At 65.4% G+C, this 57,671-nt stretch carries 46 protein-coding genes (1 of these 46 only partly in view); 25 read left to right on the top strand and 21 right to left on the bottom strand.

Annotated elements, in window-relative coordinates; translation table 11 throughout:
- Window positions 1–16: 16 nt before the first annotated feature.
- From J7E80_RS11870 to dnaE, 4 genes are all read left to right on the top strand, one after another.
- Window positions 17–709 carry a DivIVA domain-containing protein gene (locus tag J7E80_RS11870; RefSeq protein ID WP_215051767.1) on the top strand — a complete coding sequence of 231 codons (693 nt, stop codon included), beginning with the start codon at window positions 17–19 and terminating at the stop codon, window positions 707–709.
- 81 nt (window positions 710–790) lie between these two features.
- A complete protein-coding gene (gene lspA / locus J7E80_RS11875) occupies window positions 791–1,450 on the top strand; it encodes a signal peptidase II (RefSeq protein WP_251036774.1) in 660 nt (219 codons plus the stop codon).
- Complete coding sequence (locus J7E80_RS11880) at window positions 1,443–2,369, top strand: RluA family pseudouridine synthase (protein ID WP_215052149.1); 927 nt, start codon at window positions 1,443–1,445, stop codon at window positions 2,367–2,369. The genes lspA and J7E80_RS11880 overlap by 8 nt, the downstream gene beginning before the upstream one ends.
- Window positions 2,370–2,442: 73 nt before the next feature.
- Complete coding sequence (gene dnaE, locus J7E80_RS11885) at window positions 2,443–6,000, top strand: DNA polymerase III subunit alpha (RefSeq protein ID WP_215051769.1); 3,558 nt, start codon at window positions 2,443–2,445, stop codon at window positions 5,998–6,000.
- Window positions 6,001–6,017: 17 nt separating this feature from the next.
- Here dnaE and J7E80_RS11890 read toward each other — a convergent pair whose 3' ends face one another.
- Complete coding sequence (locus J7E80_RS11890; protein ID WP_251036775.1) at window positions 6,018–6,548, bottom strand: flavin reductase family protein; 531 nt, start codon at window positions 6,546–6,548, stop codon at window positions 6,018–6,020.
- A 108-nt stretch (window positions 6,549–6,656) separates the two neighbouring features.
- Between J7E80_RS11890 and J7E80_RS11895 the strand changes: the two genes are divergently transcribed.
- From J7E80_RS11895 to nrdR, 3 genes are all read left to right on the top strand, one after another.
- Complete coding sequence (locus J7E80_RS11895; RefSeq protein WP_251036776.1) at window positions 6,657–7,235, top strand: hypothetical protein; 579 nt, start codon at window positions 6,657–6,659, stop codon at window positions 7,233–7,235.
- Between the two features lie 43 nt (window positions 7,236–7,278).
- Window positions 7,279–8,658: a histidinol dehydrogenase gene (hisD, locus tag J7E80_RS11900; protein ID WP_215051770.1), complete on the top strand. Its 1,380-nt coding sequence runs from the start codon at window positions 7,279–7,281 to the stop codon at window positions 8,656–8,658.
- A gap of 120 nt (window positions 8,659–8,778) precedes the next feature.
- Window positions 8,779–9,276, top strand: coding sequence for a transcriptional regulator NrdR (gene nrdR / locus J7E80_RS11905; protein ID WP_215051772.1), 498 nt, complete (start codon window positions 8,779–8,781; stop codon window positions 9,274–9,276).
- A 124-nt stretch (window positions 9,277–9,400) separates the two neighbouring features.
- On the opposite strand, the gene ppgK is transcribed toward nrdR, so the two are convergent.
- Both ppgK and map read right to left on the bottom strand, forming a co-directional pair.
- Window positions 9,401–10,204 (bottom strand): polyphosphate--glucose phosphotransferase, encoded by an 804-nt coding sequence (ppgK, locus tag J7E80_RS11910; RefSeq protein ID WP_215051774.1) that lies wholly within the window; start codon window positions 10,202–10,204, stop codon window positions 9,401–9,403.
- Window positions 10,205–10,288: 84 nt separating this feature from the next.
- The gene (gene map, locus J7E80_RS11915; protein WP_215051776.1) at window positions 10,289–11,167 is read right to left on the bottom strand and encodes a type I methionyl aminopeptidase; all 879 of its coding nucleotides are present in this window, start codon (window positions 11,165–11,167) and stop codon (window positions 10,289–10,291) included.
- A 120-nt stretch (window positions 11,168–11,287) separates the two neighbouring features.
- Here map and J7E80_RS11920 point away from each other — a divergent pair, with 120 nt between their 5' ends.
- Entirely contained in the window at window positions 11,288–11,452 is a 165-nt protein-coding gene (locus J7E80_RS11920; protein ID WP_215051777.1) for an SPOR domain-containing protein, read from the top strand.
- Between the two features lie 22 nt (window positions 11,453–11,474).
- Here the strand turns inward: J7E80_RS11920 and panB are convergent, their stop codons facing one another.
- Window positions 11,475–12,380 (bottom strand): 3-methyl-2-oxobutanoate hydroxymethyltransferase, encoded by a 906-nt coding sequence (gene panB / locus J7E80_RS11925; RefSeq protein WP_215051779.1) that lies wholly within the window; start codon window positions 12,378–12,380, stop codon window positions 11,475–11,477.
- Window positions 12,381–12,634: 254 nt separating this feature from the next.
- On the opposite strand from panB, the gene glnA (J7E80_RS11930) reads away from it, so the two are divergent.
- The 6 genes from glnA (J7E80_RS11930) to J7E80_RS11955 all read left to right on the top strand — a co-directional run bounded on the left by glnA (J7E80_RS11930) (window position 12,635) and on the right by J7E80_RS11955 (window position 19,304).
- The gene (gene glnA / locus J7E80_RS11930) at window positions 12,635–13,975 is read left to right on the top strand and encodes a type I glutamate--ammonia ligase (RefSeq protein ID WP_215051781.1); all 1,341 of its coding nucleotides are present in this window, start codon (window positions 12,635–12,637) and stop codon (window positions 13,973–13,975) included.
- A 9-nt stretch (window positions 13,976–13,984) separates the two neighbouring features.
- Complete coding sequence (locus tag J7E80_RS11935) at window positions 13,985–16,996, top strand: bifunctional [glutamine synthetase] adenylyltransferase/[glutamine synthetase]-adenylyl-L-tyrosine phosphorylase (RefSeq protein WP_215051783.1); 3,012 nt, start codon at window positions 13,985–13,987, stop codon at window positions 16,994–16,996.
- Window positions 16,997–17,062: 66 nt separating this feature from the next.
- A complete protein-coding gene (locus tag J7E80_RS11940; RefSeq protein ID WP_215051784.1) occupies window positions 17,063–17,497 on the top strand; it encodes a VOC family protein in 435 nt (144 codons plus the stop codon).
- Between the two features lie 91 nt (window positions 17,498–17,588).
- The gene (locus tag J7E80_RS11945; protein ID WP_215051786.1) at window positions 17,589–18,104 is read left to right on the top strand and encodes a GNAT family N-acetyltransferase; all 516 of its coding nucleotides are present in this window, start codon (window positions 17,589–17,591) and stop codon (window positions 18,102–18,104) included.
- Window positions 18,105–18,245: 141 nt separating this feature from the next.
- Window positions 18,246–18,599: a hypothetical protein gene (locus tag J7E80_RS11950; protein ID WP_215051788.1), complete on the top strand. Its 354-nt coding sequence runs from the start codon at window positions 18,246–18,248 to the stop codon at window positions 18,597–18,599.
- Window positions 18,600–19,094: 495 nt separating this feature from the next.
- On the top strand, window positions 19,095–19,304 hold the full coding sequence (locus tag J7E80_RS11955; RefSeq protein WP_215051790.1) for a hypothetical protein: 210 nt from the start codon (window positions 19,095–19,097) through the stop codon (window positions 19,302–19,304).
- 278 nt (window positions 19,305–19,582) lie between these two features.
- Here the strand turns inward: J7E80_RS11955 and glnA (J7E80_RS11960) are convergent, their stop codons facing one another.
- Entirely contained in the window at window positions 19,583–21,007 is a 1,425-nt protein-coding gene (gene glnA, locus J7E80_RS11960; protein ID WP_215051792.1) for a type I glutamate--ammonia ligase, read from the bottom strand.
- A 287-nt stretch (window positions 21,008–21,294) separates the two neighbouring features.
- Between glnA (J7E80_RS11960) and J7E80_RS11965 the strand changes: the two genes are divergently transcribed.
- On the top strand, window positions 21,295–21,732 hold the full coding sequence (locus tag J7E80_RS11965; RefSeq protein WP_215051794.1) for an RDD family protein: 438 nt from the start codon (window positions 21,295–21,297) through the stop codon (window positions 21,730–21,732).
- A 34-nt stretch (window positions 21,733–21,766) separates the two neighbouring features.
- Here the strand turns inward: J7E80_RS11965 and J7E80_RS11970 are convergent, their stop codons facing one another.
- The 4 genes from J7E80_RS11970 to lipB form a co-directional block, all read right to left on the bottom strand.
- The gene (locus J7E80_RS11970) at window positions 21,767–22,147 is read right to left on the bottom strand and encodes a DUF3817 domain-containing protein (protein ID WP_311380813.1); all 381 of its coding nucleotides are present in this window, start codon (window positions 22,145–22,147) and stop codon (window positions 21,767–21,769) included.
- Window positions 22,148–22,244: 97 nt separating this feature from the next.
- Window positions 22,245–22,994, bottom strand: a complete 750-nt coding sequence (locus J7E80_RS11975) for a DUF4191 domain-containing protein (protein ID WP_215051797.1) — start codon at window positions 22,992–22,994, stop codon at window positions 22,245–22,247.
- Window positions 22,995–23,080: 86 nt separating this feature from the next.
- On the bottom strand, window positions 23,081–24,088 hold the full coding sequence (lipA, locus tag J7E80_RS11980; RefSeq protein ID WP_215051799.1) for a lipoyl synthase: 1,008 nt from the start codon (window positions 24,086–24,088) through the stop codon (window positions 23,081–23,083).
- Window positions 24,085–24,753: a lipoyl(octanoyl) transferase LipB gene (gene lipB, locus J7E80_RS11985; protein ID WP_215051801.1), complete on the bottom strand. Its 669-nt coding sequence runs from the start codon at window positions 24,751–24,753 to the stop codon at window positions 24,085–24,087. The genes lipA and lipB overlap by 4 nt, the downstream gene beginning before the upstream one ends.
- A gap of 137 nt (window positions 24,754–24,890) precedes the next feature.
- Between lipB and J7E80_RS11990 the strand changes: the two genes are divergently transcribed.
- A complete protein-coding gene (locus J7E80_RS11990; protein WP_215051803.1) occupies window positions 24,891–26,555 on the top strand; it encodes a serine/threonine-protein kinase in 1,665 nt (554 codons plus the stop codon).
- Window positions 26,556–26,572: 17 nt separating this feature from the next.
- Here the strand turns inward: J7E80_RS11990 and J7E80_RS11995 are convergent, their stop codons facing one another.
- Complete coding sequence (locus tag J7E80_RS11995) at window positions 26,573–27,466, bottom strand: TIGR01777 family oxidoreductase (protein WP_215051804.1); 894 nt, start codon at window positions 27,464–27,466, stop codon at window positions 26,573–26,575.
- A 75-nt stretch (window positions 27,467–27,541) separates the two neighbouring features.
- Between J7E80_RS11995 and J7E80_RS12000 the strand changes: the two genes are divergently transcribed.
- Window positions 27,542–31,105, top strand: coding sequence for a S41 family peptidase (locus J7E80_RS12000; protein ID WP_215051806.1), 3,564 nt, complete (start codon window positions 27,542–27,544; stop codon window positions 31,103–31,105).
- A 187-nt stretch (window positions 31,106–31,292) separates the two neighbouring features.
- Here J7E80_RS12000 and J7E80_RS12005 read toward each other — a convergent pair whose 3' ends face one another.
- From J7E80_RS12005 to J7E80_RS12025, 5 genes are all read right to left on the bottom strand, one after another.
- Window positions 31,293–31,724: an OsmC family protein gene (locus tag J7E80_RS12005; protein ID WP_215051808.1), complete on the bottom strand. Its 432-nt coding sequence runs from the start codon at window positions 31,722–31,724 to the stop codon at window positions 31,293–31,295.
- 208 nt (window positions 31,725–31,932) lie between these two features.
- Window positions 31,933–32,283: a hypothetical protein gene (locus tag J7E80_RS12010; protein WP_215051809.1), complete on the bottom strand. Its 351-nt coding sequence runs from the start codon at window positions 32,281–32,283 to the stop codon at window positions 31,933–31,935.
- Between the two features lie 150 nt (window positions 32,284–32,433).
- Window positions 32,434–34,179 (bottom strand): 2-oxoglutarate dehydrogenase, E2 component, dihydrolipoamide succinyltransferase, encoded by a 1,746-nt coding sequence (gene sucB / locus J7E80_RS12015; protein ID WP_215051811.1) that lies wholly within the window; start codon window positions 34,177–34,179, stop codon window positions 32,434–32,436.
- 118 nt (window positions 34,180–34,297) lie between these two features.
- On the bottom strand, window positions 34,298–35,680 hold the full coding sequence (gene lpdA, locus J7E80_RS12020; RefSeq protein ID WP_215051813.1) for a dihydrolipoyl dehydrogenase: 1,383 nt from the start codon (window positions 35,678–35,680) through the stop codon (window positions 34,298–34,300).
- Between the two features lie 241 nt (window positions 35,681–35,921).
- Window positions 35,922–37,445 carry a leucyl aminopeptidase gene (locus J7E80_RS12025; RefSeq protein WP_215051815.1) on the bottom strand — a complete coding sequence of 508 codons (1,524 nt, stop codon included), beginning with the start codon at window positions 37,443–37,445 and terminating at the stop codon, window positions 35,922–35,924.
- Between the two features lie 251 nt (window positions 37,446–37,696).
- Between J7E80_RS12025 and J7E80_RS12030 the strand changes: the two genes are divergently transcribed.
- The 4 genes from J7E80_RS12030 to J7E80_RS12045 all read left to right on the top strand — a co-directional run bounded on the left by J7E80_RS12030 (window position 37,697) and on the right by J7E80_RS12045 (window position 43,097).
- Window positions 37,697–38,635 carry a proteasome assembly chaperone family protein gene (locus J7E80_RS12030; protein ID WP_215051817.1) on the top strand — a complete coding sequence of 313 codons (939 nt, stop codon included), beginning with the start codon at window positions 37,697–37,699 and terminating at the stop codon, window positions 38,633–38,635.
- 61 nt (window positions 38,636–38,696) lie between these two features.
- On the top strand, window positions 38,697–40,040 hold the full coding sequence (locus tag J7E80_RS12035; protein WP_215051819.1) for a nitrate/nitrite transporter: 1,344 nt from the start codon (window positions 38,697–38,699) through the stop codon (window positions 40,038–40,040).
- 97 nt (window positions 40,041–40,137) lie between these two features.
- Entirely contained in the window at window positions 40,138–41,433 is a 1,296-nt protein-coding gene (locus tag J7E80_RS12040; RefSeq protein ID WP_215051821.1) for a DUF4192 domain-containing protein, read from the top strand.
- A gap of 338 nt (window positions 41,434–41,771) precedes the next feature.
- Window positions 41,772–43,097: an RNA polymerase sigma factor gene (locus J7E80_RS12045; protein WP_215051823.1), complete on the top strand. Its 1,326-nt coding sequence runs from the start codon at window positions 41,772–41,774 to the stop codon at window positions 43,095–43,097.
- Window positions 43,098–43,182: 85 nt separating this feature from the next.
- On the opposite strand, the gene J7E80_RS12050 is transcribed toward J7E80_RS12045, so the two are convergent.
- Complete coding sequence (locus J7E80_RS12050; RefSeq protein WP_215051824.1) at window positions 43,183–44,670, bottom strand: FAD-dependent monooxygenase; 1,488 nt, start codon at window positions 44,668–44,670, stop codon at window positions 43,183–43,185.
- 247 nt (window positions 44,671–44,917) lie between these two features.
- Window positions 44,918–45,139, bottom strand: a complete 222-nt coding sequence (locus J7E80_RS12055; protein WP_215051826.1) for a hypothetical protein — start codon at window positions 45,137–45,139, stop codon at window positions 44,918–44,920.
- 224 nt (window positions 45,140–45,363) lie between these two features.
- On the opposite strand from J7E80_RS12055, the gene J7E80_RS12060 reads away from it, so the two are divergent.
- Window positions 45,364–47,472: a type IIA DNA topoisomerase subunit B gene (locus J7E80_RS12060; protein ID WP_215051828.1), complete on the top strand. Its 2,109-nt coding sequence runs from the start codon at window positions 45,364–45,366 to the stop codon at window positions 47,470–47,472.
- A gap of 114 nt (window positions 47,473–47,586) precedes the next feature.
- Here the strand turns inward: J7E80_RS12060 and J7E80_RS12065 are convergent, their stop codons facing one another.
- The gene (locus tag J7E80_RS12065) at window positions 47,587–48,573 is read right to left on the bottom strand and encodes a M56 family metallopeptidase (protein ID WP_215051829.1); all 987 of its coding nucleotides are present in this window, start codon (window positions 48,571–48,573) and stop codon (window positions 47,587–47,589) included.
- A gap of 6 nt (window positions 48,574–48,579) precedes the next feature.
- The gene (locus J7E80_RS12070) at window positions 48,580–48,966 is read right to left on the bottom strand and encodes a BlaI/MecI/CopY family transcriptional regulator (RefSeq protein ID WP_215051831.1); all 387 of its coding nucleotides are present in this window, start codon (window positions 48,964–48,966) and stop codon (window positions 48,580–48,582) included.
- 274 nt (window positions 48,967–49,240) lie between these two features.
- On the opposite strand from J7E80_RS12070, the gene J7E80_RS12075 reads away from it, so the two are divergent.
- Genes J7E80_RS12075 through cydD form a run of 3 tightly spaced genes read left to right on the top strand, consistent with a single transcriptional unit; the run spans window position 49,241 to window position 55,515 of the window.
- Window positions 49,241–50,842: a cytochrome ubiquinol oxidase subunit I gene (locus J7E80_RS12075; protein ID WP_215051833.1), complete on the top strand. Its 1,602-nt coding sequence runs from the start codon at window positions 49,241–49,243 to the stop codon at window positions 50,840–50,842.
- 17 nt (window positions 50,843–50,859) lie between these two features.
- Complete coding sequence (gene cydB / locus J7E80_RS12080) at window positions 50,860–51,909, top strand: cytochrome d ubiquinol oxidase subunit II (protein ID WP_215051835.1); 1,050 nt, start codon at window positions 50,860–50,862, stop codon at window positions 51,907–51,909.
- Between the two features lie 6 nt (window positions 51,910–51,915).
- Window positions 51,916–55,515, top strand: coding sequence for a thiol reductant ABC exporter subunit CydD (cydD, locus tag J7E80_RS12085; protein ID WP_215051836.1), 3,600 nt, complete (start codon window positions 51,916–51,918; stop codon window positions 55,513–55,515).
- 176 nt (window positions 55,516–55,691) lie between these two features.
- Here cydD and J7E80_RS12090 read toward each other — a convergent pair whose 3' ends face one another.
- A complete protein-coding gene (locus J7E80_RS12090; protein ID WP_215051838.1) occupies window positions 55,692–56,210 on the bottom strand; it encodes a DinB family protein in 519 nt (172 codons plus the stop codon).
- Between the two features lie 9 nt (window positions 56,211–56,219).
- A protein-coding gene (locus J7E80_RS12095) for a DNA topoisomerase (ATP-hydrolyzing) subunit A (protein ID WP_215051840.1) crosses the window boundary here: on the bottom strand, window positions 56,220–57,671 show its 3' portion. The gene runs 1,059 nt beyond the window's last position; 1,452 of the gene's 2,511 nt are visible here — the last part of the coding sequence; the start codon falls outside the window, past its right edge — the gene reads right to left on this strand; the stop codon is at window positions 56,220–56,222.

Here is a 57,671-nt window from a genome sequence, read left to right on the forward strand (position 1 = left end):
CCAACGAGGTGACCAGATGGCTTTGACGCCAGAAGACGTTGTCAACAAGCGCTTTCAGCCGACCAAGTTCCGCGAAGGCTACGACCAGGACGAAGTTGATGACTTCCTGGACGAAATCGTCGTTGAGTTGCGCCGCCTGAACCAGGAAAACGACGAACTTCGCAAGAAGCTCGCCGAGGGCGGTTCCGGATCTCCTGCCGCTACCGCGGCAGTGGCACCGGTCGTTGAAAAGGTTCCCGCGCCCGCCAAGGCCGACAAGGACGAAGCGCGTGCTAAGGCGGAAGCCGAAGCAAAGGCTGCCGAGCTTGCCAAGAAGAAGGAAGCCGAGCAGTCGGCCGCCCTTGCAGCACAGGTACCTGCCGCTGGCGGCGGCGTCTCTGAGTCCGCCGCAGGCCTGCTGGCCATGGCGCAGCAGATGCACGACCGCCACGTGGCTGACGGCCAGGAGCAGCGCGACAAAATCATCGCCGAAGCACAGATCGAGGCCAGCAGCCTCGTCAACGATGCCCAGGAGAAGTCCCGCAAGATCCTTGGCGCCCTCGAGCAGCAGCGGTCAGTCCTCGAGCGCAAGGTGGAGCAGCTCCGCGGCTTCGAACGCGACTACCGCTCGCGCCTGAAGGCCTACATCGAAGGCCAGCTGCGCGATCTGGACGCCCGAGGCTCAGTCGCCGCCCCCGAGGTCGGCGAGAGCAGCAACGCTGCCGTTTAGCACGTATTCTGAAAGCCGGTGGCTGAGGATTCCTCGGCCACCGGCTTTTGTGATTAACAACGGTCCCCGAATGAAAGCATCATGACTGACGAACTTGCCGCTGACGCAGCGCACCACCCAGCCTCTTCGCGACCGCGGCCACGGCGCGCGGCCCTGCTGTCCCTGTTCGCGGGGCTGGCCGTCTTCGCTTACGTTTTCGATCAGCTCACCAAGCTCTGGGTCACCAGCACGATGAGCGAAGGTGAGCGCATCCCTGTGCTGCCTCCGCTGTTGCACTGGTACTTCATCCGCAATTCCGGGGCCGCCTTTTCCATCGGCGAGAACGTGACGTGGGTCTTCACGATCATCATGTTGGCTGTCTCTGTCGCCATTTTGTTCCAGGTGCGGAAGCTGGGGTCGGCCTGGTGGGCTGTGGCGCTTGGACTCCTGCTTGGCGGTGCGCTGGGCAACCTGACGGACCGGCTGTTCCGTGAGCCCTCCTTCGCCATGGGCCACGTGGTCGACTTCATCCAGCTGCCCAATTTCGCGATCTTCAACATCGCGGACTCGGCCGTTGTGTCGTCCGTAGTTATCATCTGCCTGCTCACCCTGCGCGGCATCGCCCTTGACGGTTCGCACCACGCCGGCGGCACGCACCACGCCCGGGGTGCACACGCTGGCCGTCCACACCACGCTGGCGGTTCACGCCACGGTGGCGGTTCAGGCCACGGTGCGAAGCCGGACGGAGGGCATGATGTCTGAACGTGTGGTGATCCCCGATGACCTTGACGGCAGCCGGGTGGACACCGGGCTGGCCAAGCTGATGGGCGTATCCCGCTCCCTTGCTGCCACCTTGATAGCGGAAGGCAATGTTCTCAGCGGCGGCAAGCCGGTAGGGAAGTCTGCCAAACTGGCGTCCGGCACCGTGCTGCACGTGACTGTCCCGCAGCGGCGGGACCCCCTGGAGGTTGTGGAGGAAGTAGTGGAAGGCCTGAAGATTCTGCTGGACGACGACGACTTTGTCGTCGTTGACAAGCCGGTAGGAGTCGCGGCGCACCCATCTCCGGGCTGGGTGGGGCCCACCGTGGTCGGGGGCCTGGCGGGTGCCGGCTACCGCATCTCAACCTCCGGGTCGGCCGAACGGGTCGGCATAGTCCACCGTCTCGACGTCGGTACGTCAGGCGTCATGGTGGTGGCAAAGTCGGAAGCCGCTTACACCGCGCTCAAGCGGGCGTTCAAGGAACGGTCCGTGGACAAGGTGTACCACGCCGTTGTCCAGGGTCTCCCGGATCCCCTGCAGGGCACCATTGACGCGCCTATCGGCCGGCATCCGGGACACGACTGGCGGTTCGCGGTGATCGAGGACGGCCGGCCGTCGGTCACGCACTATGAGGTCCTCGAGGCTTATGGAAAGGCCTCGCTGGTGGAAGTGCACCTGGAAACAGGGCGGACCCACCAGATCCGGGTCCACTTCGCCGCGCTCCGGCACCCGTGCGCCGGGGACCTCACGTATGGGGCCGACCCGCGCCTTGCCGCCACCCTTGGCCTGACCCGGCAGTGGCTCCACGCCAGGCAGCTCGGCTTCGACCATCCGAGAACCGGGGAACGGGTGACGGTGACCAGCGAGTACCCCGAAGACCTCGCCTACGCGTTGCAGGTCCTGGAGTCCGGCAACGCCTGAGCATTCACTTACAGCCATCTGGCTGGCGGCCGGTCCGCACGATAATGTCGCCCGGCCGCACTAGAATGGTCCGGTGACTTCCAGCAATGACTCGTTCGTCCACCTGCACACCCATACCGAATACTCCATGCTGGATGGTGCGGCCCGCTTGGGGGAGCTGTTCGACGAAACGGAACGTTTGGGGATGCCCGCCCTGGCCACGACTGACCACGGCTACCTGTTCGGCGCGTTCGATTTCTGGCGAAAGGCCACCGACAAGGGCATCAAACCAATTATTGGTGTGGAAGCCTATGTGACTCCCGGGACGGCCCGCGGTGACAAGAGCCGCGTCCGCTGGGGCGAGGAAAGCCAGCGCAAGGACGATGTCTCCGGCGGTGGTTCCTACACCCACATGACCCTGCTGAGCTACAACAACGTGGGCATGCGGAACCTGTTCCGGGCCTCTTCAATCGCCTCTCTGGACTCGGTTTTCGGGAAGTGGCCCCGGCTGGACCGTGAGCTTCTGAACACGTATTCGGAAGGGCTCATCGCCACCACCGGCTGCCCGTCCGGGGAGATCCAGACCCGGCTGCGGCTGGGCCAGTACCGTGAAGCGCTTGAGGCTGCTGCGGAGTTCCGTGACATTTTTGGCGCGGAGAACTACTTCTGCGAACTCATGGACCATGGCCTGGATATCGAGCGGCGCGTCACCGGCGACCTGCTGCGCCTGGCCAAGGAGCTCAAGCTTCCGCTCGTCGCCACGAACGACCTGCACTACACGCACGAACACGACGCCAAGGCGCACGAGGCCCTGCTGGCCATCCAGTCCGGTTCGACCCTTCTGGAGCCCACCTACGACAACGGCGGTTCCCGCTTCGCCTTCTCGGGCAGCGGGTACTACCTGAAATCCCCGCAGGAAATGCGGGACCTGTTCCGCGACCACCCCGAGGCGTGCGACAACACGCTGCTGATCGCCGAGCGCTGTGAAGTTTCATTCAACACCGGCGCCAACTACATGCCCCGGTTCCCCTGCCCGGAGGGGGAGGACGAGACGTCCTGGCTGGTCAAAGAAGTCGACAAGGGCCTCCATTACCGCTACCCCAAGGGCATCCCGGACAAGGTTCGCAAACAGGCCGACTATGAGCTGGAAGTCATCACCTCCATGGGCTTCCCGGGCTACTTCCTCGTGGTTGCCGACTTCATCAACTGGGCCAAGAACAACGGCATCCGGGTAGGTCCTGGACGTGGCTCGGGTGCAGGCTCCATGGTGGCGTATGCCATGCGCATCACCGACCTTGATCCCTTGGAGCACGGCCTCATCTTCGAGCGCTTCCTGAACCCGGACCGCGTCTCTATGCCTGACTTCGATGTCGACTTCGATGACCGGCGCCGCTCCGAAGTGATCGACTACGTCACGCGCAAGTACGGTGATGAACGGGTAGCGATGATCGTCACCTACGGCACTATCAAGACCAAACAGGCCCTCAAGGACTCTTCGCGTGTACTGGGCTATCCGTTCAGCATGGGGGAGCAGCTGACCAAGGCGCTGCCTCCGGCCGTGATGGCCAAGGACATTCCGCTGGCCGATATTCAGAATCCGGACTCCAAGCGCTACAGCGAAGCCGGTGACTTCCGCCAACTGATCAGCACGGACCCCGAGGCTGCCAAAGTCTTCGAGACAGCACTGGGCATCGAGGGCCTGAAGCGGCAATGGGGTGTGCACGCCGCCGGTGTCATCATGTCCTCGGACCCCATCATCGACGTGATTCCGATCATGCGCCGCTTCCAGGACGGCCAGGTCATCACGCAGTTCGACTACCCGACGTCCGAAGGCCTCGGCCTGATCAAGATGGACTTCCTTGGCCTGCGGAACCTGACGATCATTTCGGATGCCCTGGAAAACATCAAGATGAACCGCGGCATCGAGCTCGACCTCGAGACCCTGGCCCTTGACGACGCCGCGTCCTACGAGCTGCTGGCCCGGGGTGACACCCTGGGTGTATTCCAGCTCGACGGCGGCCCCATGCGCTCCCTCCTGAAGCTCATGAAGCCTGACAACTTCGAAGACATCTCCGCGGTGCTGGCCCTCTACCGGCCCGGGCCCATGGGCGCGAACGCGCACACCGACTACGCGTTGCGCAAAAACAAGATCCAGGAGGTCATTCCGATCCATCCTGAGCTGGAGGAACCGCTCGCCGAAATCCTCGGCGGGACCTACGGCCTGATCGTGTATCAGGAGCAGGTTATGGCCGTGGCGCAGAAGCTCGCCGGCTATACCCTGGGCCAGGCCGACATCCTGCGGCGGGCCATGGGCAAGAAGAAGAAGTCCGAGCTGGACAAGCAGTTCGCCGGCTTCTCCCAGGGCATGCAGGACAACGGCTACTCCATGGCCGCGGTCAAGACCCTCTGGGACATCCTGCTGCCGTTCTCCGACTACGCCTTCAACAAGGCGCACTCGGCCGCCTACGGCGTGATCTCCTACTGGACCGCCTACCTGAAGGCGCATTACGCGCCGGAGTACATGGCCGCCCTGCTGACCTCGGTCGGCGACGACAAGGACAAGTCCGCAATTTACCTCAACGAATGCCGGCGGATGGGCATCACCGTGCTGCCGCCCGATGTCAATGAGTCGGCGCTCAACTTCACCCCTGTTGGCAACGACATCCGCTTCGGCATGGGCGCCATCCGGAACGTCGGCGTCAACGCCGTCGAAGCCATGGTGGCCGCGCGCGAAAAGGAAGGCGCCTACACCTCCTTCAAGGACTACCTGATGAAGGTGCCGGCCGTCGTGTGCAACAAGCGCACGATCGAATCCCTGATCAAGGCCGGGGCCTTCGATTCCCTCGGGCACCACCGGCGCGCGCTGGCGTTGATCCACGAAGAAGCAATCGATTCCGTCATCACGCTCAAGCGCAATGAGGCGATCGGCCAGTTCGATCTCTTCGCCGGTTTCGACGAGGCGGAATCCGAGGCGTCACTGAGTATCGAGATTCCCGATCTCCCGGAATGGGAGAAGAAGGACAAGCTCTCGTTCGAACGCGACATGCTCGGCCTCTACGTCTCCGACCACCCGCTGCAGGGGCTCGAAGGGCTCCTGAGCCAGCACGCCGATCAGTCCATCACCTCGATCATCGCCGAAGACGGGCCGCAGGACGGTGCGATCGTGACCATTTCGGGCATGATCACGTCGCTCAGCCGCAGGATCGCCAAGGCCAGCGGCAACGCCTATGCCAGGGCCGAGATCGAGGACCTTGGCGGTTCCATGGAAGTCATGTTCTTCGGCCAGGTGTACGGCCCCATCGCGTCGGTTCTCGCCGAGGACCTCATCGTGGTGGTCAAGGGCCGCCTGCAGCGGCGCGACGACGGCGCCGTCACCTTGAACTGCATGGAACTTTCCGTGCCGGACCTGAGCCAGGGCACCAACGGCCCCCTCATGATCACGATGCCCACGCACAAGGCCACGGAGGCAGTGGTCACCGAACTGGGGGAGGTGCTGCGCAACCACCGGGGAAACTCCGAGGTGCGGATCAACCTGCAGGGCGACACGCGCGTAGAGGTCATGGGCCTGCCCGTGCACCTGCGCGTCAACCCCAACCCGTCTCTCTTCGGGGACCTCAAGGTGCTGCTCGGCCCTGCCTGCCTGGACGTCTAGGGCTAAATTTCCTGGCGCTAAATCTCGTAGTCGAGCGGCATGGGCTGGCCGTACGCGCCGGAATGGTAGAGCAGCGGTGCTCCGTCCTCGCCAACCTGGCCTTCCACCACTTCCACTACAACCACCGCATTGTTCTCGAAGGAAAGCCGCATCTGGATCTTGCCGATCAGCCAGCCGGAAACATCCTTGAGGATGGGCACCTCGTAGGGTCCGAGGGCCCAGTGGTCCCCGCTGAAGCGCTCCTTGGTGCGGGCGAAACGGTCAGCCAGCTCCTGGTTTTCCAGGCCCAGCATGTGCACGCCGATGTACGTGGTGTTGGCCACAGCGGGCCAGGAACTCGAACTGCGTGCCATGTTGAAGGTGAAGCGCGGCGGCTTGGCTGACAGCGAGGCCACGGACGTCGCCGTGAAGCCGTGGGGAACCCCGTTGTAGTTCACCGTGACAATGGCAACTCCGGCTGCGTGCCGCCGGAACATTTCCTTGAACGTGCCCTCGAAGGCGTCATCATCTGAGGCCACTGTGATCGATCTCCCTGCTGAACTGTCCATAGTTTCGGTCCCTACTACAAGAGTATTGGCCTTCCGGGATGTTGCGTGATTTCAATGCGGTGCACGCCGTTTGCCGCAACACTCGCCAACATTTGTTAACGTTTCCTCATGACCCAGCCCGCTGCCTCATCTCCGGCCCGCCATCAGGACCAGGCGGGCAACGTCCGCGCGAACAGTTCCCTGGGGCAGCAGCGGAACCCACGCAGCCGGCTGTGGACGGCGGGAATTGCCGCTTCCGGACTACCTGCCGGCCTCCTGTGGTGGCTGCTGGCACCCGGCGGTCTGAACCTTGGTTCGGGCAATGCCGCCCTGGCATCGGGAGCCAACACCCAGGGCTGGCTCGCGCGGGATCTTGTTCTCGCCGGGCTGTTTGTCTTTGCGGGCTGCCTTGTCGCGGTCCTGCTGTCCGGCAGGAGGGATGCGGGATCGAGCCGAACGCTGCTGCTGTCTGTGGGTGCCAGCGGCGTGGCGGCCGTCCTCGCCTGGCAGACCGGGCTGTTGGCCGGACTCTGGCTTGGCGGGCCCCAGGACACCTCGGTCAGCGAGAGTGTGGCGTTTTCGCTGAGATCGTACTCGGTTCTGCTCCTTTGGCCGGCAGCTGCTGCGTGCGGTTACTTCGCCATCAGCGTGTTCGAATTGCTGCACCGCCCGCGGGACGGCCAGCCACCCGCCGGCGACCACGTGTGACAGCGAGACGGCGGCGCCGGTCCCGGGACCGTAAAATAAACCGGTGACCACTTCTCCGGACAGCCCCGTACGCCCGACTTCCTCCGCCGTCGACTTCCGCACCGTAGATCTGCGGGGCCGCCGCCTGAGCCTTGCAGAGCTCCGCGGGGCGGTGCCTCGTGCCCGACACCAGACCGTGGCCGACGCCGAGCAGAAAGTCACCGACATCATTTCAGCGGTCCGGGAGCGGGGCTTCGCGGCCCTGGCGGATTTTGCCCGCCGCTTTGACGGTGTGGAGCAGGCGCATCCCCGCGTGCCGGCAGAGGCGCTCCAGTCCGCGCTGGACGGCCTGGACCCGGCTGTGCGTTCGGCGCTTGAGGAGTCCATCAGCCGTGCCCGGCGGTTTGCCGACGGCCAGCGCCCCGCCGACATCGACGTCTCCCTCGGTGACGGGGCCGTTGTCAGCCAGAAGTGGGTGCCCGTGGCCAGGGTTGGCCTCTATGTACCGGGCGGGCTCGCCGTTTACCCGTCGTCGGTCATCATGAACGTTGTTCCTGCGCTGGCAGCAGGGGTGGAATCCATCGCGCTGGCGTCGCCGCCGCAGAGGGACTTCGGCGGGCTCCCGCACCCCACGATTCTGGCGGCGGCGGCGCTGCTGGGCATTGGCGAGGTGTATGCGATCGGCGGGGCCCAGGCCATCGCCGCGTTGGCATATGGTGTGCCGGGAGGAGTAGCGGATGAAGCAGCCCTGGAACCAGTGGACGTGGTGACCGGCCCCGGGAACATCTTCGTGGCCACGGCCAAGCGCCTCGTCAAAGGAGTCGTGGGAATCGACTCCGAGGCGGGCACGACGGAGATCGCCATTCTGGCCGACGCCACGGCCCGGCCGGCCTTCGTTGCCGCAGACCTGATCAGCCAGGCCGAACACGACCCGAAGGCAGCATCGGTCCTGATCACTGACTCGGAGCGGCTTGCCGCCGACGTCCGCGGGGAGCTTGAGCGTCAGGCTGCGGCCACCAAGCACGGCGACCGCGTGCGTGAAGCGCTCTCCGGCCCGCAGTCCGGGGTGGTGCTGGTGGACGACCTTGAGCAGGGCATTGCGGCGTGCGACGCCTACGCGGCCGAACACCTTGAGATCATGACGGCGGACGCCTCCGCCGTCGCCGCGCGGATCAGAAATGCCGGCGCCATTTTCGTGGGGGACTACAGCCCCGTGAGCCTTGGCGATTACTGTGCGGGATCGAACCACGTCCTGCCCACCAGCGGGACCGCCGCTTTCTCCTCCGGACTTAACGTGACAACGTTCCTGCGCGCCATCCAGGTCATCAACTACACGGAATCCGCGTTGGAAGAGGTCAGCGGGCACATCGTGAGCCTGGCCGGAGCGGAAGATCTTCCCGCCCACGGAGATGCTGTAGCTGCCCGGTTCAGGGCAGGCCGCTGACCACTACATGTGGTAATTACAGGATTGTTATTCGGCTACATCTGGTCGTAAACTGGTTCCGGGAAGAGGCATCGGGCACCATGCCCGGGCCGCCGCTGCGCACCAGGGGAAGGAACGAACATGTACTGTCCGTTTTGCCGTAACCCCGACTCGCGCGTGGTCGACAGCCGCATGGCCGATGACGGTTCAGCCATCAGGCGGCGCAGGCAGTGCCCTGAATGCGGCCGCCGGTTCACCACGGTCGAAACCACCAGCCTCTCCGTGATTAAGCGGTCCGGCGTGGGCGAACCGTTCAGCCGCAGCAAGGTCATTAACGGTGTCCGCAAGGCCTGCCAGGGCAGGCCCGTCAGCGAGGATGACCTCGCCATGCTCGCGCAGGAAGTCGAGGAGAATATCAGGGCGTCCGGGGCAGCGGAAATCGACGCCCACGAGGTTGGCCTGATAATCCTCGGTCCGCTGCAGAAGCTGGACAAGGTGGCATACCTTCGCTTCGCCAGCGTGTACCAGGCCTTCGAATCGCTGGAAGACTTCGAGTCCGCCATTGCACTGCTGCGCCACGAGGGCGACGTCGAGGCCAAGCGGCCCGAAGGCAAGAGCTCCGAAAAGAGCCCGCTCTAAGCTCCGGTGGCGGCAGTGGAGGGGAAGCCGCAGCCGCCACCGGCTCCAGGAAAACGCAAAGGCGGCAGACGTTGTGTCTGCCGCCTTCTACGTGCAGCGTGCCGGTGGTCCGCCGGCCGGTGAACTACTTGGCGAGCTCGTGCTTGACCGCGATTTCAAGGGCCGCGCCCACAATGCCGGCCTCATTCTTCAGCTTGGCCGGAACGATCGGGGTGCGCAGGCGCAGGCGCGGCAGGTACTCGTCCGCGCGCTTGGAGATGCCGCCGCCCACAATGAACAGTTCGGGGGAGAAGAGGAACTCCACATGCGAGAAGTAGCGCTGCAGGAGGACGCTGTACTCCTCCCAACTGAGGCCATCCCGTTCGCGCGCCACAGCTGACGCCTTGCTTTCGGCGTCGAAACCGTCGATCTCCAGGTGGCCTAGTTCGGCGTTGGGGACGAGGTTGCCGTTGAAGATGAAGGCGGAGCCGATTCCAGTACCCAGGGTAATCACCAGAACGGTGCCGCCGATTCCGGCACCGGCACCGTAGCGCGCCTCTGCAAGGCCAGCAGCATCGGCGTCGTTAATGACCTCCACCGGGCGGCCCAGCCGCGCAGTGAGCAGTGCATCGATATCCGTGTTGATCCAGCTCTTGTCCACGTTGGCGGCGGAGTGGACCACGCCGTGCTGGATGATGCCGGGGAACGTCACGCCGACCGGGCTGTCTGCTTCGGGGGCGTCGGGGCGCGCGGAGAGCTCTTCGACGACCTTCGCCACGACCTCCACGACCGATTCAGGCGTGGCCGGCTGGGGCGTCGCCAGGCGGAAACGATCGCCGATCAGCTTGCCCTTCTTCAGGTCGACGATGCCGCCCTTGATTCCGGTCCCGCCGATGTCGATGCCGATCAGCGGTGCGTTCTTGCGGGTCTTTTCGTCCTTCTTGACCAATGGGTTTCCGTTCGTGGCAGGGTTGGGGCTCGGGCAGGGCAAGGGCGACTTGCCGGGGGAGTCAGGGGCCGGTACCGGCGGGGGTCAGGGAAGAGTGAGGATCTCGGCACCTGATTCGGTGACGAGGAGGGTATGTTCGAACTGCGCGGTGCGCTTGCGGTCGCGCGTCACAACGGTCCAGTCATCCGCCCACATGTCCCATTCAATGGCGCCCAGCGTGAGCATGGGCTCGATGGTGAAGACCATGCCCGCCTCAATAATGGTGTTGTAGGCCGGCGCGGCGTCGTAGTGGGGAATGATCAGGCCGGTATGGAACGCCTCGCCGACGCCGTGGCCGGTGAAATCACGGACTACGCCATAGCCGAAGCGCTTGGCATAGGATTCGATGGCTCGGCCGATGACATTGATCTGGCGCCCCGGGGCCACTGCCTTGATGGCGCGGTTCAGGGACTCCTTGGTGCGCTCCACGAGCAGGCGCGATTCCTCGTCAACGTCCCCCACGAGGAAGGTGTAGTTCGTGTCGCCGTGTACTCCGCCGATGAAGGCCGTGATGTCGATGTTAATGATGTCGCCATCCTGGACCATGGTGCTGTCCGGAATCCCATGGCAGATCACTTCATTCAGCGACGAGCAGAGTGACTTGGGGAAGCCGCGGTATCCGAGGGTGGAGGGATAGGCCTTGTGGTCAAGAAGGAATTCGTGGCCGACGCGGTCCAGTTCGTCCGTGGTGACGCCCGGTGCGATGTATTTTCCGACCTCGACGATGGCCTGCGCCGCGATCTTGCTGGCCACGCGGATCTTCTCGATGGTTTCAGCAGACTTCACTTCGGAGCCGGTGAATTTGGCCGGGCCGGGCTTGCCGACGTACTCGGGCCGCGGGATTGACGCGGGGACCAGCCGCTGGGGGCTGATAACTCCCGGGGTCAGGGTGCCGGTGGGTGCGGTCGAGGCTAAGGAAGGCATAGATTGATCATATAAGGCAGTGCAGATCGCCATGTAAATTTATGCGGCCACCGGTCACGGTTGCGGTTTACGTTACGTGGATCACGCGGCCCGCGGTCAAACCGGAAGCGAGGAACGTCGATGCCTGAGTACTGGTACAACGTGAAGACCCATGAGGTGGAGGAAGACGCGATGTCTGACTGGACCCAGCTCATCGGCCCCTACAAGACCAGGGAAGAGGCCGAGCACGCAATGGAGAAAGTCCATGCCCGCAACGAGGCCTGGGAAAAATACGACGAGGACTGATGACCCCCGCGGCACGGGATATTTAGAACGAGTGTTCCGGGCCGGGGAACTGGCCTGACCGGACATCCTCGCCGTAGGCCTTGGCTGCATCGCTGAGGGTAGTCCGCAGGTCGGCATACTGCTTGACGAACTTGGCCATTTTGCCGCCACGGAGTCCGGCCATGTCCTGCCAGACGAGGACCTGGCCGGTTGTCCTGTTCCCGGCACCGATGCCGACCGTTGGAACGGAGACGGCGGCGTCGACAGCTGCCGCCGTCTCCGCCGGGACCATCTCCATGAGCACGCAGAAGGCTCCGGCGTCAGCCAAGGCGACTGCGTCATCGATCAGCCGCTGCACGTCGTCGCCGCGGCCCTGCACACGGTAGCCGCCCAGCGAGTGTTCACTCTGCGGCGTGAAGCCGATGTGCGCCATGACTGGAATGCCGGCCTGGACCATGGCCCGAACGGTCTCGGCGTAGAACTTGCCGCCCTCGATCTTGACGGCGTGTGCCAAGCCTTCTTTCAGGAAACGGACGCCGTTGGCCACTGCCTGCTGCGGCGAAACCTCATAGCTGCCGAACGGCAGGTCCGCCACCACCAGGGCCCGCTTCGCCGAACGTGCGACGGCCCGGCACAGCGGCAGCAGCTCATCAACGGTGACGGGGAGGCTCGTTTCGTTGCCGAAGACGTTGTTCGACGCCGAATCTCCGATCAGCAGCACCTCGATGCCGGCCTGGTCGAATATCTCCGCCGTGTACTGGTCATAGGCTGTCAGCATCGCAAAGTGCCCGCCGTTGACTTTCGCCTGCTGCAGGTGGTGCGTGCGGACTTTCGCCACGGGCTTTGTACCGGTTTCCGACGACGGCGCTGCGGCCGCCGCGGGACCGTTTCCGTAGGGGGCGGGTACTTCCGCGGACATGCTTGAGTCGGGACTGCTGCTGGAGGCCATAGGCTAGAGCGTAATCCGAGACCGGACGTCCTAGCCACCGGGCAGCGGCGGCCTGGTGGTGATTCCCGTCACAGCCGCACGCTGCGTGTTGCCCGCCAAGGGGCTTTCCGGCCCTTCCCCGTGTTAACGCTGTGTTACGGGCCGCCCCTGCGCCAGCATCAGGCGTGAATGCTTAGTAAAGTGATTCGTGAGCTGCCGCCGGCTCCGTCGATGTTGGGCCGCGGCGTGAACGTTGACCCGGAGAAGAGGCCTTCATGGACCGCCAGCAAGAGTTTGTCCTGCGCACGATCGAAGAGCGTGACGTACGGTTCGTGCGCCTCTGGTTCACCGACGTCGTGGGTTCACTCAAGTCGGTGGCGCTTGCTCCGGCCGAAGTTGAGGGCGCCTTCGAAGAGGGCCTGGGCTTCGACGGGTCATCGATCGAGGGCCTGGCCCGCGTCTTCGAATCCGACATGCTGGCCCAGCCGGACCCCGCCACGTTCCAGATCCTGCCTTGGCGCGGCGAAACCGAACAGACGTCCAGGATGTTCTGCGACATTCTGACCCCCGACGGCGAGCCTTCCGCCGCGGACCCCCGCAACGTCCTCAAGCGCACGCTGGCCAAGGCCGCCGACATGGGCTTCACGTGCTACACGCACCCCGAAATCGAGTTTTACCTCCTGAAATCCCAGGAACCGGGTCCCGACGGCGCCCCGATCCCCGTGGATGAAGGCGGCTACTTCGACCATGTACCCGGCGGTGTGGCACAGGACTTCCGCCGGACCGCAGTGACCATGCTCGAATCGGTGGGCATTTCCGTAGAGTTCAGCCACCACGAGGCCGGGCCGGGGCAGAACGAAATTGACCTCCGTTACGCGGACGCACTCCAGACGGCGGACAACATCATGACGTTCCGCACCGTCATCAAGGAAGTTGCGCTCCAGCAGGGGACGTACGCGACGTTCATGCCCAAGCCGTTCACGGCGCATCCGGGCTCGGGCATGCACACGCACTTCTCGCTTTTTGAGGGCGACACCAACGCCTTCTTTGAAGCTGGCGCTGAATTCCAGCTGTCCGAAACAGCCCGTCAGTTCATCGCCGGCATTCTCAAGCACGCCCACGAATTCACGGCCGTGACCAACCAGTTCGTGAACTCCTACAAGCGTCTCTGGGGCGGGGGAGAGGCGCCCAGCTACCTGAGCTGGGGCCACAACAACCGCTCCGCCCTTGTGCGGGTGCCCCTGTACAAGCCGGGCAAGGGCCAGTCAGCCCGCATCGAATACCGCGGCATTGACTCTGCGGCCAACCCGTACCTGGCGTACGCGGTGCTGCTGGGTGCAGGGCTCAAGGGAATCGAGGAGGGCTACCAGCTTCCCGCGGCGGCAGAGGACGACATCTGGTCGCTGAGTTCGGCCGAGCGCCGGGCCATGGGTCACGACCCCCTGCCGGCCAGCCTGCACGACGCCATCCGCAGCATGGAGGAATCCGAACTCATGCCGCAGATCCTGGGGGAGCAGGTATTCGAGCACTTCCTGCGCAACAAGCGGGCCGAGTGGCAGGACTACCGTCTGCAGGTGACGGCCTATGAGCTGCAGCGCAACCTCGGAATTCTTTAGGCGATTGCGGTGAGCCTCGCCCGCCGCCTCATCTCGGCCGGCTTCAGTGACCTGGAGAAGGGCGAAAGGTTCCTTGCTGCCCCTGAGCTTGAGGGCATCGACCAGGACTTGCTGTTCGCAGGCCTGCAGTTGGCTGCCAGCCCGGACGCCGCACTGCAATCCCTGGTCCGGCTGATTGAGAAACATCCCGACCTGAGGAAGCTGGCGGCGGCTGATACGGATACGAGCGAGCCGCTGTTCCGCGTCCTGGGGGCGAGCGAGGCGCTCGGCGAGTTCCTCATCCGCCATCCCGAGCACCTGGATGCGTTCGATGTAACCGCGAGCCCGGAGCCTGTCCAGGCGGAGGCGGCTGAGCTGCGCGCCCACCTGCTCAGGTCGGTGCGCGCGGACCCGAAGTCGGCGCGGCCCGTGGCCGGCATAACAGGCCCGGATGCGTACGAGGCGCTGCGTACTGCATACAGGCGGGGCGTGGTGGACCTGGCCGTGAAGGACCTTTGCGCAGCCGACCCGCTCGACTTCATGCCCGCCGTCGGCGCCGAACTTGCCGATCTGGCCGGTGCGGCTATCGAAGCAGCGTTGGCGGTTTCCCGGGCAGAGGCGGCGGCGAAGTTCGATCCTGAGGAGGTTGCCGACGTCGCGCTTGCCGTGATTGGCATGGGTAAGTGCGGTGCCCGCGAGCTGAATTACATTTCCGACGTCGATGTCATTTACGTCGTGGAAGCCGGGCAGCCAGACGATGCCAGGGCAAATACGATCGGCACAGCTCTGGCCAGCGGTATTTCACGCGCCATTTCGTCTCCCGCCCGCGAGCCAGGCCTGTGGGAGGTGGACGCCAACCTTCGGCCCGAGGGCAAGTCGGGCCCCCTGGTCCGCACGCTCGACTCCCATCGGAGCTACTACGCCCGGTGGGCCGAGAGCTGGGAATTCCAAGCGCTGCTCAAGGCCCGGACGATCGCCGGCGACGCGGATCTGGGCGGCCGGTACGAGGACGCGGTTTCACCCTTGGTGTGGGCATCCGCCAGCCGGGACGGCTTCGTCGAATCCGTGCAGGCCATGCGCCGCCGCGTGACCGAGCATATCCCCGCCGCAGAGGAGCAGCGCCAGATCAAACTGGGCAGGGGCGGGCTCAGGGACGTCGAATTCACGGTCCAGCTCCTGCAACTGGTGCACGGAAAGTCCGACGAAACACTCCGCCGTCGCGACACCACGTCGGCGATCGCAGCCTTGTCAGCCGGCGGATATATAGGCCGGGCTGATGCTGCCGCGTTCGACCACGCCTACCGCTACCTTCGGCTGCTCGAACACCGCATCCAGCTGTTCCAGCTCCGCCGGACCCACCTGATGCCCGTGAAGGAGGACGCGCTGCGCGCCCTGGCCAAGGCTGTCCTGGGCCCGTTCTCCACCGACCGGCCGCACCCGGACGCGCTCATGGCGGCGTGGCACAAGACAAAGCGTTCGGTGCGGGAGCTCCATGACAGAATCTTCTACCGTCCGCTGCTGAACACGGCTGCCAAGCTGAGCAGTGAGGACGCGCGCCTCACCCCGGAAGCCGCCCAGGGCCGGCTCGCGGCGCTCGGCTACCGCGATCCGCAGGGTGCCATGAGGCACATCGAAGCGCTGACGGCTGGCGTCAGCCGGCGTGCCGCCCTCCAGCGGCAACTGCTGCCCATCCTGCTGGGCTGGCTCGCCGAAGGCGTGGATCCCGACGCCGGGCTGCTCGCCTTTCGCCGCATCAGCGAAGCCTTGGGCACGACGCACTGGTATCTGGGAATGCTGCGGGACTCCGCCGCGGCGGCCGAGCGGCTTTGCCACATGCTGTCCAATTCCCGGCTCATCGCCGACCTGCTGGAAGTGTCACCGGAATCGGTGGCCTGGCTGGGTTCGGACAAGGACCTCACGCCCCTGACCTTCGAGGCCCAGTGGCAGGAAATCGCGTCCAAGATGTCCCGCCATGCCGAGCCGGAAAGCGCCATGAGGCTGATCCGGCTGATCCGGCGCCGGGAAATCCTGCGCATCGCCATAGCCGACAGTGCCGGCCTGCTCGCCCAGGACCAGGTGGGTGCGGCCTTGGCCGAAACGGACAGGGCAGCCATCCTCGGGGCGCTGCGGGTGGCCGAGAACATCGTCTCCGCGGCCGGTCCGTTGAAGACTTCAGTGCTCGTGGTGGCCATGGGCAGGCAGGGCGGCCGGGAAATCGGCTACGGCTCCGATGCCGACGTGCTGTATGTCCACCGCGCCCTGCCGGGCGCCGCGGATGATGAAGCCCAGCATCAGGCGGCGAAGATCGTGGGTCACATCTCGAGTCTTCTGACCCAGCCACTCAAGCCCGCCATTATGGCTGAGCGGGTGCTCTCCGTGGACGCTGATCTCCGTCCGGAAGGCAAAAGCGGTGCGATGGTGAGGTCGCTGGAGTCCTACGCCGAGTACTACCGCAGGTGGTCCCTGGTCTGGGAAGCACAGGCCCTCCTGCGGGCCCTGCCCATTGCGGGCGATGACCAGCTCGCGGACAACTTCCTCAGGCTGATCAACCCCATCCGCTACCCGGAGTCGCTGTCTGAGACTGATATCCGGGAGATCAGGCGGATCAAGGCCCGGGTGGAATCGGAGCGGCTGCCCCGCGGCGCCGACCCCGCCCGTCACCTCAAGCTCGGTCGCGGCGGCCTCAGCGACGTCGAGTGGCTTGTGCAGCTTCTCCAGCTCCAGCATGCCGGACGTTATCCGGAGCTGCGTACTACGTCCACCCTCAAGGCGCTGGACGCGGCCGCCTCGCTGGGCCTCCTCGACGCCGCTGACGCCGGACTGCTTTCCGACGCGTGGCGGCTTGCCAGCCGGATCCGGTCCGCCAATGTGATCTGGACGGGCCGTGCCTCAGACCTGCTGCCTTCCTCCCGCCGGGACCTGGAGGCGGTGGCCCGCTGGTGCGGTTATGAGGAGGGGATGGCCGCAGCCCTCGAGGAGGACTATCTGCGGGTCAGCCGGCGCGCCCGCGGCGTCTTTGAGAAGGTCTTTTACGGCCAGTAGGATCCAAGCAGGAATCCCGCACCGGGAGGGGCTGACACGTTTTTTGGCAGGTGTTAGGTTGGGCCCATGGCTACCCAAATCTTCGTAAACCTTCCCGTCAAGGACCTCGACAAAGCAGTGGAGTTCTTCAGTGCGCTTGGGTTCTCGTTCAACCCGGACTACACCGACGAGAATGCCACGTGCATGATCATCAACGACGACGCTTTCGTCATGCTCCTCGTGGAGGGCTTCTTCAAGACCTTCACGTCCAAGGACATTGCGGACGCCAGCGGCAGCACAGAAGCGATCATGGCCTTCTCCGTGGACAGCCGCGAGGGAGTGGACGACATGTTCAACAAGGCGCTTGCTGCCGGCGGCAAGGAGTCCCAGCCGGCCCAGGATTACGGTTTTATGTACAGCCACAGCTTCCAGGACCTGGACGGCCACCTGTGGGAGGTCATGTGGATGGACCCGGCCGGTCCCCCCGCTGACGCCGGGGCAGCCGCCGCAACGGCTGGATGAACACCCTGAACGAACCAATTTGAAACACGGCGACGGCGGCTGCCCCGGGGAGCGGTCTGCCGCAGCTTCCGTTCGTGGGTAGGCTCAGAACATGCTTCCCGATGTATGGCTGATCTCCCTTAAGGACCTCGATGCCGATGCGCGCGCCATCCACCTGGGCGAAGTGGCCCGCATGGAAGTGGGTCCCGGCCAGGACGCGTTCGTCGGAGATCCGCTGCGGATGATGCTCGTTGGCCTCGAGGAGGAGTCCCGCCATCCCTATGTGATTGAGGCAGACGGGGAAGCCGTTGGAGTGCTCACGCTCCAGTCAGGTGCAGCAACGCTCGCGGGATGGCCTGACGATAACTCTGTCTGGCTGCTCCGCGGTTTCCTCATCGACCATCGCCGCCAGGGGCGGGGACTGGGAACAGCCGCCGCAGCGGCAGCCGTGGCAACCGCCGCAAAACTCACGGCGAGGCAGGGCAGCGGCCAGGCCGGCGTCGTACTGTCCGTCAACGAAAGTAACAGCGCCGGCATGGCCGCCTATCTCAAGGCCGGCTTCGAGGACCGCGGACAGTACTTGGGCGGCAACGCCGGTCCGCAGCGGACCATGTATGCGGCAACTTGACGTATCCACCTGGCAGCGCCATCGGAGGTTTCAGGATTTTCATTCTCCATTCTCCATTCGATGGGGGTGTTTCGCTCGGCTGGAGGAGCGCCGCTTATAGACTGCTGGGGTACGTGTCTCTCGACGATTAGGAGAAAGATCATGAACTACAGCGGAAGCCAGTCTGAGAAGGCAGTGGCTGCTGGTGACCTTGACCGGAGCCATGTCGGCCAGTCCGTAAGCTTTCAGTCGAACGATTTCACGGTCGTCTTCGGAAAGATCGCCGGCATTGCACGCACGGAAGCACAGGTCTACCTGGCGCTCGAAGGAGTCGGAGGGGGAACACACCTGAAGGATGAATACGATCTCCCTGTCGGTCAGAACGTTTACCTGCAGCTGGATCCCTTGAGCAGCGCGGGGAAGACAATTTCTGACGCGGAGAAGATCATCAAGGAGAAGCTGGACGAGATCAAGAAGAACCTCCTGGACCGCGAACAGAAGGCCGATTCCCAGTAGCGGAATCTTCCTTCAGGGCCAGATAAAGGAGAGTCCGCACGTGCTGCCGTGGTCGAAATGCCGGCAGCGCGGGCGGGCTCTCCGCGCGTTAGGCCATGTCCGGCTGGTCAGCTCTTGCCTGGTTGGCTCCTTGTGCCTACGCTGAGCCTTGGGAGTGTCCGTCAACCCTTATGGGGGAAGGCTTGCACGGGTCTTCGTGGAGGGGGACGCTGCCATTAGAGGGCTGGCTCCACGGTCTCTCCCGCAGCTGGTGGGGCCAGCTCCATAACCTCCGTGAACAGGTGGCATGAAAAAAGCAACCCCCGCACATGGGGGACATGCGGAGGTTGCCGCCTATAAAGCTACTGGGTCGTAGGTAAATCACTCAACTTTACTTCCGGCATGTCCGCGCGGCGAGAAGAGTTGATCACCTGGGCGGCCGGGCGAACCCCATTCAACGAACTGAGTTACGAACAAAGCCTGCCTATGCGCCGGACCGTCGGCTAGTCTTTTGCCATGGCTGACGACGAATTCAAGACGCGTTTGGACCGCGTGGAGGCGCTGTACGACGAAGTCGTTGCATTACGGGAAGGCAAGGGCGTCGGGCCGGGCAAAGAGGCGCTCGTGCTGGCGGAACTGCGGTTGGATAACGCATGGCGGGAGGTGTACGAGTTCATGGACCTTCCTCTTTCCCGTGACGTTGGAGCAACTGACAGTCCTGAATAGTCTGTCCGCCGGCGTGATTCTTGGTGAAACCTTCTGTTCATCTTCCCGTCGTATGATCCGTTTACCGTTGTCGCAATGGCCCTCGTTCTTCTGCGGCTTCGGTAGGTGGCCCGCTCTGCTGTCTGGGGGACCGAGCGGGCCACCGTGTGCAGTTGTTAGAGGCCACAAAAAGGGAGGTTGCCACCGGCATTGCGCCGGTAGCAACCTCCCTTTTCATTCTCGGAATCCCAAACTGCGGACTCCTTGTGGACTAAGCGTGGCTTAGCCCTGCAGTCTGACTAGACGCCGTAGTAGAGCTCGAACTCGTGGGGGTTCGGGCGGAGGGACAGCGGGCGGATCTCGTTCTCGTACTTGTACTCGATCCAGGTGTCGATGAGGTCCTGGGTGAACACGCCGCCGGCCTGCAGGAACTCGTTGTCCTCAGCCAGTGCGTCCAGTGCCTCTTCGAGGGTACCCGGAGCCTTGGGGATGTCCTTGGCTTCCTCGGCCGGGAGCTCGTAGAGGTCCTTGTCGATGGGAGCCGGCGGTTCGATGCGGTTGCGGATGCCGTCGATGCCGGCCATCAGCTGGGCAGCGAACGCCAGGTACGGGTTGGAGGAGGGGTCCGGAGCGCGGAACTCAATGCGCTTGGCCTTCGGGTTGGAGCCCGTGATCGGGATGCGGATACCGGCCGAGCGGTTGCCCTGCGAGTAAACCATGTTGACCGGAGCTTCGAAGCCCTTGACGAGGCGGCGGTAGGAGTTCACCGTCGGGTTGGTGAAGGCCAGCACTGCGGAGGAGTGCTTCAGCAGGCCGCCGATGTACCAGCGGGCCGTGTCGGAAAGGCCTGCGTAGCCCTTTTCGTCATAGAACAGCGGCTCGCCGCCGTTCCACAGGGACTGGTGGCAGTGCATGCCCGAGCCGTTGTCACCGAAGACCGGCTTCGGCATGAAGGTGACGGACTTGCCCCAGGCGTCGGCGGTGTTCTTGACGACATACTTGAATTTCTGCAGGTCATCTGCCGCGTGCGTCAGGGTGGTGAACTTGTAGTTGATTTCAGCCTGGCCGGCGGAACCGACCTCGTGGTGGCTGCGCTCGACCTCGAGGCCTGCTTCGTCCAGGGCGACGCACATGGCGTCGCGCAGGTCCGACTGCTTGTCCGTGGGGGAAACCGGGAAGTAGCCGCCCTTGACGGGGGTCTTATAACCGAGGTTTCCGCCTTCTTCTTCACGGCCGGTGTTCCAGTGAGCTTCTTCGGAGTCGATCTTGTAGAAGCTGCCCTGCGGGGAGGACTGGTACTGGACGTTGTCGAAGACGAAGAATTCTGCTTCGGGAGCGAAGAAGGCGGTGTCTGCGATGCCGGTAGATGCGAGGTAGGCCTCGGCCTTCTCGGCAACGCCGCGGGGATCGCGGTGGTAAGGGTCTCCGGTGCGGGGGTTCACGATGGAGAAGTTCAGTGCAAGGGTCTTCTCCATGCGGAACGTGTCGACGAAGGCGGTGGTGACATCCGGGATGAGCTGCATGTCGGACTCGGCAATGCCCTGGAAGCCGCGGATGGAAGATCCGTCGAAGAGCTGGCCGTTGACGAAGAAATCAGCATCCACGCTCTTGGCCGGCACATTGAAGTGCTGCTGCACGCCAGGAAGATCGGTGAAGCGGATATCGACGAACTTAATATCTTCGTCATTGATGAACTTGAGGACTTCGTCCGCAGTCTTGAACATCTATGCTCCTTACGCATATGTATTAACTGGCTGGAATGCCAATGTGGTCCAGCGCAATCGTGGCCCAGCGCAGTCCGACGGCGCGAAAACACAAGAAATGTCTCCGCTCCCAGCTCGCTAGCAACTGTTACCACCCTAGGGACGAGGGGTTTCCCGTCCATGTCCGCTTTGTTTCCAGCAGGTTACAGAACCGCCTGATATGTAAACGCTATACGGTGTCCACACTGTGGTCCATCCTCATCCACACTCTGAGCGTTCCGGAGTGCGGAACCCGGTAAACTTGGACAGTGGTAGATCGAAGAGACATTGGCTCCTGGCTTAGCGGGCCCGACACATCCGGCATTTCAAAATATCCGGGGGAGCGCCTGGGGCTCCCGGAATCAGGTCCGGGCTCTATAGCCCGTGCCGGACGCAGGATCCTTGCGATCATGATCGACTGGACCATAGCCCTGCTGATCAGCAACTTACTGTTCGCCGGTGATTCCTGGGGCACGCTGGCTGTCTTTGCCGCCGAACAGATCCTGCTGATCGGCACCCTCGGCTACAGCATCGGTCACCGCGTCCTGGGGATCCAGGTGGTGAGGCTCGGCGGGGCTCCTGCAGGCCCGCTGGCCGCTGTGGTCCGCACCCTGCTGCTTTGCCTGGTGGTTCCCGCCGTCGTCTTTGATCCGGACCAGCGCGGGCTCCATGACAAGGCCATGAACACCGTGCTTATCCGGAGGTAGACCTCCTGAATCGGGCCTGGCCGGATGGATCCGGCTAGACGTCCGCAGTTTCTTCCGCCGCCGGTTCCCAGGCGCCGCTGCCCGCGGCCGTAGCCTCGTCGGCGGCCGCAAGGTAGCCCCGGCGCCCTGCCCAGCGCTCAAAGAGCACCGTGGCGAACGGCAGGACGGCCGAGAGACCGGCGAAAAGCGCGACGAGAAATGGCCAGCGCTGCAGGCGCCACAGGATAAGGGCCATCATGCCATAGGCGATGAACAGGGCGCCATGAATCGGCCCGGCAATTTCCACACCTAATTCAGTGCTTTTGGCGATCCACTTGAAATACATTCCCGACAGGAGTGCCGCCCAGCTAAATGCCTCGGCGAGGGCAAATATCCGGAAGATACGGATGACGGCGTTTCTTGTCGGTGGTTTCACAGAGGCTCCGGCTTCACTTGGTATTTCGCGGTTCAGGCACATGAAACCGCCCCGGCGGCTGGAGGTGAGTCCGGCCGCCGGGGCGGATCAGGATGTTCTAGCGTCCGCGCTGCGGGCGGGCTTTATAGGGATCGATGCCCTTGGGGATGGGGAGCCGGTTGCCCAGCGAAGAGATCCGCTTGGAAACCGCGCTCACCTCGATCTTGGTGAGTTCCTTGTCCAGTTTGTTCATCTTCTTGGCAACCTGGCTGATGGGCGTCTGGCCGTCGCCGCGGCCGCTCTCAATCACGTGGATGGTGACATTGGGAAGAATCCGCGCAAGCTTCTTGCGCTCCGCATCCAGCAGCGGCTTTACCCGGTGGGAGGGGCCTTCGCTGACCAGCACGACGCCGGGACGGCCGATGGCGCGGAAGACGGCGTCCTGGGTGCGGGGGTTGACCGCCACGGGCTGTTCCTCGGTGATCCAGCCGCGCTTCAGTGTGCTGAGGGCGGCCCCGGATGCGCCCGGCTGATTCTCGATCTGCGCGAAGGCCGCGCGTTCGGCGCGCCTGGACAGGATGAAGGTGGCAGCGAGCAGGCCCAGCGGGATGCCGATAATCAGGGCGGTAATCCAGTTTTCCAGCAGCAGGCCCACAACGAGGCTGACGGCCACGATACCCAGGAAAGCCAGCAGCATGAGCCACGGAACCATCGGGTCGTGGCGGCGCGTCATGTTGAAGACTTCGCCCATCTGCTTGAGCCGGCTGGGCTTCTTGACCTTCGGCTCTTTTGGCTTGCGTGAAAAGAGGGCACGCTTGCGAGCTTCAGGCACGGGGGTGCTGTTACTGGAATCAGGGGATTTCGCCATAGTGCCTTAATTCTACGTGATGCACGACAAAGGGCTGGACTCCGGAAGGCTCCGGTGTCCAGCCCTTTTCTGCAAGCAGGGTGGTGCTAGGAGTGCGCCGCGAGAAGCGAGCTCGCCTCCTGGCGGGTGCTTCCGGAGCTTTCGATGTGTGCGAGCTCGGCGGGGATTTCCCAGCCCTTCTTGCGCATCGCCGTCGCCCACAGCCGTCCGGCCCGGTACGAGGAGCGAACGAGGGGACCGGACATGACGCCCAGGAAGCCGATCTCGTCCGCTTCCTGCTGCAGGTCCACGAATTCCTGCGGCTTGACCCAGCGGTCCACGGGCAGGTGGCGTTCGCTCGGGCGCAGGTACTGCGTGATGGTGATGAGGTCGCAGCCGGCGTCGTGCAGGTCCCGGAGTGCCTCGGAGATCTCTTCCCGGGTTTCCCCCATGCCGAGGATGAGGTTGGACTTAGTGACCATGCCCAGGTTGCGCCCCTGGGTGATGACGTCCAGGGACCGCTCGTAGCGGAAGGCCGGGCGGATGCGCTTGAAGATGCGCGGCACGGTTTCTACGTTGTGGGCGAAGACCTCAGGCTTGGAATCGCAGATCGCCTGGATGTGTTCGGGCTTGCCCGAGAAATCGGGAATCAGGAGTTCGACGCCGGTGCCGGGGTTGAGCTCGTGGATCTTGCGGACGGTTTCGGCGTACAGCCAGACTCCCTCGTCTTCGAGGTCGTCGCGGGCGACACCGGTGACCGTGGCGTAGCGCAGCTGCATGGCCTGGACCGAGCGGGCCACCTTGGTGGGTTCGAAGATGTCGACCGGTGAGGGCTTGCCGGTGTCGATCTGGCAGAAATCGCAGCGCCGTGTGCATTCCGATCCGCCGATCAGGAAGGTCGCTTCCTTGTCCTCCCAGCACTCAAAGATGTTGGGGCAGCCAGCTTCCTCACAGACGGTGTGCAGGCCTTCCTTCTTGACCAGGTTCTTGAGCTGGACAAACTCCGGGCCCATCTGGACCTTGGCTTTGATCCAATCCGGCTTGCGCTCCACCGGGGTGGCCGCATTCCGCTGCTCGATGCGCAGCATTTTTCGGCCTTCTGGTGCCAGTGTCACAGTAGAGCTCCTTCGGGGGTTGCAACTAGGGCGTCTTCATTGTTGCGCAGTTCCTCGATGATCCGCGAAACGAGATCAGCCGGCGCCACATCGCGGCCGGTCTCCTGGGCGATGGTAGTTACGTCGGCATCGGTGATTCCGCAGGCAATGATCTGGGCGTAGGGGGCCAGATCATTGTTGCAGTTGATGGCAAAGCCATGCATTGTGACTCCCTGGGAGACCCTTATGCCAATGGCGGCGATCTTGCGGTCGGGGCCCTTGTCGTCCGCGGTAATCCAGACGCCAGCGCGGCCCTTGATCCGGACACCCGTAATTCCGTAGTCGGCCAGGACCGCAATGATCACGGCCTCGAGGCGCTCAACGTAGTCGCGGATCCCGGCCCTGTTCTTCAGCCTGATGATGGGGTAGCCCACGAGCTGCCCCGGTCCGTGCCAGGTGAGCTTGCCGCCTCGGTCCACCGGTACAACAGGGGTGCCGTCGAAGGGGCGCTCGTGATCCTCCGTGAGTTTGCCGGCGGTGTAGACGGCGGAGTGTTCGAGCAGAAGAACTGTGCTGCGGGCCTTGCCGGCCAATACGTTCTCGTGGATTTCGCGCTGGAGGTCCCAGGCGTGCGAGTAATCCACGAAATCCGGGGCAAGACCCAGCTGTGTGAACTCAAGAGTCATGGCATCCAGCTTAGACCCCGGCCAGCGTCCTGCCCGATAGTGTGCCCAAGCTCTCACCCGGCTGCGGAGTCGAGGCGGCCCGCCTCCCCTGTGGATAACTTCTGCAGGCTTCGCCGGTTTCCGGTACTCCTTAAGCCATGGACGAGGTGAGGCAGGAAGCTGATCATTCTACGGACGGTGAACCCACTGTTTCCGGCTACCGGGTATGCCGCCGGCTGGGGAGCGGAGGGAGCGCCACAGTCTGGCTGGTGACCAAGGAGTCCAGCGGGCAGAAGCTGGCCCTTAAGTGCTTGGCCGGGGTGCCGGGGCGCCTAGCGGAGGAGGATGCCCAGGAGGATGTCCGCCGGGAGATCCTGGTGATGTCCGTCCTGGACCACGAGCACCTGGTCAAGGCGCACGACGTGGTCAGGCTCGGCGAAGCCGGGGAAAACACGCTCGCGATCCTCATGGACTACGCTCCGGGCGGCTCCTTGGGCCAGCTGGTCACTGCGCGGGGAAGGCTCAGTGTGGGGGAAACCGTGACCGTCCTGACGCCCATCGCCCGGGTGTTGGGCTACCTCCACGGCAAAGGGTTCACTCACTCGGACGTATCCCCGGGAAACGTACTCTTTTCCGGGCATGGAAAGCCCCTGCTCGCCGACCTCGGGGTGGCGCGGATGGTGGGCGATCCGGCCGGTTCTCCCGACGTCGGGACGGCAGGTTTCAGGGATCCTTCGCCCGTGGACGCCATCCGGGCGGGACTGCAGCCGTGGCGCGATGTCTACGCAGTTGCCGCGCTTGGCTGGTACTGCCTCACCGGAGCGGCGCCCCCGCCCGCACGGGACAGGGCGCCCCTTTCACTGTTGGTTCCGGACGTTCCCGCTGAGCTTGCCGCCGCCCTGGAGGCAGGCCTGGGCGAGGACCGGCGGCAGCGGCCGGACGCCGCGGATCTGGCCATTGCCATCTACCGGAGCGCCAGTGCAGTTCCCGTGGACCTTTCGCGCTCGGCGCACCCGGCCGTCCTTCCGGAGTTGCTGACACGCAGGCCGGAGCCGCCATCCCGGAGGCGGCAGCGGGAGCGGATCCGCGCGTGGGGGAGACGGGTGTGCTCGTCCCCACCTGCCAGGGCGTTCCGGCAACGCCGGTGGGCGGTCAGGATAGACGACCGGCGGCGGAGTCATCCAAGGCATGCCGCAGCGGCCGCGCCGCACCGCCGTCGGGCAACCGCCTGGGGCCGCCTTCTCGCCGTTCCCGTCATTGCAGCCGCATGCCTGCTCCTGGCGCTGCACCTGCCATTGAATGAGCCTCCGGGGCCTGTGGCAGCCTGGCAGGCAATGGGTGGAGCGCCCGCGACCCAGGACCCGGGATCCGAGCCGGGCGGGGCAGCTGATCCGAAGCGCACACCGGTTCCGGAGGCTGTCCGCAGCCAGCTTCAGTCCGGCGATCCCGCTGAAGCTGCCAAAGGACTGGCCTGGCTCCGCTCGCTGGCCTTGAGCGAGGGAAGGCTGGACCTGCTCGGCGAGGTCAACGCCGGGAACTCGCCTGCGGCAGCCGCGGACTTCCGGATCAGCAACCGGCTGCAGCGATCCGGGACCGTACTGGCCGGGTTCACCACGAGCCTCACGGGCATCCGGCGCCTGCCGGAAAGCACAGGGACGCGGGCCGTGGTCGCGGTGGCGGCTGAGGCGTCCGGTTATGAGGAGCGGACCGTAGCCGGGGCTCTGGTCGCCACTGGCGCACCGCAGGCGGGCCGTGAGCTACGGCTGGTCCTGCTCCGGGTGGACGGCAAGTGGCTGATCTCGGAGATCCTGCCAGCCGACTGACACAGTGCGCACAAACATCAGGTGCCGCTGGCAACCCACTCGGCGGCCCGCCGCAGGTCGGGATGCTGCCACTCGAAGCCGGCGTCCTTCAGGAGGCCCGGTTCCATCCGTTGGCTGGCCAGCAGGAGCTCGTCGGCCAGCTTTCCCATCACCAGCCGAAGTGCGGGCGCCGGAACACGGAACACGGCGGGCCTGTGCAGGGCCGATGCGAGTTCGGCCACCAGGGTGTTGACGTCGGTGGGTTCGGGGGCCGAGACGTTGACGGGACCCGAAAGGGTGGATGCAAGGAGGAAACTGAAAGCGGCGGACAGGTCCGGCAGCGTGATCCATGGCCAGTACTGGCGGCCGCTGCCCAGCGGGCCGCCCACGCCCAGGCGCAACAGCGGCAGCAGCCTGCCCAGGGCCCCTCCAGAGCGGCTCAGCACCACCGCCGTCCGCGGTGTCACCAGCCGGATACCGGCAGGGGCCTCATGGGCGGCGGCTTCCCACTCGACGCAGATCCGGGCCATGATGCCGGCCCCGGCGGGTGATCCCTCGTGCAGGACAGCAGTCCCTGCGTCACCGTAATAGCCGGCTCCGGACTGGCTGAGGAACGTTGACGGGGGTGTGGCGAGGTGCTTCATGGCAGTGGCAAGGGTCCGTGTCGGATCCAGCCGTGACCGGAAAAGCTCATCGATCCGGCGGCGCGTCCATGGCCGGTCACCGATACCGGCACCGCACAGGTTGATGACGGCGTCGGCGCCCTCGAGGCAGGCAGGGTCGAGCTGGCCGGCGGACGGGTCCCAGCGCACCTCCGCTGCAGAAGCGGGCGCCCTCCGGACCAGCCGTATGACATCGTGGCCTTCCGAGACCAGGCGGGAGGAGAGATGAGTTCCGATGAGCCCGGAGGCGCCGGCCATGACGATTCGCATGATCCATCTCACCACGCCCCGGCACAGTTGCAGCACCTCCCGGCTGCCCCTGTTGACTTTGACTATGATCGTACGATGACCTCTTCGAGCTACTTCCGTTTCCCGCATCTTCACGGCGATCTGGTCACCTTTGTGGCCGAGGACGACGTCTGGATCGCGCCCCTCGGCGGGGGCCGTTCGTGGCGAGTTTCCTCCCTGCAACAACCTGCCCGCAATCCCCGGTTCACGCCGGACGGCAAGAAGCTCGTCTGGACAGTCCTGCAGGGCTCGGCGCCGGAGGTTGTCATCGCCGACGTCGACGGCGGCGGGTACCGCCAGCTGACCTTCTTCGGGCACAGCACCACCAGAGTCAAAGGCTTCACCCCCGGGGGCGACGTGGTGGTCACCAGCGCGTTCCGCCAGGCCGAGGGACGGCACACACACGCCTACCGCCTCTCCACCGAGGGCGGTTGGGCCGAGGAACTGCCCTTCGGACCCGTTGAATCCGTGGCATTCGGCCCGGAAGTCGGAGACGAGAAGCCCGTGGTGGTGGCCAGCGTCCTCTCACGCGAACCCGCCTGGTGGAAGCGCTACCGTGGCGGCACGGCCGGCAAGCTCTGGATCGATGCGGACGGCAACAGCGAGTTTGAACGGCTGCTGCCGGACCTTGAGGGCAACCTGGCAGACCCCATGTGGGTGGACGGACGTATTGCCTTCCTCTCGGACCACGAAGGCTACGGCAACCTGTACTCGGTCCTGCCCAACGGCAGCGACCTCCGACGCCACACAGACCATGAACACTTCTATGTTCGGCACGCGTCCACAGACGGTAAGCGGGTCATCTTCGAGTCCGCCGGTGAACTGTGGATCCTTCATGACCTGGCCTCCGACGCCGTCAGGCTTGAGGTCTCGCTGGGTTCGGCTTCGCAGGGACGCCGTCCGTCGCTGCTTGCAGTCGCCAAGCACCTGGGCGATGTGCGCCCGGACGCCACCGGGGTGGCAAGCGCCGTCGAGGCCCACGGGACCATCCACTGGCTGCGGCACAAGGACGGCCCTTCCCGCGTGGTCGAAGCCACTCCTGGCGTCCGGGCCAGGCTTCCCCGCCCCCTGACGGAGGGCCGGATCGCCTATGTGGCGGATCATGACGGCGAGGAGGCCCTGTTCATCAGGGAGATAGCCCCGCAGCTCGACACCACGGCGGCTGCCGCGGCCCGGCCCGCCAGTGCACACGAATCAGGAACTGCGGCGCGGCCGGAATCACCTAATTCGGCGGCACCCGTTCCCGTTCTGCCGAGTCCTGTCTCGGCTGCCGGCGTGGTGGGTCCAGATCTCGGCGTCAGCATCGTGGACGATTCACAGGCCGACGTCGCTTCCGCTGCCGCGGCAGAGGTGACCGACGGCCCGGCGGCGGGCGGTTCCGCCTCGGCCGGCACCGCAGCCGCCAGGGCGGCATCCAGCTGGATCGCTTTCCCGAAGCCATCGCGCGCCAGCGCCCTGGAGGCCAGCCCGGACGGCCGCTGGATTGCCATCGGAACCGCCTTCGGCGATGTTTACGTGGCGGATACCCGGGAAGGTACTATCACGGCCGTGACGAGCATCGGCGAAGGCAGCATTGAAGCGCTGTGCTGGTCGCCGGACTCGGCTTGGCTGGCGTGGTCGGAACCGGTGACCTCCTTCGGCTCCCGCAGCCGCCTGCGGCTGGCCCGCCTCGGCGCGGAAGAGTCGGGCACCGGGGCACTGGGCACCGGGGCACCGGGCGTTGCGGCCGCCGGAATCGTTGACGTGACTGACGGCCGCTTCCGTGACCAGTCGCCGTCGTTCACGCCGGACGGCAAGTTCCTCGCCTTCCTGTCCAACCGCAGTTTCGATCCGGTGTACGACGGGCATTCGTTCGACCTCTCGTTCCCCAGTCCGATCAAGCCCTATCTCGTGGCGCTGGCCGCGGACACGGCGTCGCCCTTCGGCCCCAGCGTCGACCTGTCGGTTGAGGCGGAGGGCCAGGACGGCGACGGCGGACAGTCCGGCAAGCCGGCGGAGGTGAGGGTCGATCCCGAGGGGCTCTCGCACAGGGTTATCAGCGTTCCGGTCCCGCAGGGCAACTACTCCTCACTGACCGCGGTTGACGGCGCGCTACTGTGGCTGGACAGCCCCCTTGCCGGAGTCACCGGCGACGGCAAGGCCAGCCTGGAAGACAAGAACGAGCCACCCGCCCTGGTCCGGTTTGATCTGGCCAAGCGCAAGAGCGCCACGATTGTGGACGCCCTTGACAGCTACGTCGTCTCCGGCGATGGCCGGAAGGTGGTGCTGGTCCACGACAAGCAGGTCCGCGTGGTGCCTTCCGATGCCAAGGCCGACGACGAATCCGGCCAGTTGGTCAAGGTGGACCTCACGCGCATCCGGGTGCTCATGGATCCGCTCAGCGTCTGGGGGCAGGCGTTCGACGAAGCATGGCGGCTGCAGCGCGACTTCTTCTGGACCGAGGACATGGCCGGCCAGGACTGGGCGTCGATCCACAAGCGCTATCGGCCACTGGTCGACCGGCTCGGTTCGCATGATGACCTCGTTGACGTCCTCTGGGAGCTGCACGGCGAACTCGGCACATCCCACGCGTACGTGCGGCCGGTTGAAGCGGAAAATGGCAGCAACGGCCAGGGCCGCCTTGGCGCCGACCTGGCCTTTACCGGGGAGGGCTGGGAGATCCTCCGCATCCTCGCCGGCGAATCCTCCGACCCGCTGGCGACGTCTCCGCTGTCCCGCCCCGGCGCCGCTGCCAAGCCCGGTGATGTCCTCCTCGCCGTCGACGGCGTGCAGCTCACGGAGACCGTGACGCCCGCCGTGCAGCTGGTGGGTGCCGCCGGCCGCGCCGTTGAGCTGACCATCCGCAACGGTGCCGCCCACGGCGCGGCCGCCGGCGCCCAACGCCGTATCGCCGTCGTCCCGATCAAGGACGAGGAGCGCCTCCGCTACCAGGACTGGGTGGCAGCGAACCGCCGCACCGTCCGGGAGGCATCCGGCGGAAGCTTCGGCTACCTGCACGTACCCGACATGATGGCGAACGGCTGGGCCCAGCTCCACCGTGACCTGGACACCGAAACCGCGCTCGACGGGCTCATCGTCGATGTACGGCGGAACCGCGGCGGGCACACGTCCCAGCTGGTGGCAGAACTGATCGGACGCAAGGTGACAGGCTGGAGCATGCCTCGCGGCGAGAAGCCCCGGACCTACCCCCACCACGCACCGCGCGGGCCGGTCATCATCCTCGCGGACGAGTTTGCCGGCTCCGACGGCGACATCATCACCCAGGTGTCGAAGCTTCGGGGGATCGGGCCGGTGATCGGGACCCGCACCTGGGGCGGCGTCGTCGGCATCGACAGCCGCTTCACGCTGGCGGACGGCACCGGAGTCACCCAGCCCCGCTACGCCACGTGGTTCGGCGGCGGCGTCGGCTGGAGCGTGGAAAACCACGGCGTTGCTCCGGACATCGAAGTGACGTTCCCGCCGCACGCCTATGCCGCCGGCCGCGACCCGCAGCTGGAGTATGGAATCGGCGCGCTGAAGGAAATGGTCCAGGAGCTTCCCACCGACCGGCCGCCATTGCGTGAAGGCTACCGCCAGCTCCGGCCTGAGCCGTTGCCTGCCCGCCGGAAGACGGACGGCTGACGCCCGACTGAGCCGGTGAACTGAGCTGACGCCGACACAGGATCAGCTCTGTCCACCGGTGGCGGGCCCACAGTGTGCAAAAGGTACATAGTGCGCAAAAGGCCCTGTGCCCGGTCGGGTTTCCCGACCGGGCACAGGGCCTTTTTGCTGCGTGGCTACGGGCTGCTCACCAGCCAGGCTCCGGAGGTCAGGAGGCCGAGAGCGTGGCGTCCAACGTGATGTCGATGCTGGCCAGTGCGCCGGAGACCGGGCAGCCGACCTTGGCTTCCGCTGCGATCTTCTGGAATTCATCGTCCGAGATGCCGGGGATCCTGGCGTTCACCGTCAGGTGGCTGCCGGTGATGCCGGTTCCCGGCTTGAACGTGACGTCCGCCTTGGTGTTGACCTCTTCCGGAGCGTGGCCGGCCTGGGCGAGTGCGTGGCTGAAGGCCATGGAGAAGCAGGCGGAGTGTGCGGCGGCGATCAGCTCTTCCGGGCTGGTCTTGCCTTCCGCAGCCTCGGTGCGGGCCTTCCAGGTGACGTTATAGGTGCCCAGCCCGGAGCTGTCGAGCGTCGTGTTGCCGGCACCCGTCATCAGGTCGCCGTTCCATACCGTGTGTGCGGTGCGTGTTGCTGCCATGTCCACTCCTTAGCTTGGGTTCAGTTCAGGATCCGGCTAAAGGCCCGATCCTTCCTGCCCAATCCTATGGATTACCCGGCGCCGGTGCACGGGTTGTCCGCTGTCAGAGGATTATGACCGGACCGCTGCGAATTTAAGGCAAAACGGCGACGGCGACGCACGCGTGGAAGGGTGCGTCGCCGTCGCCGTCTGTTCGGGGGAGCGGCCGTTACTGCCAGAGCGTGGCGATGGCGACGTTGAGCAGGGCCAGTCCGCCGACGCTGTGGGCGAGGCCGGTGGAGATGGGCTCGTTCTTCTTGTATTTGCGGCTGCCGATGAAGGCCAGCACGCCGACGGCCAGGCCGATGGCGAACTTGATGCCGAGCTTGGCGTAGTTGGCGTCCATGTCCAGTGCGGGAATCAGGCCCATCATGACGATGCCCGTGATCAGCTGGAGCGCAGCACCGTCGAACTGCCGCGGGTGGACGGTGGGCTTCTTCATGTTGCCGATCCAGATGCCGACGATCATGGCGGCGCCGACCACGTGCAGGAAGACCATGATGTTATAGACGATGTTCATGGGACCAGTGTAGCCAGATCCTTCTACGCCTCGTAGTAGGCTCGTCCGCGGGTCGGGGCAGGTAAATCAAGCACGAAAAAGCGGCGGCCACCCCGGCCGGTGGTTTCCCACCGGCAGCCGAGTGGCCGCCGCCTTTACAGGTACTGGCGCCTAGAGTCCCAGATCCGATTCGAAGGCGCCCTCTTCGAGACGGGCCTTCAGCGTCTGCAGGAAGCGTCCGGCGTCCGCGCCATCCACCAGGCGGTGGTCGTACGTGAGCGACAGGTACATCATGGAGCGGACGGCGATCGAGTCGTCGCCGTTGGCGTCCTGCACCACCACGGGGCGCTTGACGATGGCGCCGGTGCCCAGGATGCCGACCTGCGGCTGGTTGATGATCGGAGTGTCGAACAGGGCTCCCACGGAACCGATGTTGGTGATGCTGAACGTGCCCCCGGAGAGCTCGTCCGGGCCGATCTTGCCGTTGCGCGTGCGGTCTGCAACGTCGGCGATCTTGCCGGCCAGGCCGGCAAGGTTCAGGGTGCCGGCGTCGGCGATGACCGGAACCAGCAGGCCCTTGTCAGTGTCGACGGCGACCGCCAGGTGCTCGGCGTTGTGGTAGGTGATTTCCTGCTTGTCTTCGTCATAAGCAGCGTTGAGCTTCGGGTGCTGCTTCAGGGCCTCGGCCACGGCCTTCGCAATGAACGGCAGGAACGTCAGCTTGACGCCGTTCTGGGCCTGGAACGAGTTCTTGGCCTTGAGGCGGAGCTTGGCCACCTTGGTCATGTCCACTTCGTGCACCTGCGTCAGCTGCGTGGAGACATCCAGCGATTCGCGCATGCGGCGGGCAATGACCTGGCGGATGCGCGGGGCCTTCTGGGTGGTGCCGCGCAGAGACGACGCTGCTGCCGGGGCTGCTGCCGACGGAGCGGCGGAAGCCGCGGCGGGCGCTGCCGCTGCTGCGGGTGCAGGCTTTGCCTCGGCCGCCGCCAGGACGTCCTGCTTACGGATGCGGCCGCCGACGCCGGTGCCGGACAGGGAGGTGATGTCCACGCCGTGCTGGTTGGCCAGCTTGCGGACCAGGGGAGTGACGTAACCGGATTCGCCGCCTGCTGCAGGAGCCTCGGCGGCGGGTGCCTGGGCGGCGGGAGCCGGGGCTGCCAGTGCTTCGGAGGGAGCCGGGGCTGCCGGTGCTTCGGCCGGCTCTTCGGGTGCGGCGGCCGGTGCCGGGGCAGGAGCCTCAGCCGGCTTCTCGGGGGCAGCGGCCGGAGCAGGCGCGGCGGCGGGGGCAGCCGCGCCGGAGCCGATTACAGCGAGAACGGAGCCAACCTCGGCCGTTTCGTCTTCGTTGACGCGGATTTCCTGGAGCGTGCCGGCAACCGGGGACGGGATTTCGGTGTCGACCTTGTCGGTGGAGACCTCGAGCAGCGGCTCGTCCACTTCAACGGTGTCGCCAACAGCCTTGAGCCACCGTGTGACGGTGCCTTCGGTGACGCTCTCGCCCAGAGCGGGGAGGGTCACTTCACGGGATTCGCCGGAGGCTGCGGGTGCCTCGGCGGCAGGTGCTGCTTCTGCAGGGGCCTCTTCGGCGGGGGCCGGCGCGGCGGCAGCTTCTTCGGCAGGAGCCTCGGCGGGTGCTTCTTCAGCAGGGGCAGCCGCGGGGGCTGCGCCTCCAGCGGAGCCGTCACCGATGCGGACCAGGGGAGCACCAACTTCTGCGGTCTCGTCTTCGGCAACGAGGATTTCCTCGATGACGCCGGCGATCGGAGAGGGGATTTCAGTGTCTACTTTGTCGGTGGAGACTTCGAGCAGCGGCTCGTCCACCTCTACCCGGTCACCTACCTGCTTGAGCCAGCGGGTGACGGTTCCTTCGGTGACGCTCTCACCGAGGGCGGGCAAGTTAACGGATTCAGACATGTCGTCCCCGTTCTCCTTATTGATCTTTTTTGTGCGGATGATTGCTGGCATGTTCGAGCTTAGTGCACCCTGCGGATCATGCCGGGTGCACTAAGCCCTGTGGTATTGGGGAGCTGCTTTAGCCGTGGAGGGCTTTGCCCGCCAAGGCGAGGTGGGCTTCGCCCAGCGCCTCGTTCTGTGTCGGGTGGGCGTGCAGCAGCTGGGCCACATCCTCCGGGTAGGCTTCCCAGTTCACGATCAGCTGGGCTTCGCCGATCTGCTCACCCATGCGGGAGCCGATCATGTGGACGCCCACGACGGGGCCGTCTTTCTGGCGGACCAGCTTGACGAGGCCGCCGGTGCCCAGGATGGAGCTCTTGCCGTTGCCGGCGAGGTTGTATTCCTGGATCTCGACCTGGTCGTCGCCGAACTTGGCCTTGGCGCCCTTTTCCGTGTAGCCGACCGTCGCGATTTCAGGCTCGCAGTAGGTGACCTTGGGAATGTTGACGTCTTCGACGATGACGGGCTTCAGGCCCGCGATTTCCTCGGCGACGAAGATGCCCTGCTGGTAGCCGCGGTGGGCCAGCTGGACACCGGGGACAATGTCGCCCACGGCGTAGATGTTGCCGACGCCGGTGTGCAGGCGCTCGTTGGTGATGACGAAACCGCGGTCGATGGTGATGCCGGCTTCTTCGTAGCCCAGGTTGGCCGTGACCGGGCCGCGGCCCACTGCCACGAGGAGCAGTTCCGCTTCGAAGGTCTTGCCGTCAACCAGCGTGACCTTGACGCCGTTATCGTCCTGCTCAACGCCCTGGAAGAAGGTGCCTGTGGAGAACTTGATGCCGCGCTTCTTGAATGCGCGCTCCAGGTTCTTGACGATCGTGGCGTCCTCGTTGGGGACGAGGGACGGCAGGCCTTCGACGATGGTGACATCGACTCCGAAGGAGTTCCAGACGGATGCGAATTCGACGCCAATGACGCCGCCGCCAAGGACGATGACGCTCTTGGGGATGTAGTCCATGGTCAGGGCTTCGTCGGACGTGATGACGCGGCCGCCGATTTCCAGGCCGGGCAGGGAACGGGAGTAGGAACCCGTGGCGAGGACGATGTTCTTGCCCTTGTAGGCATGGCCGTTCACGACGATGGTGTCGGTGCCCTGGAGCTTGCCTTCACCCTCGATGACGGTGATGCCCTTGGACTTGATGAGGCCCTGCAGTCCCTTGAACTTGCCGGCGACGATTCCGTCCTTGTAGGCGTTAACGGCCGTGATGTCGATGCTGTCAAGGGTGACGTTCACCCCGTACTTGGCAGAGTCGCGGGCGTGGTCGGCCAGTTCGGCCGAGTGCAGCAGTGCCTTGGTGGGGATACAGCCGTTGTGCAGGCAGGTTCCACCAAGTTTGGCCTTCTCCACGAGGCCGACAGTGAAGCCAAGCTGAACGGCCCGGAGGGCCGTGGCGTATCCGCCGCTGCCGCCACCGAGTACCAGGATGTCGAATTCTTGCGCAGTTGCCTGATCGGCCACTTAGACGCTCCCTCGCGTGAACGATGACACGAGAGTACGCATCATCTGGTCTTGGAACTTGCTCTGCCGTGATTATGCCAGCAGGCCTGTTCCCTTTCATTTGTGACTACCGTGGTTCACCTTAGCGAACCACTTATCCATGCTCCACCTTGCCGCGACATTTGTGGAGCGCTTGTGTCCAGTGTCACGCGGCGTTGTGACAGGCGGATCAGCTGCCCGTCACAAAGCCGCGCGTACCGGGTTAAGCCTGGTCCAGGAGATCCTCGACATAGGCCACGAGGGTGCGGACCGTGCACGCGGTGCCCTGCTTCGGCGTGTAGCCGTAGGGTGCACCATTGTTAAAGGACGGGCCGGCAATGTCGATGTGCGCCCACGGGATGGGCTGGCCGTCCTTTGCCTTGCCCACGAATTCGCGCAGGAAGACCGCCGCCGTCATCATGCCGCCGTGACGTTCGCCGATGTTCGCGAGGTCCGCAACCTGGGAGTCGAGGCTAGGGCGAAGTTCCTCCGGCAGTGGCATGGGCCAGACCAGTTCGCCGGCGCGGTCCGCAGCGGCCTTCAGCGGACCGGTGACACTGTCGGCACCCATCACGCCGGCGGTGCGGTTTCCGAGCGCGATCAACTGCGCCCCCGTCAGTGTGGCGACGTCAATGATGGCGTCCGGATACTCCTGGCTCGCGGCGACGATGCCGTCGGCCATGACGAGGCGGCCTTCGGCGTCGGTGTTCAGCACCTCAACGGTCTTTCCGCCGAACATGGTCAGAACGTCGGCCGGGCGGGAGGCTGCGCCGGACGGCATGTTTTCGGCGATGCAGAGCCAGGCGGTCGCCTTGACCGGCAGACCCAGGCCTGCGATGGCCAGCACTGTATTAAGAACGACGGCGGCGCCTGCCATATCGCTCTTCATGTCACCCATGCCAAGGGCCGGCTTAATGGAAATGCCGCCGGTGTCGAATGTGATGCCCTTGCCTACCAGGGCAATCTTGCGGGTCGCCTTCGCCGGCGAGTACTCCACTTTCACCAGGCGGGGCTGGCGCGCGGAGCCCTTGCCGACGCCCATGATGCCGCCAAAGCCTTCCTTCTCGAGGCGCTTCTCGTCCCACACCGTCACTTTGACGGGCAGGCCCTTCGACAGTTCTTTGGCGGCTTCGGCGAAGGACTCCGGGTAGAGGTGGCTTGGCGGCTGGTTCACCAGGGAACGCGTGGCGTTGACGGCCTTCCCGAGGAGGGCCGCCCGCTTGAGCGCTGCCTCAAGCTCCTTATCGCCGGCGAGGTGCGTGAAGATGACGGCGTTGCGGACGGGATCCTTGAGTCCGTCCTTGGAGGACCGGTACTCCGTGAAGGAATAGGCACCCAACGCCGCGCCTTCGGCGACGGCGGCGACGTCGGCTACATCCGCCGTCGGGAAAGCGAGCGTGACCGTGCCGAGTCCTGCCAGCTGCCGGACCGCCGAACCGGCGGCGCGGCGCAGCGCCTCCCGGGTCAGCCGCTGGCCGTTACTGACCTTGCCGACGCCTGCCAGCACAACGACGCCTGCCCCGGTCTCAGGAAGTCCGGGAAGGCGGACGGTCTGGTCCGCCGCTCCTGTGATGCCAAGAACCTTCAGGGAGTCGGCCAGCGCTTCGGCCGACTTGGCGGTCAGCGGGTTCTCGAGCAGGACAGGACCGTCCGCGCCCTGCATTACGCCGATGACGACGGCGTCGCTGGCAGCCTTCTTGAGGTCGCGCGCAATGGCGCTAATGTTGATTTCACTATTCTTGACCACGAGGATCAGTCCTCAATTCTGTGTGACGAATTCGGGCAGGATGTGCCTGTAACCCTGCCATGGGTACCCGGGCGCCGTCCGCATGGGGACCGCCGGAAACGCTGGCCCTCAGCAAAGGCCAGTTCCGATCGTAGTCTCTCGGCGGCTGCAGAGCCGGATTGAGTGAGAGCCGCGCCACAGGGGGCCGAGGAATTCCGCGGAGTCCAGTGGCGTTATGCAGAATAACCCGCCGATCATGAAAGGAACTCGCCGTGTTTGAACGGATTTCCGGCTCGCTGCTGGACCCCGATGCGCTCTATGCCAAAAACATTGAGCTGTTCCACAGCCCCGAACTCCGCGGGCTGAATCTGGTGATGGGCTTTACCGGTTTTGCCGACGCCGGCCACGTGGTCAAGCAGATCACGGCCGAGCTCCTCGACACCCTCGACGCTGATCTCGTGGCGGCATTCGATGCCGATCAGCTGATCGACTACCGCTCCCGCCGTCCTCATGTGTCCTTCGTGGAGGACCACCTCGAGGACTACCAGGCTCCAAGCCTCGCGCTGTACCGGCTCGTTGACGGCCTGGGCAAGCCCTTCCTCTTCCTGGCGGGGTTCGAGCCTGACCTGCAGTGGGAACGGTTCGCCCGCGCCGTGGTGAAGATCGTGGAATCCCTGGACGTCAACCTGGTCACGTGGATCCACGCCATCCCCATGCCCGTGCCCCACACCCGGCCGGTGGGCGTGACGGTGCACGGCAACCGCCCTGAACTGATCGAAGGCATCTCCGCCTGGAAACCCACCGTGGAAGTGCCGGCAGCGGTGGGGCATCTGCTGGAGCTCCGCCTGACGGATGCCGGTCGGAACGTGGCCGGCTACGTCATCCACGTGCCGCACTACCTCGCCGAGGCGGAGTATCCGACGGCGGCCGTCGCCGGCCTGGAGTACCTCGGCGCAGCGACGTCCCTGATGCTCCCCACCGACAGGCTGCGGGAATCCGGCCGCGAAGTGGGACGGCAGATCGCCGAACAGGTCGAGGCCTCGGCCGATGTCCAGCAGGTGGTGTCAAAACTCGAAGCCCGCTACGACGAGAAGGCCGAGGGCACCGTCCGCCGGTCCCTCCTTGCCGACGAAAACGACGAACTGCCCGACGGCGATGCCCTCGGCGCGGCCGTGGAGGCCTACCTGGCCCGCGAAAATCCGACGCCATAATATGGGTCACTAAAGGCCCGAATTAAATAGGATTTTTGCGGGCTGCGGGCATAATAAAAAGGTGACTGCACCCCGCGCCTGGCTCATTTGGTCCATTGGCATTTTCTCGTACCTGGTGGCTGTGACCCAGCGTACGTCCTTTGGTGTGGTCGGTCTCGAAGCGACGGAGCGGTTCCACGCCAGCGCTTCGGCCATTTCATTTTTCACGGTGCTGCAGCTCCTCGTTTACGCCGGACTCCAGATCCCCGTGGGTGTGCTGGTGGACAGGTTCGGGTCCCGGGCCATGATTGCCGGCGGCGCCCTGCTCATGGGGCTGGGCCAGCTCCAGCTCGCCTTCGCTGAAAGTGTCCCGGCCGGCGTGCTCGGGCGGGTACTGGTGGGCGCCGGGGATGCCATGACCTTCATCTCGGTCATCCGGCTGATCCCGCTCTGGTTTGCTCCTGCCCGCGTGCCGCTGCTGACCCAGCTCACGGGAATGTCCGGGCAGCTCGGGCAGCTGCTGAGCGTGGTGCCGTTCGCCTTCGTTCTCCATGCCGCCGGCTGGAGCCCTGCCTTCCTGTCGCTGGCGGGACTGTCCGGTGTCGCGGTCGTCCTGGTGGTCCTGCTGCTGCAGGACGTGCCGCCCGGCACTCCCCGGCAGGAGTCAACAAAGGGCCTGCGCGCCACCGGTGTTTCGCTGTCCCGTGCCTGGAAGCAGCCGGGCACGCGGCTTGGCATGTGGAGCCACTTCACCATCCAGTTCAGCGGCACCGTGTTCGCCATGACGTGGGGATACCCCTTCCTCATTTCAGCGCAGGGCCTGGCTTCAGGGACCGTGGCTTCGCTCATGTCCCTCTACGTGGCCGGGGCCATCGGTGCAGGACCCCTGATCGGGCGGTTTGTTTCACGGCATCCCCTCCGGCGTTCAACCATGGTTCTCCTCCTTGTCGCCGCCACGGCTGTGGCCTGGGCGGCCGTGCTCCTCTATCCGGGCCGCTCTCCGCTGTGGCTGCTGGCCGTGCTTGTGGTGGTGCTGGCCATTGGAGGTCCCGGCTCCATGATCGGCTTCGATTTCGCCCGCACCTTCAACCCGGCACACCGGATTGGCACCGCCACGGGCATAGTGAACGTCGGCGGCTTCTTCGCAGCGCTCATCGCCATCTACCTGATTGGCGCCGTCCTCGACATCCTCTATTCCACCGGGTTCTCCAACGGGGTGCTCTACGGCCTCGATCCCTTCCGCCTGGCCCTGTGCGTGCACTTCCTGATCCTGGGAACCGGGTCCGCCGCCATGCTGGTAGTCCGGCGCAAAGTGCGCCGGCAAATGGCAGCCCAGGGAGTGGTGGTTCCGCCGCTGTTCCAGGCGATGGCCGAGCAACGCAGGGCGCGGAATGCCCGGCGGAAGAAGTCCGCGTCCCGCGGCTAGCTCTGCACCTCTCCTCAACAGGACCAAAGTGGCGGCGTTGTCCACATGGATCAGATCGGGCCTGCCCAGCGGTGCGGGACTCGCCAAAACTGGGTGCATGAAAGCATCAGCGCACCTGACAATCAACGGCCCTGAAGACATCCTCGGATACATTCCGCACACTCTGGGCTACTGGCCGTCCCGCAGCCTCGTGGCCATGACCATGCAGGGCAAGCGGCTCGGGGCCACACTCCGGGTCGACCTGCCGGAGGGCCCTGCAACAAGACGCCGGCGGGAGGAGTTCGCCCGCACCGTGGCTGACTACCTCCTTGCCGACACCGACGCCAACGGCACCCTGCTGATGTTCTTCACGAACGACGGCTGGTCGGAGCCTGCCGGTCCCCACATCAGCAGGGATTTGCTGGCTGATCTTGAGTCCGCTCTGGGACTGGCCGGAATGCCGGTCCGGGACGCCTGGTACGTGGGCGACGAGTACTGGCGGAACGTCTACTGCACCGATACCGGCTGCTGCCCCCTGCCCGGCCGGTCGGTGGCCGAGATTCGGGACAGCCGTCTCAACGCGGAGATGGTCTATCTCGGCAGCAGTGTCGGGGAGCCACCCGGAGCCCTATCCTTCGACGGCCGGGGGCCGGAAGAAAAACCAGAAGTGGTGGCGGCGGAGCGGCGCTGGGCGGATCAGCTCCATGCCAGACGCGCCAGCAGGCCGCAGTTCGACCGCGTGCTGGATACCTGGGAGCTGGCCATGAACGCTGAGCCCCGCCGCGAACTGCCACACGAGCTTGCCGGTTTCCTGCGCGCCACGCTGGGCGTTCCATCGTGGCGGGACGCTGTCCTCGTCATGGCGGCTGCCGGGAGGCCGGCGGCGGTGGCCGGTGCCGAGCAGTTCGGCATCTTCTCGCCCCGGCCGGGGCTTCAGGCGACCGGTCCGTCGCTTGAGGGACGGCCCGGGACCTCAGCAGGGCCTGCGCCCGCGGAACCGGCAAGTTCGGCTTCCGCGGTCCCGGGCACCGATGGTGCGACAGTCCCGGCGGATGCGGTGCCCTCTGGGGAGTCCGCGCCCGCACCCATTCCCGGCTATGGCGAGGTCCTCCTGGGCCTGCGACCGGAGCTGCCGGACTGGAACCGGATGAAGAGCCTTGAAGAGGTGATGTTGCTGCTCGTGTCCGGCGGTCCGGGGGAAGCGCAGGCAGCGGCGTGGACAGCCAAAGGTTGGATCGAATGGTGCCGGGGGAGGGGCTCCTTCGCACACGCCTCGCTTGACCGGGCGCTGGCGGCAACCCCTGGCTACCGGTTGGCGGAATTGCTTTCCGAAGTAGTGCGCCGTGGAACCATCTGCGGCTGGGCGGCGCGGCGGGAGGCGGCCTGGCAGAAATTCGGAACGGACGCCGCCTAGCCTTATTGACCTCGCCGTCGTTCCGGCGGAAGGCGCCAGCTGACTCCTCGACACTCACTGCCCCACCTACGCCGGCGTCCTACGACGGCGCCGTTCCATTACGGTCCCGTCGGCTCCTGACTGGCAAAAACATGAGACAATGGTTGCCGAGACCCGGTTGGGTCCGTGAATCAGTGCTTGCAGTGGGACCGGAAACGGGAACATTGCGGCCACCCCGGCAGTTCTAGTTAATGGCTCTGTCGGCCGTGGTTGCACATGATGTCAATCACGGACTTGACAGGGTCATAGTGGTGTTGCCCGTATGGTGATTCCACAGACCGCCGCTAGAAAGGTTTTCTGTGACCCCGTCTTCCGAGAAGAAGGAACCCGCCGCCCAGGCCGATGTGTCTGCCGAGGACAAGAAGGCGGCAACCAGCGCCAAGCGTGCAGCCACCCGTGCCGCCAATAAGTCCGTCAAGGATGCCGCTGGCGGTGACGTCACGTCTGCCGCCGCCAAGCCCGAACCGAAGAAGCGCGGCCCCAAGCCCGGTGCCAAGGCCGCAGCTGAAGCTGCCGGAAGCCGCTCGACGTCGGACGACGACGTCGATGTGGAAGTCGAAGAGGATCTCGAAGACGTATCGCCTGATCCTGCCGACCTCATTGAAGAAGGCGACGAGGCCGGCAAGATTGCCGCTGCGCCCACAGGTTCGGGATTCGTGTACTCCGATGCTGACGACGACGACGCCCCTGTCCAGCAGGTCATGTCGGCAGGCGCCACCGCCGACCCCGTCAAGGACTACCTGAAGCAGATCGGCAAGGTCGCACTGCTCAACGCCGAACAGGAGGTTGACCTCGCGCTCCGGATCGAGGCCGGCCTGTTCGCTGAAGAGAAGATCAACGCCGACGACGGCTCCATGGACCCGAAGTACAAGCGTGAGCTCGAATTCATCATCCATGACGGCAAGCGCGCCAAGAACCACCTCCTCGAGGCGAACCTCCGCCTCGTGGTGTCCCTGGCCAAGCGCTACACCGGCCGCGGCATGCTGTTCCTGGACCTCATCCAGGAAGGAAACCTGGGACTCATCCGTGCAGTCGAGAAGTTCGACTACACCAAGGGCTTCAAGTTCTCGACCTACGCCACTTGGTGGATCCGTCAGGCCATCACGCGTGCCATGGCGGACCAGGCCCGCACGATCCGTATTCCGGTGCACATGGTGGAGGTCATCAACAAGCTTGCCCGTGTGCAGCGCCAGATGCTGCAGGACCTCGGCCGGGAACCCACCCCGGAGGAGCTGGCCCTCGAGCTGGATATGACCCCTGAAAAGGTTGTGGAAGTCCAGAAGTACGGCCGCGAACCGATCTCCCTGCACACGCCCCTCGGCGAAGACGGGGACTCCGAGTTCGGCGACCTCATTGAGGACTCCGAAGCGGTAGTTCCGGCCGATGCCGTGAGCTTCACGCTGCTGCAGGAACAGCTCCACTCCGTGCTGGATACGCTGTCCGAGCGCGAAGCCGGCGTGGTCGCCATGCGCTTTGGCCTCACGGACGGCCAGCCGAAGACTTTAGACGAAATCGGCAAGGTCTACGGTGTCACGCGTGAGCGCATCCGCCAGATCGAATCCAAGACCATGTCCAAGCTGCGGCACCCGTCACGGTCCCAGGTCCTGCGGGACTACCTGGACTAAGAACGTCGTGTGAGGACAAAAGCCAGGGCCGCCACCGGACACACCGGTGGCGGCCCTGGCTTTACCAGTGGTTTCAGGGCATTCATCACGGTCCAAACCAGGCGGTCAGCGCGTCCTTGAGCCCCACTTGGGTCCCGTCTCCCACCCAGGCCACATGCCCGTCGGGTCGAATCAGCACGGCGGCGGGAGCAGCGACTGCCCCGAGCGCCGGAAGGTCCCACCTGCCGACGTATTTGGCGTCGATCAACTCAACCCGATCTGCCCATGGGGTGATGTCCATCCCGCCGGGCTCGCCGAGGTTGAGCAGCACCGCCCGGGCATGATGCAGCAGGGTGAAGACCCGAAGCGGACCGTCGGCGGTGACCAGGTCGAGATCGGGCATCCGACGTCCGAGCAGCGGGTGTCCCTCACCGAGGTCGTAGTGGATGTCCAAGCCGGACATCATTGCCGCGAATCGCCTGCGTGGTTCGTCCATCCCCAGCAACTCGGAGACGGTGTCGCCCAGGGCCTTGATGCGCTCGTCGGGTCGGCCAAGAGCGACTTGCGCCATCGTGTTGCGCAGCACGCGGGCAGCGACCGGGTGGCGCTCGGCATGGTAGCTGTTGAGGAGATTTTCCGGGGCTGTCTCGTTGACCACCTGGGCCAGCTTCCATCCCAGATTCACCGCATCCTGCACGCCGGTGTTGAGTCCCTGCCCGCCGACCGGGTAGTGCACGTGCGCGGCGTCGCCGGCCAGCAGGACCCGTCTGTCCCGGTAGGCCTCGGCCTGCCGGGTCATGTCGGTGAACCTGGAGAGCCAGGTGGGGCTGTGGATCCCGTAATCGGTCCCGCATGCGGCGATGAGAGCTTCGCTGAGGTCACGCAAGGTGGGTTCACCCGCGGACCCGACGTGCTCTTCCGTCACCATGACACCTATTGGCCCGCTATCCAAGTAGACCACTTCGCCGTCGCGGATCTCGTACTCCCTCCTGCCGAAGGCATAGACGCCAACAGCACTGCGGTGGATGCCCAATTCCGGCTCCTCGGCCATCTCGACCTCGGCAATGAGGCTGCTGGTCGTCGGATCCCAGCCGGGAAAGCCGATGCCGGCCGCCTTGCGGACCAGGCTTCGGCCTCCGTCGCACCCGGCGAGATATTGCGCCCGCAGCGGCTGGCCGTCTGACAGTTCGACATCGACGCCGGTTTCGTCCTGCTTGAAGCCGGTCACCTCATGACCGTAATAGATCGGAACGCCCAGCTCGCGGACCCAACCGGCAAGGATGCGCTCGATGTGGTTCTGCCACAGCCCGAGTCCGTAAGAGTGCCGAGTGGGAAAGTCGCTGATGTCCAGGGGGATGCTGGCGAACCCCGCGACCTGAGCCGGCGTTCCTTCCGAGAGGAACCGATCCGCGATTCCACGCTGGTCGAAAACCTCAATGGTGCGCGAATGCAGACCGCCTGCGCGCGAACCGGCAAGGTCCTGGTTGCTGCGCCGCTCGACGATGACCGCGTCGACGTGCGCCAACGCCAGCTCGCCCGCCAGCATGAGCCCTGCGGGCCCTCCGCCGACGATCACTACCGCATGCTCCTTCATTCGCCACTCCCATGTCCGCAGGTCCTGTACTCGATTCTGAGGCTCACCGGGGGTCTTGCCACAAGCCACCCTGTGCGCTGTACGTTGGGAGTGGCAGGGAGTTCACGCTCCTTGCCGGCATTCCGGTCAGTAGAAGCCGTTCAGCAGTAGAAGCCGTTCAGGGCAGTAGAAGCCGTTCAGGCAGTAAAAAGCCAGGGCCCCTTGCCGGGAACCCTGGCTTTTACTTTGCGCTTTTCAGGTGCTTGGTCTAGTCGACCGGGACCGGTTCCTTCTCGTGAAGCCGGCCCGTCTCGTCGTGCCAGTCCGAGCTCAGCGGCCTGAGCGTCGCTTCGACGGCACGTGAATGGTGAGCGCAGAAAAGCAGCTCACCGCCGGAGGACTCGAGTACAACCCGGACGTATGCCTGTGCACCGCAACGGTCGCACCGGTCAGCTGCGGTGAGTGTGCGGTCGGCAACTGCTGTTGTCATGTCGGCCTCCTTAGTAGATCTGTACATCTATATAACCAGCATTCGGAACCAAACCATGGCAAGGATGTGTCACTTTCGCTGTCCGCGTATCACGTCTGAGTAACGAACCGGCGGTTCCAGGGGCCACCGGGGAAGTGGAAAGCGGGTGAACAGGGGCCGTACGACTAGGCTAGAGGGAGTTTTTTAAGCCTTAGCCGGCCTGCCGCTGAAGGAGCGCACCACCTGTGACACCGAGTTCTGACTACACCGCACGCCACCTTTCGGTGCTGGAGGGCCTCGAGGCTGTCCGCAAGCGTCCCGGCATGTACATCGGTTCCACGGATTCCAGGGGACTCATGCACTGCCTGTGGGAAATCATCGACAACTCGGTGGATGAGGCACTGGCCGGCTATGGCCACGACATCAAGGTCATCCTTCATGCGGACAACTCCGTGGAGATCCATGACGACGGCCGGGGCATCCCGATCGACGTCGAACCCAAGACAGGCCTGACCGGCGTGGAAGTCGTCTTCACGAAGCTGCACGCCGGCGGCAAGTTCGGCGGCGGCTCCTACACTGCATCGGGCGGCCTGCATGGAGTGGGCGCCTCGGTGGTGAACGCCCTGTCAGCGCGGCTCGACGCCGAAGTCGACCGTGGCGGCAAGACGTACAAGATGTCCTTCCGGCGGGGAGAGCCGGGCCGGTTCAAGGATTCCGGCACCCGCCCGGACCCGGCCGCCACGTTTACGCCGTTCGTCGACGATTCCGTGCTGGATGTCGTCGGCAAGGCGAAGCGGGGGGTGACCGGCACCCGGATCCGGTACTGGGCAGACCGGCAGATCTTCACTCCGGACGCCAAGTTCTCCTATGAAGAACTGGCCGCGCGTGCCCGTCAGACCTCCTTCCTGGTTCCCGGCCTGAAACTGACCGTCCGTGACGAACGCAAACTTCCGGGCACGCCGGGGGAACAGGGCCCCCACGAGGAAGTGTTCCACCACGACGGCGGAATCTCGGAGTTCGTCGAGTTCCTGGCCGTTGACCCGGGCGTGACGGATGTCTGGCGGCTCCACGGAGCCGGAAAGTTCAAGGAAACGGTCCCGGTGCTGGACGACAAGGGGCACAGCAAGCTCGCCGAAGTTGAGCGCGACTGTGAAGTGGACGTCGCCCTGCGCTGGGGAATCGGCTATGACACCACCGTCCGCAGCTTCGTCAACATCATCTCCACGCCGAAGGGCGGTACGCACCAGGCCGGCTTTGAGCAGGCACTGGTCAAGACGTTCCGCAAAGCCGTGGAGGCCAACTCCCGGAAGCTCAAGGCGGGCAACGACAAAATCGAGAAAGACGATATCTTTGCCGGCCTCACGGCCGTCCTGACCGTCAGGCTCGCCGAACCGCAGTTCGAGGGCCAGACGAAGGAAATCCTGGGCACCTCGGCCGTCAAGGCGATTGTGGCAAGGGTGGTGGAGCGGGAGATCGCGGCCAGGCTCAATTCCGCGAACCGCAACGACAAGGCGCAGTCAGCCCTTCTCCTTGAGAAGATCGTCAGCGAGATGAAGTCGCGCATCTCGGCGCGCGTCCACAAGGAGACGCAGCGCCGCAAGACCGCGCTCGAGACCTCCTCGATGCCCACCAAGCTGGCGGACTGCCGGACGGACGATGTCGCCCGCTCCGAGCTGTTCATTGTTGAGGGTGACTCCGCCCTTGGCACAGCGAAACTGGCCCGGTCCTCGGACTTCCAGGCGCTGCTGCCCATTCGCGGCAAAATCCTGAACGTCCAGAAGGCCTCGGTGGGGGACATGCTCTCCAACGCCGAATGTGCGGCGCTGATCCAGGTAGTCGGGGCAGGTTCGGGACGCAGCTTCGCGATCGAGGCCGCCCGCTACGGGAAGGTCATCCTGATGACTGACGCTGACGTCGACGGCGCCCACATCCGCACCCTGCTGCTCACGCTGTTCTTCCGCTACATGCGTCCGATGGTGGAGGAGGGCAGGGTGTTCGCGGCCGTGCCCCCGCTGCACCGGGTGGAAGTCATCAACCCTGGCCAGAAGGCCAACGAGATGATCTACACATACTCGGAAGCAGAGTTGCACGCGCTCCTGGCCACCCTTGCCAAGGAAGGCAAGAAGTACAAGGAATCCATCCAGCGCTACAAGGGCCTGGGAGAGATGGACGCCGAGCAGCTTGCCGAAACGACCATGGATCCCCGGCACCGGATGCTCCGCAAGGTGAACATCGAAAACGCCCAGCACGCGGAAGCCACCTTTGACTTGCTGATGGGCTCTGACGTGGCGCCGCGGAAGGACTTCATCATTGCGGGCGCGGCCAGCCTGGACCGGGACCGTATCGACGCCTGACGGCCGGCGCTTGACGGCTGGCCAGCCGGCTCAGCAGGCGGGCGAGACCTGCGGCACGAGGCCCGGCACCAGGCCGCCGGCGGCAGACCGACGAGGCTCAACCGGGCGTGCGGCTCAGCCGAGCAGGCCGGGAACTATCAGCAGCGCGGTGGGCATGGCCAGCAACAGGAGGCACACGGTCAGTACGCCAGCCCGAAGGACAGCCGGAAGCGGTGGGCGCGGTGAGAGAAGACGGCTGACGCGGGACGCCGTCGTGCTCGCCGGTTCGGCGCCGCCGGCACCTTCGGGCAGCTGCAGGCCCGAATCACCGTGACCTTCCCGGCCCAGGGTGGGTGCGGACTGCGGGACGGCGGAACCGCTGGCAACGATCGCGATCGCTTTGATCAGTGTGGCTTTGCTCTCGGTCTTGAGGGCTACGTCATCGGCGAGCATCTCGATCAGTGAGTTGACGGCCTCCTGGGCCAGGCGCGTCGTGGGCAGCCAGGGAAGCGCCTGCCGCCACGCGGCAAACGCCCACAGCAGGAGGTGGTGGCGCTGGTTCAGGTGGGCATTCTCGTGAATCAGCACAGCGCGCAGTTCGGCCGGCTCGAGGGCTGCCATGAGCCCGTCGGAGAGGACGGTGACGGACCGCGCACCACCCGGCAGGCAGTAGGCGACCGGTGAATCGTGGTTGATCACCACGGTGCCCGTGCCGTCCGTGGATGGCGAGGCCAGCAGCGCCAGCAGTTCACGGTGGCGCCGGCGCTGCCGCTCAATCTTGTAATAGGTCAGCAGGAGCGTGAAGACCAGATGCGCTGTCAGCAGCGCCGCCGCTGAGAGCGCGAAGAGGTGCCAGAAACCGAGGGCTGTGGTGGGCGCGTTCTGGAACACCATTCCGGCCAGTGCCTGCAGCCCGGCGATCAGGTTGTCGCCGATCGGCTCCAGGCCGTACACCAGCATGGCGCCGATCATGGAGAGACCGCCGGCCAGGCCGATGGCCTGCCACAGCAGCATGGCTGTGAACGGATCCCGCGCCGGCCAGTGGGCGCGGGAAAGGAGGATAGGTACCGGCCAAGCCAGTACTATCGCCAGGACCGCCAGGAAGTATGAGGTCCAGAACATCGTCCGCTAGCTGTGGCCAAGCAGCTTGCGCAGCGTTTCCGCTTCACCTTCCGTCACGGAACCAATAAAGCGGGCCAGTACCGCTTCACGGTCCGGAGCCGATCCCAGCACTTCATGCATGAGCTCGGCGGTGTGATCCTCACGGCTGGAGACTGCACGATACCGGTGTGGCCGGGTGCCGCGTTCGCGTTCCACCAGGCCTTTCTTTTCGAGCCGCGAGAGCACTGTCAGGACCGTGGTGACCGCCAGATCCTTGCCCACATGCCCTGCCGCTCCGTCGTGTGCTGCCGTGCTCTGCGCCAGCATGTCGCGCAATGTATTGGCAGTGGCTGCTTCCTGGCCAGCCCAGAGCAGATCCATCACTGCGCGTTCCAGTTCCCCAAGACTTGCCATCTGTACATCCTTTGACAACGCACCAGCAGCGGCCGCTTGGCCGCCGCGTACTCTGATTCCAATACTTCGTCTCCAAATCTAGCGTGTTTCCGCCTTTGTTTCTACGTGAGGTAGAACATCCGGCGCGTCGCCCGGCATTGCAGCCCGGCTGGGGCAGTGTCAGGCTGTTTACAGCGCAGGGGCATTGTTCTACACTCGGTAGAAGTTGATGTTCTACGCGATGTAGAAAACATCACTTGAGAGCTTTGAGACCTAGCCGACAGTAGGGACCGCCTTGGAAGCCTTGGAAATCGCACGCTGGCAATTCGGAATCACCACCGTGTACCACTTCATGATGGTGCCGCTGACGATCGGCCTCGGCCTTGTCGTGGCGGTGATGCAGACCATCTGGTACCGCACGGGCAACCCGACCTACCTGCGCATGACCAAGTTCTGGGGAAAGCTTTTCCTCATCAACTTCATCATGGGCGTGGCCACCGGCATTGTGCAGGAGTTCCAGTTCGGCATGGCGTGGAGCGAATACAGCCGCTTCGTTGGTGACGTCTTCGGGGCGCCGCTGGCACTCGAGGCGCTGCTCGCCTTCTTCGTCGAGTCCACCTTCCTGGGGCTCTGGATCTTCGGCTGGAAGCAGCTCAAGAAGGGCGTCCACCTGGCCTGCCTCTGGATCGCAGTGATCGGCTCCTTCTTCTCCGCCTACTTCATCATCGTCGCCAACAGCTGGATGCAGCACCCCGTGGGCGTGGAAATGATCGACGGCAGGCCCGTCATGACCGACGCCTGGGCCGTCTTCACCAACAACACTGCCCTCGTGGCCGTGCCGCACACTCTCTTCGGAGCGCTTGCCGTGGCTGGCGGCTTTCTGCTCGGTATCGCGTGGTACCACCTTTGGCGGCGGCGCCGTGACGGCATTGACACCGTCGGGGCGGACGGCAAAGTCATCGCCGGTTCGGCGGACATTCCGGGCCGGGACCGCACCGACCACACCGTGTGGATCCGTTCCCTGCGCATTGGTGCCGTCGTTGCCATGATCTCCTTCGCCGGCACGGCCCTTACCGGGGACCTGCAGGGAAAGCTGATGTTTGAACAGCAGCCCATGAAGATGGCCGCCGCCGAAGCCGCCTGCCACGACGGCACCGGCTTCTCCGTCCTCAGCGTCGGCAACGTTGGATCCCGGAACTGTGATGACATTGTGGCTCTCATCGAGGTCCCCGGCATCCTCTCCTACCTGGCCAAGGGCGATTTCACCACGGAGGTCAAGGGGGTCAACAGTCTGATCGAGCAGTACAAGTCGGACTACGGCACGCACGTGCCGGACAATCCCATCTATGGCGAGCGGGCCGGCCAGGAAATTCAGTACGTTCCGGTCATGGAGGTCACTTACTGGGGGTTCCGCATGATGATCGGATTCGGCGGAGTGGCGGCGCTGGCTGCACTCTTGGCCCTCTGGGTCACCCGCAGCGGCACGGTGCCGGAGTCCCGCTGGCTGATGCGGCTGGCCGTGTTGGGCATCCTGGCCCCGTTCGGTGCGAACGCCGCGGGCTGGATCTTCACGGAGATGGGCCGGCAGCCGTTCGTCGTAGCGCCCAATCCCGACCTTAACGGCATCGACCAGGTCTTCATGTTTACCGCCGCGGCCGTTTCCCCCGGGGTCTCCGCCGGAGAGATCCTCACGTCCCTGGTCGTCCTGACCGCCATCTACGCGGTGCTCCTGGTGGTGGAGGTGAAACTCCTCGTCAAGTACGTCCGCGGCGGCGTCGTTTCGGCCATGCCCGAACTGGCCAACGCCCCGGTCGACGAGAACGAAGACGCTACCCCCGGCCCTGGCGGATCCGGGAAATCCGGAACAGCCGACGACGTCCTGGCATTCGCCTACTAACAGCTGAGGATCAAAGCATGGAACTGCTGCCGACCATCTGGTTCATCGCCATCGCCGTCCTGTGGACCGGGTACCTCTTCCTCGAGGGCTTCGACCTGGGCGTGGGAATGCTGATGAAACTCTTTGCCCGGGACAACACCGAGCGCCGGGTGCTGCTGAACACCATCGGGCCGGTGTGGGACGGGAACGAAGTCTGGCTCCTGACCGCTGCCGGCGCCACGTTCGCGGCCTTCCCGCTCTGGTACGCGTCCCTGTTCTCGGCCCTGTACCTGCCGCTCCTCCTCGTTCTGGTGGCCCTCATCTTCCGGGCAGTGGCCTTTGAATACCGGGGCAAGGTGGACACTGACCGTTGGCGGAACACCTGGGACTGGGCGATCGCCGTCGGCTCCTTCGTCGCTGCCTTCGGCGTGGGCGCAGCTCTGGCCCTCACTACCACCGGTCTGCCACTGGATGCCAACGGCGACCGGGACGGCGGACCATTCTCCTGGTTCAGCGGGTATGCTCTGCTCGGCGGCTTCGCCGTGGCAGGTTTCGCACTGCTGCACGCGCTGGCGTTCCTGGCACTGAAGACCGACGGCGATGTCCGCCACCGGGCCCGGCGCTGGTTTGTGCGGCTGCTTCCCGTCCTGCTCCTTCCCATGGCCGGCTGGGCCGCCAGCGTCCAGCTCCTCAGCGGGGAAGCTTGGACGGTGATTCTTCTCGCCGCCGCCGGGGTTGCCGCAGCCGCCGCCTGGCTCCAAGGCCGGAAGGGCAACGAAGGCCGGGCTTTTCTGGCCGTCGGCGTGCTCCTGCTGTGCGGAGCAATCTCGATCTTCGGGGCAGTGTTCCCGGTGGTCCTTCCCTCCACCATTGATCCCGCCTTCAACCTCACCGTCTCCAACGCCTCATCATCTGACTACACCCTGGGCCTCATGAGCATCGTGGCCTGCGTCGGACTGCCGCTGGTCATCGCCTACCAGGCATGGACTTACTGGATATTCCGGCGCCGGGTCAGCGCCGCGCACATTCCGGAGGCCCACAGCTTCCTGCCGGCGATCGCCGCCAAGGCGTTCACGCGGAACGACTGAGGTCCTGTGAAACCGCAATTCCCCGCCGGCCCATCAACGCGGCGTGCCCTCTACGGACTTGGCCTGCTCGCGGCGCTAAAGGCCCTCGCGCTGGTGCTCATGGGCCAGGCCGTCGCTTCAGTCCTTGCCGGGCTCATGCTGCAGGATCCCGGATGGGGCGACCAGCTGGGCTGGGGAATGGCCGGCGCGGTCCTCCGGTCAGCCACGGTCTGGGCGCAGGGCGTCGCTTCCCGCCGGGCAGCCCTTGGCGTCAAGGAGGAGCTGCGCTCGCAGCTCCTGGAGAACGCCCTGCGCAACGGCGTCCGCTCCTCGGGGCCCGCCGACGGCGGCCTGGCGGTGCTTGCGACGCGAGGCCTCGATGCCCTGGACAGCTACTACACCCAGTTCCTTCCCGCCCTGGTCAATTGCGCCGCCATCCCGCTGCTGCTCGGCGCCCGTATCCTCTTCGCGGACTGGGTCAGCGCGGTGGTCATTGTGCTGACCGTGCCACTCGTTCCGCTGTTCATGGTGCTGATCGGCCGCTACACCGAAGACAGGGTGGAGGACGCGCAGGCTGCGCTGTCCCGGCTGTCCGGGCACATGCTGGAACTCGCCAAGGGCCTTCCCGTACTGGTGGGGCTGGGCCGGGCCTCCGCCCAGCACCGCGCTCTGGAGGACATCTCCGAAGAGTACCGGTTCCGCACCATGGCAACCCTCAGGACCGCGTTCCTCTCGGCCCTGGCGCTCGAGCTGATCGCGACGATCTCGGTGGCCGTGGTCGCCGTATTTATCGGCGTGCGGCTCGTCCACGGCGATATGGCACTGGAGGCAGGCCTCCTCGCGCTGGTCCTGGCACCCGATTGCTATCTTCCGCTCCGCGAGCTGGGAACGGCGCACCACGCGAGCGACGACGGCCGCGCAGCGCTCGCAGAAACCACGGCGGTGCTTGACGCACCGGAGCAGCAACGCCTCAAAGTTGAGCCGGCCCCCGTGTCACCCGCATCCGGGCCGCTGGCGGCATCGCCCACTCCCTCTGGCCAGGTGGCAGAAGTGCGCGGGCCACACGACCTGACCGTCAAGGAACTCACAGTCAGCTACGCCGGGCGGCAGGGCGCCGCCGTCGGCCCCCTCAACTTCACCGCGGCGGCTGGCCGGATTACCGCACTCGACGGGCCCAGCGGGGCGGGCAAGAGCTCGGTCCTCGGCGTGCTCGCCGGAACCATTGGGTCCGGCGGCGGCACTGTGGTTGCCGGTACCGTGAGCGGCTTCTCCCCGGCGGATGTGGCCTGGGTGCCCCAGCATCCTGTCATGGTCGCAGACACGGTGCGGGAGGAGATCCTGCTGTACCTCACAGCGGGCGCCCCGGCAGGAACCGGCGCCACCGCTGACGGTGCACCAGCGGGATACTCCACAGCGGAAAACTCCCCGGCGGAAAACTCCCCGGCGGCCAACGATCACCTGGCCGGCGCAGTCCTGCGGTGCCTCGCGGCGGCCGGGGCAGCGCACCTGGCAGGGAAGCACCAAGCGGAACTGAGTCCCGGCGAGCTGCGCCGCGTCGCACTGGCCCGCGGTCTCGCCCGCGTCGAAGCGGGCTCCACCGTGCTGCTGCTCGACGAACCTACCGCCCACCTCGACCGGGTGTCCTCCAACATCGTCCAGGACGCCATCCGGGACCTTCGCGGCAGGGCTACGGTGATCCTTGTGGCCCATAACCGGCAGACCCGCGAACTTGCCGATCAGCTGGTTCCGCTCGCAGCACCCGGGCACGGCTCAGCCGGCTCCGGCAGCGTCGCTGCCCAGGCCGGAACCGCCGTGGCCGCCGACGCGGCAGGTCGGGTGAACCCCGGAGCCCGCGATCGCAGCGAAAGCGTCCAAGCCGCACACATCGTTGAAACAGAGCAGCCAGTCCAGCCCTCGCCTGCGGCTGACCTGCCTGCGGCTGACCTGCCGGCCGCGGCCGCGCTGCTGGGCAGGCTTCTCGCCCCGGTGCGGGCCAGGTTCGCCGGTGCCGGGATCGTGGGAACCCTTGCATCCCTGTTCGCGATTGGGCTCTCCGGGCTCTCCGGCTGGCTCATCCTGCGGGCCAGCGAACAGCCCCCTATCATGTACCTGCTCACGGCCATCGTGGGCGTTCGGTTCTTTGGCATCGGCCGGGCAGTCCTGCGCTACTGTGAACGGCTGGTGCTCCATGAAGCGGTCTTCGCATCGCTGACTATGCTGCGCGGCCGGCTCTGGCAGTCGCTGAGCCAGCGGGCACTGTCGCTCAGGCGTCTGCTCCAGGGCGGCAACGTCCTGGGAGCCGTGATCGACGACGTCGACACTGTCCGGGACCTCCTGCCCAGGGTGGTGCTGCCGCCGATCGTAGCGGTGGCTGTGGCCCTGGCCGCCGCCGGTACATCCGCCTGGCTGGTGCCTGCCGCCTTGCCGGCGGTCCTGGCTTCCGCGGCCATGAGCCTGGCCGCGGCACCCGCGGCGGCACTGCTTGCGGACCGGATGTCGGCCGCCACGGAGCAGCGGCTGCGGTCGGGGGTCCTGCGCCGCGTCGCCGCGGCCATCGATGCCCGGGCGGAACTCCACGCTAACGGTGCCGCGTCTCCGGTCCTGCACCGCATCCGGGCGGAGGACCGTGCAGCAACCCGGGCCTCCCAGCGTTCGGCATGGGCTGAGGGACTCGGCCAGGCGATTACCGTCGCCGCCTGCAGTGCCTCGGCGCTGGCCAGCGCCGTGCTTGCAGCACCGCAGGTCCTGTCAGGCATGGTCGCTGCCCCGACGGCCGCCGTCGTAGTCCTGATGCAACTGGCGCTGGTGGAGCCGTTTGCCGCCATGACGACGGCGGTACGCCAGTTTCCGGCACTGCGTTCCGTGCTGCGCCGGATCGGCGAATCCGGTGTCCTCGGCGCCGACGGACGGGACACGGAAGCAGTGGTCCGGCCGAACCCGCGGGACGGCGACCGTCCGGGCGTCGAATTGAGGGGGCTGACGGCTGCCTGGCCCGGGGGTGCGGACGTCTTCAGCGGCCTGTCCGCAGTGGCGGAACCGGGCCGTTGGTTGGCCGTCACTGGCCCCTCGGGGGCCGGGAAATCAACCCTGCTCGCGGTCATGCTTGGTTTCCTGCCGCCTCGGAAAGGAAGCATCGCGGTCACGGGAGCTGCCGCGTGGTGTCCGCAGGAGGCACACCTCTTCGACTCCACCATCAGGGGCAATCTGCTGCTGGGGCGCCCGGAAAAGCAGGCTTCGGTGGCTGCGGACGCCGAACGTGACATGCGGGAGGCCCTCTCGGCCGTGGGCCTGGAGCCCCTGCTGGAGCGGCTCGAAGACGGGCTGGACACCAGGCTCGGTCCCGGCGGCGCGTTTCTCAGCGGCGGCGAAAGGCAGCGGCTTGCCGTGGCGCGCACCCTGATGACGAAAGCTGAGGTGATCCTGCTGGATGAGCCCACCGCCCACCTCGACGCCGAATCCGGCCGCGTGCTGATGGCCGACCTTCGTGCGGGCCTCCGGTCCCGGACGGTGGTCCTGGTGACGCACAACCCCGCAGACATCAGCTCCGAGGATGCGCTCCTGGCCCTCCGCCAGAACGGGGATTCCCCGGCACAGCAGGTGATGGCGCCGGCACTGTCCGCCCATTAGCCTGTTCCATGACGCAATCCGAGGCCCCTGCCGCTGCACCGTCGACTTTCCACACTTGACGTCGATTCCGAAAATCCCACAGGAGCACTAGCGCTGTACCTCAAGATGGGCTACAAAGCGGTCAACAGGAGCCTGGCCTGGGACAAGTCCCTCTGATCAGGGGACTCTCCTGGAGCTTAGCCGTCCACGTCCACCAGGTGGTGGGTGACGTCGTGCAGGAAATACTGCGCGAGGGTCAGCACCGTGAATTCCGATCCGTTGCTGCGGAGCCCGGTCCTGCCCCATTGGGACTCCTTGACCCGGGCAAAGGATGAAGCCACCTGTTCGCCCTCGGCCGTCAGCTCGGCGCTCACCACGGCGGGGTCTGACCCGGCGTAGTTGTTCTCCACGGCCGTGCGGTCCTGGTCCCAGTTCTCGAACTGTGCGTTGTCATCGGTGAGCATCAGGTTCAGCCGCCGGTCAAAGAGGTTGAAGACGTCGCGGACGTGGCAGGCATATTCGAGCGCCGACCAGGTGCTGTCGTTGGGACGCTCTGCGGCGTCCGGGCGGCGCAGGACCGCCCGCCAGCGCGGGAGCATGTTCTCGACACTGCCAGGCACGGTGGAAGGCGTGACGGTTGAAGCATCAAAGCCGCATTCGCTGCACGGGCGGGAAAGGACCCAGGTCCAGTCTTTTTCATCCGGGATGATAGGCATGCCAGTAGTCTAGGCCCAGGTCATGCTGGGACCGATCGCCTCCACGGCCTGGGACAGCGGGATGCCGGATCCGTCCCGGCGTCCGTGCTCCTGCGGCAGGGAACGGGCCACGCCGGCCAGGGACGAGGCTTTTGCCGGCCCGTGGCCCGCCCAGGCCTGCAGCAGGGTGTCTTCGCCCTTGAGGAACCGGTGCGCCCGGACCCCGCCGGTCGCCCTGCCCTTGGCCGGGTATTCGGAAAAGGCCGTGACCTTCGCGGCTCCCGGCGCAGTGCCCGGCAGCGCGCCGTCGGTCCCGGAGATGGTGACGACGACGGCGGACTCATCGCCGGGGGCGACGGCACCGAAGAAGATCACCGCGTCGTCGGAGGCGAGTTTGATGCCCGCCATGCCGCCGGCGGTCCGTCCCTGCGGGCGGACGGTCCCCGCCGGGAACCGGAGGAGCTGTGCCTGGCGGGTCAGGAACACGAGGTCGGCGTCGTCGGCCCCAGCGGGCGCCACGCCCACCACCGTGTCGTTATCCTTGAGCGCGATGATCTCAAAGTCTTCCCGGTTCAGCGGGTAGTCGGGCTGCACCCGCTTGATGACGCCCTGCGCGGTTCCGATCGCCAGCACCTGGTCCAGCGGCGCGAAGGCGACGAGGGTTTCGCCTTTGAGTAAGGTGATGAAGTCCTTGGCCGCAACGCCGCCGGAGAGGTTTGGCAGTCCGGCCATCGGCGGCAGGACGGGCATGTCCATGACCTGAATGCGGATCATGCGTCCCTGCGACGTGACGGCGGCGATCTCGCCCCGGGCCGAGGTCTTGACCACAGAGCGGAACACGTCGTGCTTGGAGCGCGGCCCGGATTCCGCGAGGCTGTCCTGGTTGGAGGTCCTGGCAATCTGCCCCGAGGCCGTGAGGATGGCCCAGCAGGGATCGTCGGCGATCTCCAGGGCCAGCGGTGCGGCCTTGCCCTTGACACCCGCCTTGCCCTGGACGCCGGCGGCCGTCGCTGCAACCGTGGGGGAGACAGCCTCGGATTCCAGGAGCACAGTGCGCCGGGGAGTGCCGTACTTGTCCGCGATTTCCTCCAGTTCGCCCGAGACCAGCTCGCGCAGGAGCTCGTCGGAACCGAGAATGGCCTCGAGCTCTTCGATCTCGCGACGGAGCTGGTCCTGCTCCTTCTCCAGTTCGATCCTTGAGTACTTGGTCAGCTGGCGGAGCCGGAGTTCCAGGATGTAGTTGGCCTGGATCTCGGAGAGATCGTAGATGGACATCAGGCGTTCGCGGGCGGCCGACGCTTCGTCCGAGGACCGGATGATCTGGATGACCTCATCGATGTTGACGATGGCAATCAGGAGGCCCTCCACCAGGTGCAGGCGGTCCTTCTTCTTGCCGAGCCGGAAGGCCGTCCGGCGGCGCACCACGTTGAGGCGGTGATCCACGTAGACCGTCAGCAGTTTCAGCAGGCCCAGGGTCTGCGG

The sequence above is a fragment of the Arthrobacter sp. ISL-28 genome (assembly GCF_018613875.1).
GTDB lineage: Bacteria > Actinomycetota > Actinomycetes > Actinomycetales > Micrococcaceae > Arthrobacter.

Coding starts and splice junctions, on each gene's coding strand:
- J7E80_RS11870 (WP_215051767.1), top strand. CDS start 17: ATGGCTTTGACGCCAGAAGACGTTGTCAACAAGCGCTTTCAGCCGACC.
- lspA (WP_251036774.1), top strand. CDS start 791: ATGACTGACGAACTTGCCGCTGACGCAGCGCACCACCCAGCCTCTTCG.
- J7E80_RS11880 (WP_215052149.1), top strand. CDS start 1,443: ATGTCTGAACGTGTGGTGATCCCCGATGACCTTGACGGCAGCCGGGTG.
- J7E80_RS11890 (WP_251036775.1), bottom strand. CDS start 6,548: ATGGACAGTTCAGCAGGGAGATCGATCACAGTGGCCTCAGATGATGAC.
- J7E80_RS11895 (WP_251036776.1), top strand. CDS start 6,657: ATGACCCAGCCCGCTGCCTCATCTCCGGCCCGCCATCAGGACCAGGCG.
- nrdR (WP_215051772.1), top strand. CDS start 8,779: ATGTACTGTCCGTTTTGCCGTAACCCCGACTCGCGCGTGGTCGACAGC.
- map (WP_215051776.1), bottom strand. CDS start 11,167: ATGCCTTCCTTAGCCTCGACCGCACCCACCGGCACCCTGACCCCGGGA.
- J7E80_RS11920 (WP_215051777.1), top strand. CDS start 11,288: ATGCCTGAGTACTGGTACAACGTGAAGACCCATGAGGTGGAGGAAGAC.
- panB (WP_215051779.1), bottom strand. CDS start 12,380: ATGGCCTCCAGCAGCAGTCCCGACTCAAGCATGTCCGCGGAAGTACCC.
- glnA (WP_215051781.1), top strand. CDS start 12,635: ATGGACCGCCAGCAAGAGTTTGTCCTGCGCACGATCGAAGAGCGTGAC.
- J7E80_RS11940 (WP_215051784.1), top strand. CDS start 17,063: ATGGCTACCCAAATCTTCGTAAACCTTCCCGTCAAGGACCTCGACAAA.
- J7E80_RS11945 (WP_215051786.1), top strand. CDS start 17,589: ATGCTTCCCGATGTATGGCTGATCTCCCTTAAGGACCTCGATGCCGAT.
- J7E80_RS11950 (WP_215051788.1), top strand. CDS start 18,246: ATGAACTACAGCGGAAGCCAGTCTGAGAAGGCAGTGGCTGCTGGTGAC.
- J7E80_RS11955 (WP_215051790.1), top strand. CDS start 19,095: ATGGCTGACGACGAATTCAAGACGCGTTTGGACCGCGTGGAGGCGCTG.
- glnA (WP_215051792.1), bottom strand. CDS start 21,007: ATGTTCAAGACTGCGGACGAAGTCCTCAAGTTCATCAATGACGAAGAT.
- J7E80_RS11975 (WP_215051797.1), bottom strand. CDS start 22,994: ATGGCGAAATCCCCTGATTCCAGTAACAGCACCCCCGTGCCTGAAGCT.
- lipB (WP_215051801.1), bottom strand. CDS start 24,753: ATGACTCTTGAGTTCACACAGCTGGGTCTTGCCCCGGATTTCGTGGAT.
- J7E80_RS11990 (WP_215051803.1), top strand. CDS start 24,891: ATGGACGAGGTGAGGCAGGAAGCTGATCATTCTACGGACGGTGAACCC.
- J7E80_RS11995 (WP_215051804.1), bottom strand. CDS start 27,466: ATGCGAATCGTCATGGCCGGCGCCTCCGGGCTCATCGGAACTCATCTC.
- J7E80_RS12000 (WP_215051806.1), top strand. CDS start 27,542: ATGACCTCTTCGAGCTACTTCCGTTTCCCGCATCTTCACGGCGATCTG.
- J7E80_RS12005 (WP_215051808.1), bottom strand. CDS start 31,724: ATGGCAGCAACACGCACCGCACACACGGTATGGAACGGCGACCTGATG.
- J7E80_RS12010 (WP_215051809.1), bottom strand. CDS start 32,283: ATGAACATCGTCTATAACATCATGGTCTTCCTGCACGTGGTCGGCGCC.
- sucB (WP_215051811.1), bottom strand. CDS start 34,179: ATGTCTGAATCCGTTAACTTGCCCGCCCTCGGTGAGAGCGTCACCGAA.
- J7E80_RS12040 (WP_215051821.1), top strand. CDS start 40,138: ATGAAAGCATCAGCGCACCTGACAATCAACGGCCCTGAAGACATCCTC.
- J7E80_RS12050 (WP_215051824.1), bottom strand. CDS start 44,670: ATGAAGGAGCATGCGGTAGTGATCGTCGGCGGAGGGCCCGCAGGGCTC.
- J7E80_RS12055 (WP_215051826.1), bottom strand. CDS start 45,139: ATGACAACAGCAGTTGCCGACCGCACACTCACCGCAGCTGACCGGTGC.
- J7E80_RS12065 (WP_215051829.1), bottom strand. CDS start 48,573: ATGTTCTGGACCTCATACTTCCTGGCGGTCCTGGCGATAGTACTGGCT.
- J7E80_RS12070 (WP_215051831.1), bottom strand. CDS start 48,966: ATGGCAAGTCTTGGGGAACTGGAACGCGCAGTGATGGATCTGCTCTGG.
- cydB (WP_215051835.1), top strand. CDS start 50,860: ATGGAACTGCTGCCGACCATCTGGTTCATCGCCATCGCCGTCCTGTGG.
- J7E80_RS12090 (WP_215051838.1), bottom strand. CDS start 56,210: ATGCCTATCATCCCGGATGAAAAAGACTGGACCTGGGTCCTTTCCCGC.